The organism is Paractinoplanes atraurantiacus, from assembly GCF_900215205.1.
GTDB classification, from domain to species: domain Bacteria; phylum Actinomycetota; class Actinomycetes; order Mycobacteriales; family Micromonosporaceae; genus Actinoplanes; species Actinoplanes atraurantiacus.
Window position 1 is genome coordinate 114,723 of the sequence record NZ_OBDY01000025.1, and the last position, 43,063, is coordinate 157,785.

At 70.4% G+C, this 43,063-nt stretch carries 44 protein-coding genes, 3 tRNA genes and 1 rRNA gene (1 of these 48 running past the window's edge); 33 read left to right on the forward strand and 15 right to left on the reverse strand.

Annotated features, from left to right (window positions below):
- The 3 genes from CRP55_RS38575 to CRP55_RS38585 form a co-directional block, all read right to left on the reverse strand.
- Nucleotides 1-714: the 5' portion of a MinD/ParA family ATP-binding protein gene (locus CRP55_RS38575; RefSeq protein WP_438865844.1), read on the reverse strand. The gene continues 960 nt to the left of window position 1, outside the view; 714 of the gene's 1,674 nt are visible here — the first part of the coding sequence; its start codon is at nucleotides 712-714; the stop codon falls past the left edge of the window.
- A gap of 446 nt (nucleotides 715-1,160) precedes the next feature.
- The gene (locus CRP55_RS38580) at nucleotides 1,161-2,129 is read right to left on the reverse strand and encodes a diacylglycerol kinase family protein (protein WP_097326947.1); all 969 of its coding nucleotides are present in this window, start codon (nucleotides 2,127-2,129) and stop codon (nucleotides 1,161-1,163) included.
- A 1-nt stretch (nucleotide 2,130) separates the two neighbouring features.
- Nucleotides 2,131-3,423: an adenylosuccinate synthase gene (locus CRP55_RS38585; protein WP_097326948.1), complete on the reverse strand. Its 1,293-nt coding sequence runs from the start codon at nucleotides 3,421-3,423 to the stop codon at nucleotides 2,131-2,133.
- Between the two features lie 119 nt (nucleotides 3,424-3,542).
- Between CRP55_RS38585 and purD the strand changes: the two genes are divergently transcribed.
- A complete protein-coding gene (gene purD / locus CRP55_RS38590) occupies nucleotides 3,543-4,778 on the forward strand; it encodes a phosphoribosylamine--glycine ligase (protein ID WP_097326949.1) in 1,236 nt (411 codons plus the stop codon).
- Here the strand turns inward: purD and CRP55_RS38595 are convergent.
- On the reverse strand, nucleotides 4,775-5,227 hold the full coding sequence (locus CRP55_RS38595; protein ID WP_097326950.1) for an SCP2 sterol-binding domain-containing protein: 453 nt from the start codon (nucleotides 5,225-5,227) through the stop codon (nucleotides 4,775-4,777). The genes purD and CRP55_RS38595 overlap by 4 nt on opposite strands.
- A gap of 131 nt (nucleotides 5,228-5,358) precedes the next feature.
- Here CRP55_RS38595 and CRP55_RS38600 point away from each other — a divergent pair, with 131 nt between their 5' ends.
- The 6 genes from CRP55_RS38600 to purL all read left to right on the forward strand — a co-directional run bounded on the left by CRP55_RS38600 (nucleotide 5,359) and on the right by purL (nucleotide 12,432).
- Nucleotides 5,359-5,880: an ArsR/SmtB family transcription factor gene (locus CRP55_RS38600; RefSeq protein ID WP_097326951.1), complete on the forward strand. Its 522-nt coding sequence runs from the start codon at nucleotides 5,359-5,361 to the stop codon at nucleotides 5,878-5,880.
- Nucleotides 5,880-7,133 (forward strand): MFS transporter, encoded by a 1,254-nt coding sequence (locus tag CRP55_RS38605; RefSeq protein ID WP_097326952.1) that lies wholly within the window; start codon nucleotides 5,880-5,882, stop codon nucleotides 7,131-7,133. The genes CRP55_RS38600 and CRP55_RS38605 overlap by 1 nt, the downstream gene beginning before the upstream one ends.
- Nucleotides 7,130-8,551, forward strand: a complete 1,422-nt coding sequence (gene purB / locus CRP55_RS38610; protein WP_097326953.1) for an adenylosuccinate lyase — start codon at nucleotides 7,130-7,132, stop codon at nucleotides 8,549-8,551. Before CRP55_RS38605 ends, purB begins: the two co-directional genes overlap by 4 nt.
- A gap of 292 nt (nucleotides 8,552-8,843) precedes the next feature.
- Nucleotides 8,844-9,101 carry a phosphoribosylformylglycinamidine synthase subunit PurS gene (purS, locus tag CRP55_RS38615; protein WP_097326998.1) on the forward strand — a complete coding sequence of 86 codons (258 nt, stop codon included), beginning with the start codon at nucleotides 8,844-8,846 and terminating at the stop codon, nucleotides 9,099-9,101.
- Nucleotides 9,098-9,808: a phosphoribosylformylglycinamidine synthase subunit PurQ gene (gene purQ, locus CRP55_RS38620; protein ID WP_097326954.1), complete on the forward strand. Its 711-nt coding sequence runs from the start codon at nucleotides 9,098-9,100 to the stop codon at nucleotides 9,806-9,808. The genes purS and purQ overlap by 4 nt, the downstream gene beginning before the upstream one ends.
- Nucleotides 9,808-12,432 (forward strand): phosphoribosylformylglycinamidine synthase subunit PurL, encoded by a 2,625-nt coding sequence (gene purL, locus CRP55_RS38625; protein WP_097326955.1) that lies wholly within the window; start codon nucleotides 9,808-9,810, stop codon nucleotides 12,430-12,432. The genes purQ and purL overlap by 1 nt, the downstream gene beginning before the upstream one ends.
- A gap of 110 nt (nucleotides 12,433-12,542) precedes the next feature.
- On the opposite strand, the gene CRP55_RS38630 is transcribed toward purL, so the two are convergent.
- The gene (locus CRP55_RS38630; protein ID WP_179855509.1) at nucleotides 12,543-14,165 is read right to left on the reverse strand and encodes a carboxypeptidase-like regulatory domain-containing protein; all 1,623 of its coding nucleotides are present in this window, start codon (nucleotides 14,163-14,165) and stop codon (nucleotides 12,543-12,545) included.
- A gap of 267 nt (nucleotides 14,166-14,432) precedes the next feature.
- Between CRP55_RS38630 and CRP55_RS38635 the strand changes: the two genes are divergently transcribed.
- From CRP55_RS38635 to amcA, 5 genes are all read left to right on the forward strand, one after another.
- Nucleotides 14,433-14,804, forward strand: a complete 372-nt coding sequence (locus tag CRP55_RS38635) for a sterol carrier family protein (protein ID WP_097326957.1) — start codon at nucleotides 14,433-14,435, stop codon at nucleotides 14,802-14,804.
- A 102-nt stretch (nucleotides 14,805-14,906) separates the two neighbouring features.
- Nucleotides 14,907-16,454 carry an amidophosphoribosyltransferase gene (gene purF, locus CRP55_RS38640; protein ID WP_097326958.1) on the forward strand — a complete coding sequence of 516 codons (1,548 nt, stop codon included), beginning with the start codon at nucleotides 14,907-14,909 and terminating at the stop codon, nucleotides 16,452-16,454.
- Between the two features lie 34 nt (nucleotides 16,455-16,488).
- Nucleotides 16,489-17,622 (forward strand): phosphoribosylformylglycinamidine cyclo-ligase, encoded by a 1,134-nt coding sequence (purM, locus tag CRP55_RS38645; protein WP_097326959.1) that lies wholly within the window; start codon nucleotides 16,489-16,491, stop codon nucleotides 17,620-17,622.
- Nucleotides 17,623-17,760: 138 nt separating this feature from the next.
- Nucleotides 17,761-18,864, forward strand: coding sequence for a cyclophane-forming radical SAM peptide maturase AmcB (gene amcB, locus CRP55_RS38650; protein ID WP_097326960.1), 1,104 nt, complete (start codon nucleotides 17,761-17,763; stop codon nucleotides 18,862-18,864).
- The gene (gene amcA, locus CRP55_RS38655) at nucleotides 18,833-19,075 is read left to right on the forward strand and encodes a multiple cyclophane-containing RiPP AmcA (RefSeq protein ID WP_179855510.1); all 243 of its coding nucleotides are present in this window, start codon (nucleotides 18,833-18,835) and stop codon (nucleotides 19,073-19,075) included. The genes amcB and amcA overlap by 32 nt, the downstream gene beginning before the upstream one ends.
- Nucleotides 19,076-19,194: 119 nt before the next feature.
- On the opposite strand, the gene CRP55_RS38660 is transcribed toward amcA, so the two are convergent.
- Together CRP55_RS38660 and CRP55_RS38665 are read right to left on the reverse strand one after the other, a co-directional pair.
- The gene (locus tag CRP55_RS38660; RefSeq protein WP_097326961.1) at nucleotides 19,195-19,407 is read right to left on the reverse strand and encodes a DUF3073 domain-containing protein; all 213 of its coding nucleotides are present in this window, start codon (nucleotides 19,405-19,407) and stop codon (nucleotides 19,195-19,197) included.
- Nucleotides 19,408-19,623: 216 nt separating this feature from the next.
- Nucleotides 19,624-20,703, reverse strand: a complete 1,080-nt coding sequence (locus tag CRP55_RS38665; protein ID WP_097326962.1) for a Glu/Leu/Phe/Val family dehydrogenase — start codon at nucleotides 20,701-20,703, stop codon at nucleotides 19,624-19,626.
- A gap of 154 nt (nucleotides 20,704-20,857) precedes the next feature.
- Here CRP55_RS38665 and CRP55_RS38670 point away from each other — a divergent pair, with 154 nt between their 5' ends.
- The 6 genes from CRP55_RS38670 (at nucleotide 20,858) to CRP55_RS38695 (ending at nucleotide 25,550) form a co-directional block, all read left to right on the forward strand.
- Entirely contained in the window at nucleotides 20,858-21,697 is an 840-nt protein-coding gene (locus tag CRP55_RS38670) for a DUF8083 family protein (protein ID WP_097326963.1), read from the forward strand.
- 282 nt (nucleotides 21,698-21,979) lie between these two features.
- Nucleotides 21,980-22,189 (forward strand): BldC family transcriptional regulator, encoded by a 210-nt coding sequence (locus tag CRP55_RS38675; RefSeq protein ID WP_014687221.1) that lies wholly within the window; start codon nucleotides 21,980-21,982, stop codon nucleotides 22,187-22,189.
- A gap of 201 nt (nucleotides 22,190-22,390) precedes the next feature.
- Nucleotides 22,391-23,167 carry a class I SAM-dependent methyltransferase gene (locus CRP55_RS38680; protein WP_097326964.1) on the forward strand — a complete coding sequence of 259 codons (777 nt, stop codon included), beginning with the start codon at nucleotides 22,391-22,393 and terminating at the stop codon, nucleotides 23,165-23,167.
- Nucleotides 23,164-23,706 (forward strand): RNA 2'-phosphotransferase, encoded by a 543-nt coding sequence (locus tag CRP55_RS38685; protein WP_097326965.1) that lies wholly within the window; start codon nucleotides 23,164-23,166, stop codon nucleotides 23,704-23,706. The genes CRP55_RS38680 and CRP55_RS38685 overlap by 4 nt, the downstream gene beginning before the upstream one ends.
- Nucleotides 23,707-23,757: 51 nt before the next feature.
- The gene (locus CRP55_RS38690; protein WP_097326966.1) at nucleotides 23,758-24,324 is read left to right on the forward strand and encodes a hypothetical protein; all 567 of its coding nucleotides are present in this window, start codon (nucleotides 23,758-23,760) and stop codon (nucleotides 24,322-24,324) included.
- A complete protein-coding gene (locus CRP55_RS38695; RefSeq protein WP_097326967.1) occupies nucleotides 24,321-25,550 on the forward strand; it encodes a PrsW family intramembrane metalloprotease in 1,230 nt (409 codons plus the stop codon). The genes CRP55_RS38690 and CRP55_RS38695 overlap by 4 nt, the downstream gene beginning before the upstream one ends.
- Here the strand turns inward: CRP55_RS38695 and CRP55_RS38700 are convergent.
- Nucleotides 25,547-25,795 (reverse strand): hypothetical protein, encoded by a 249-nt coding sequence (locus CRP55_RS38700; RefSeq protein ID WP_097326968.1) that lies wholly within the window; start codon nucleotides 25,793-25,795, stop codon nucleotides 25,547-25,549. The genes CRP55_RS38695 and CRP55_RS38700 overlap by 4 nt on opposite strands.
- Nucleotides 25,796-25,881: 86 nt before the next feature.
- On the opposite strand from CRP55_RS38700, the gene CRP55_RS38705 reads away from it, so the two are divergent.
- Together CRP55_RS38705 and CRP55_RS38710 are read left to right on the forward strand one after the other, a co-directional pair.
- Nucleotides 25,882-26,304: a PaaI family thioesterase gene (locus CRP55_RS38705; RefSeq protein WP_097326969.1), complete on the forward strand. Its 423-nt coding sequence runs from the start codon at nucleotides 25,882-25,884 to the stop codon at nucleotides 26,302-26,304.
- A gap of 51 nt (nucleotides 26,305-26,355) precedes the next feature.
- The gene (locus tag CRP55_RS38710) at nucleotides 26,356-26,745 is read left to right on the forward strand and encodes a hypothetical protein (RefSeq protein ID WP_097326970.1); all 390 of its coding nucleotides are present in this window, start codon (nucleotides 26,356-26,358) and stop codon (nucleotides 26,743-26,745) included.
- Here the strand turns inward: CRP55_RS38710 and CRP55_RS38715 are convergent.
- Complete coding sequence (locus CRP55_RS38715) at nucleotides 26,742-27,050, reverse strand: hypothetical protein (protein WP_097326971.1); 309 nt, start codon at nucleotides 27,048-27,050, stop codon at nucleotides 26,742-26,744. The two genes, CRP55_RS38710 and CRP55_RS38715, sit on opposite strands and share 4 nt — an antisense overlap.
- Nucleotides 27,051-28,001: 951 nt before the next feature.
- Nucleotides 28,002-28,424 carry a YybH family protein gene (locus tag CRP55_RS38720; RefSeq protein ID WP_097326972.1) on the reverse strand — a complete coding sequence of 141 codons (423 nt, stop codon included), beginning with the start codon at nucleotides 28,422-28,424 and terminating at the stop codon, nucleotides 28,002-28,004.
- An 88-nt stretch (nucleotides 28,425-28,512) separates the two neighbouring features.
- Between CRP55_RS38720 and CRP55_RS38725 the strand changes: the two genes are divergently transcribed.
- Together CRP55_RS38725 and CRP55_RS38730 are read left to right on the forward strand one after the other, a co-directional pair.
- Complete coding sequence (locus tag CRP55_RS38725) at nucleotides 28,513-28,881, forward strand: YciI family protein (protein ID WP_097326973.1); 369 nt, start codon at nucleotides 28,513-28,515, stop codon at nucleotides 28,879-28,881.
- Entirely contained in the window at nucleotides 28,872-30,056 is a 1,185-nt protein-coding gene (locus CRP55_RS38730; RefSeq protein ID WP_097326974.1) for an RNA polymerase sigma factor, read from the forward strand. The genes CRP55_RS38725 and CRP55_RS38730 overlap by 10 nt, the downstream gene beginning before the upstream one ends.
- Here CRP55_RS38730 and CRP55_RS38735 read toward each other — a convergent pair.
- From CRP55_RS38735 to CRP55_RS38745, 3 genes are all read right to left on the reverse strand, one after another.
- Complete coding sequence (locus tag CRP55_RS38735) at nucleotides 29,993-30,478, reverse strand: MarR family winged helix-turn-helix transcriptional regulator (RefSeq protein WP_097326975.1); 486 nt, start codon at nucleotides 30,476-30,478, stop codon at nucleotides 29,993-29,995. The genes CRP55_RS38730 and CRP55_RS38735 overlap by 64 nt on opposite strands.
- Nucleotides 30,479-30,591: 113 nt before the next feature.
- A complete protein-coding gene (locus CRP55_RS38740; protein WP_097326976.1) occupies nucleotides 30,592-31,911 on the reverse strand; it encodes a cryptochrome/photolyase family protein in 1,320 nt (439 codons plus the stop codon).
- Nucleotides 31,911-32,798, reverse strand: coding sequence for a phytoene/squalene synthase family protein (locus tag CRP55_RS38745; RefSeq protein WP_097326977.1), 888 nt, complete (start codon nucleotides 32,796-32,798; stop codon nucleotides 31,911-31,913). The genes CRP55_RS38740 and CRP55_RS38745 overlap by 1 nt, the downstream gene beginning before the upstream one ends.
- A 64-nt stretch (nucleotides 32,799-32,862) precedes the next feature.
- Here CRP55_RS38745 and CRP55_RS38750 point away from each other — a divergent pair, with 64 nt between their 5' ends.
- From CRP55_RS38750 to CRP55_RS38785, 8 genes are all read left to right on the forward strand, one after another.
- On the forward strand, nucleotides 32,863-33,951 hold the full coding sequence (locus CRP55_RS38750; protein WP_097326978.1) for a polyprenyl synthetase family protein: 1,089 nt from the start codon (nucleotides 32,863-32,865) through the stop codon (nucleotides 33,949-33,951).
- 8 nt (nucleotides 33,952-33,959) lie between these two features.
- Nucleotides 33,960-35,432 (forward strand): phytoene desaturase family protein, encoded by a 1,473-nt coding sequence (gene crtI / locus CRP55_RS38755; protein ID WP_097327000.1) that lies wholly within the window; start codon nucleotides 33,960-33,962, stop codon nucleotides 35,430-35,432.
- Nucleotides 35,429-36,016, forward strand: a complete 588-nt coding sequence (idi, locus tag CRP55_RS38760) for an isopentenyl-diphosphate Delta-isomerase (RefSeq protein WP_097326979.1) — start codon at nucleotides 35,429-35,431, stop codon at nucleotides 36,014-36,016. The genes crtI and idi overlap by 4 nt, the downstream gene beginning before the upstream one ends.
- A complete protein-coding gene (locus CRP55_RS38765; RefSeq protein ID WP_097326980.1) occupies nucleotides 36,006-36,902 on the forward strand; it encodes a MerR family transcriptional regulator in 897 nt (298 codons plus the stop codon). Before idi ends, CRP55_RS38765 begins: the two co-directional genes overlap by 11 nt.
- Before the next feature lie 148 nt (nucleotides 36,903-37,050).
- Nucleotides 37,051-37,123: transfer RNA gene (locus CRP55_RS38770), tRNA-Glu, on the forward strand.
- A 63-nt stretch (nucleotides 37,124-37,186) separates the two neighbouring features.
- Nucleotides 37,187-37,260: transfer RNA gene (locus tag CRP55_RS38775), tRNA-Asp, on the forward strand.
- A gap of 10 nt (nucleotides 37,261-37,270) precedes the next feature.
- Nucleotides 37,271-37,347: transfer RNA gene (locus CRP55_RS38780), tRNA-Phe, on the forward strand.
- A 221-nt stretch (nucleotides 37,348-37,568) separates the two neighbouring features.
- Nucleotides 37,569-38,435 (forward strand): trypsin-like serine peptidase, encoded by an 867-nt coding sequence (locus CRP55_RS38785; RefSeq protein WP_179855511.1) that lies wholly within the window; start codon nucleotides 37,569-37,571, stop codon nucleotides 38,433-38,435.
- Here the strand turns inward: CRP55_RS38785 and CRP55_RS38790 are convergent, their stop codons facing one another.
- A complete protein-coding gene (locus CRP55_RS38790; protein WP_097326982.1) occupies nucleotides 38,436-39,419 on the reverse strand; it encodes a serine hydrolase domain-containing protein in 984 nt (327 codons plus the stop codon).
- Nucleotides 39,420-39,458: 39 nt separating this feature from the next.
- Here CRP55_RS38790 and CRP55_RS38795 point away from each other — a divergent pair, with 39 nt between their 5' ends.
- Nucleotides 39,459-40,808 (forward strand): dihydrolipoyl dehydrogenase family protein, encoded by a 1,350-nt coding sequence (locus tag CRP55_RS38795; protein ID WP_097326983.1) that lies wholly within the window; start codon nucleotides 39,459-39,461, stop codon nucleotides 40,806-40,808.
- On the opposite strand, the gene CRP55_RS38800 is transcribed toward CRP55_RS38795, so the two are convergent.
- A complete protein-coding gene (locus tag CRP55_RS38800) occupies nucleotides 40,788-41,612 on the reverse strand; it encodes an MEDS domain-containing protein (protein ID WP_097326984.1) in 825 nt (274 codons plus the stop codon). The two genes, CRP55_RS38795 and CRP55_RS38800, sit on opposite strands and share 21 nt — an antisense overlap.
- Before the next feature lie 50 nt (nucleotides 41,613-41,662).
- Between CRP55_RS38800 and CRP55_RS38805 the strand changes: the two genes are divergently transcribed.
- Nucleotides 41,663-42,502 carry a Rieske (2Fe-2S) protein gene (locus CRP55_RS38805; RefSeq protein WP_097326985.1) on the forward strand — a complete coding sequence of 280 codons (840 nt, stop codon included), beginning with the start codon at nucleotides 41,663-41,665 and terminating at the stop codon, nucleotides 42,500-42,502.
- Nucleotides 42,503-42,922: 420 nt separating this feature from the next.
- Nucleotides 42,923-43,063: ribosomal RNA gene (locus tag CRP55_RS38810) — 16S ribosomal RNA — on the forward strand; the annotation flags it as partial.

The following is a 43,063-nucleotide window of genomic DNA, read 5'->3' on the forward strand; positions in this document are numbered from 1 at the left end:
CGGATCGGCCGGCGCCTGGCTGGGCGCCTGCGGGTGCGGCGCCTGCGGATGAGTCTGCACCGGCGGCTGCGGATGCGGCTGCGGCACTCCAGGATGCGGCTGGTACATCGGCGGATGCGGCTGCTGCGGGAACGCCCGCGGATCAACACTGGGCGGATAGGGCCCAGGAGGCGCCGCCGCCTGCGCCCGGTAGTCATGCGCCGCCCGAGAGTCCTGCGCCGGCGCGGCATCGCCTGGCCCGGGCAGCGGGGTGGCGGTGCCGTGTGGTCCGGGCGGCGGGGCGGTGGTGCCGTGTGGCCCGGGCGGCGACGCGGCGGCGCCGTGTGGCCCGGGCGGCGGGGTTGCAACGCCGTGCGGCCCGGGCGGTGAGGAGGTGGCGCGGTGCGGGCCAGGCGCACCCGGCAGTTCGGAGGCGGCGCCGTGCGGGCCAGGCGCACCCGGCAGTGGGGTGGCGGCGCCGTGCGGGCCGGGCGATGAGGTGGCGGCGTCGTGCGGGCCGGGAGGCACGGACGCCGACCCCATCACGGGCGGTGCCGGGTCGGCGGGCGGCGTGGACCGCTGCGGAGGCTGAGACCAGGGCGAATCCGGCGAAGTGTGCACACCGGACTCTTCCTCGTCGAGCTCGCCGTCATCGGAGATGTGCGCCGACGAGCTTGGCGGAGGGGTGGGCGCCGAAGAAGACGCAGCCGAGGAATCCGGCCACGGCGTGGGCATTGAGGAAGAAGGCGCGGCCGAGGGGTCCGGCCAGGGCGCGGGGGCCGGTGAAGAGGGCGGATGGGCCGGCGACGCGGGTGGCTCTGTCTCGGGCCAGGCTCGGGTGGGCTGTGGTTGCACTGGGATGGCGCCGTTCGGGCGCTGGACCGGGACCGGCGCCTGCCCGTGTTGTGCAGCCGGCGGCGGCACCGGGATGGCCGGGGGCGGTGGGACCGGCACCCGGTCGCCGGGGCGGTAGACGCCGGTGGGTGGCACGGGCACCGGTGGCGGTGTGTCGTGGGGGACCGGGCGGCCGTGCACCGGGGCCGCCAGTTCCTCCGCCTCCCACAGCGGCTCGACGTCCCTGTCCGGGGGTGCGTAGACGCGGTCAGCGCCTTCGTCCTCCACCGATGCCACGGATGCAACCCTCCCCGGTTGGTCCCACATTTTCAGCCTCGCACAGACGGTCAGCCCGCGTACACCGCCCAGGCCCCGGCCTCTGTCCACCAGGAACGCTTGCGGTTCATCGACCCCGCCACCCCGTCGTCGAGGAACTGGAGCTCGCCGTCGCGGGGCAGCACCGAGACCGCGCGGCCGCGGGCCCGCCGGACCTCGATGCGGATCTTCGTGCCCTTGAAGCGCTTCTTGACGACCATGGGGACGGCCACCGCGACCTCGACCGTGCCGTCCTCGGCGTTGCCCTCGGCCAGCAGCCGCAGGCCGTCGAACTCGGCGTAGCCCGCGCCGTTGCCGATCGCGCAGGCCAGGATGGGGTCGTCACCGCCGGAGAGGACCGCGTCGTCGACCTCGACGCGGCCGCGCCACGGGAGCGCCCGGCCGTCGTCGTCGACGCCGCCCACCAGGGCACCGTCCACCGTGACCGAGCCACCATCGTTGCGCAGCAGGTCAAGCCGGCGGGTCCGGCCGGACAGGACCGCCTCGGCCACCGCCGACGGCACCCGGGGCAGGCCCAGCTGCGCCGCGAGGTCGGTGGTGTTGGCGACGTCCAGCGGCAGGATCGCGATGGGCGGCAGGTCCGGCACCGTGCGGTCGGCGGCCAGGTCGGCCGGTCGTTTGCTCGGCGGCGGGGCGTACCGGCGTACCAACCGGCGGACGACGGCCCGCAACTGGCCGTCGGTGGCCGAAGCCACCACCAGGCGGACCCGGGACTCCGAGGAGGGCCAGGTCAGGCCGTCGGCGCGGGTCGGGCCGTCGAGGCGCGCGATCACCTCGTCGATCTCGGCGTCGGAGTGTGCCGTGATCATCTCGACCAGGGCGCCGCCGGCCTTCAGCGCGTCGGCGCACTCGCGCACCGGCACGCGCGGGGTGTCGCACGCTTCCTTTTCCAAGACGCCGCAACCGCCGCAGGAAGACCCGCAGGCGCCCGCGTCGGAAGGGGAGCCCTCGGACAGGCTGAGCAGGATGACGTCGTACATCTCAAGCCTCGCTCAGCACCGAGTGACGCTCGATGACCTCTTCGCGGCCCGGGCCGACGCCGACCACCGAGATGCGGGCGCGGACGCGCTCCTCGACGAACTCGACGAAGCGCTGCGCGTCCTTGGGCAGGTCGGCGAAGGTGCGGCAGCCGGAGATGTCCTGTTTCCAGCCGGGCAGCGTCTCGTAGATCGGGACCGCGTGGTGGAAGTCGGACTGGCTGATCGGCATCTCGTCGTGGCGGACGCCGTTGACCTCGTACGCCACGCAGACCGGAATCTCGTCCAGGTCGTCGTAATTGTCCAACTTGGTCAGGACGAAGTCGGTGACCCCGTTGATCCGCTGCGCGTAGCGGGCCATGACCAGGTCGAGCCAGCCGATGCGGCGCGGGCGGCCGGTGGTCGTGCCGTACTCGTGGCCGACCTCGCGCAGGTGGTCGCCGAACTTGTCGTGCAGCTCGGTCGGGAACGGGCCCTCGCCGACGCGCGAGGTGAACGCCTTGAGCACGGCCACCACCCGGTCGATGCGGGTCGGCGGAATGCCGGAGCCGGTGCAGGCGCCGCCGGCCGTCGCGTTCGAGCTGGTCACGAACGGGTAGGTGCCGTGGTCGACGTCGAGCAGGGTGGCCTGGCCGGCCTCGCACAGCACGACCTTGCCCTCGTCGAGCGCCTCGGAGAGCTCGAGAGCGGTGTCACCCACGTACGGCCGGAGACGGTCGACGTAGGACAGCAGCTCCTTGACCACGTCGTCCGGCTTGACCGCCTGACGGTTGTAGATCTTGCTGAGCACCTGGTTTTTAAAGGAGAGCGCGGCCTCGACCTTCTGCCGCAGGATCGACTCGTCGAACAGGTCCTGCACGCGGACGCCGACGCGGTTCATCTTGTCGGCGTAGGTCGGGCCGATGCCGCGGCCGGTCGTGCCGATGCGGCGCGAGCCCAGGAAGCGCTCGGCGACCTTGTCCATCGAGCGGTTGTACGACGGGATGACGTGCGCGTTCGCGCTGATGCGCAGCCGCGACGTGTCGACGCCGCGCGCCTCGAGACCGTCGATCTCCTGGAAGAGGACGGCCAGGTCGACCACGACACCGTTGCCGATCACCGGGATGACGCCCGGGGTCAGGATGCCGCTCGGCAGCAGGTGAAGGGCGTATTTCTCACCCTCGATCACCACGGTGTGGCCGGCGTTGTTGCCGCCGTTGAACTTCACCACGTAGTCGAGCCGGTCGCCCAGCAGGTCAGTGGCCTTGCCCTTGCCCTCGTCGCCCCATTGGGCTCCGACCAACACGATCACCGGCACTTGCGTGACGCCTTCCGTAGAACAGGTCGTACCTGGCAGAGGTCCGGGTACTGCCGAAGTTTACGCGACAGCCCCGCTGTGCGACGTGGGGAAGGAGAGCGCCGGTAGGATCGGCGCCCGTGCGCGTACTTCTGATCGGCTCCGGCGGCCGCGAACATGCCCTCGCCCTCGGCCTCGCCGCCGACCCGTCCGTCGACTTCCTGGCCGCGGCCCCCGGCAACCCGGGCATCGCCCAGGTCGCTGAGCTGCATGAGGTCAAGGCGACCGATCCGGCCGCGGTGGCCGCCCTCGCGGTCGAGCTGGCCGCCGATCTGGTGGTGGTCGGTCCCGAGGCGCCGCTGGTGGCCGGGGTGGCCGACGCGGTCCGCGCCAAGGGCATCGCCTGCTTCGGCCCGAGCGCGGCCGCCGCGCAGCTCGAGGGCTCCAAGGCCTTCGCCAAGGACGTCATGGCCGCGGCCGGCGTTCCCACCGCGGGGTCGTACGCCTGCACGACCGCCGACGAGGTGGCGCGGGCGCTCGACGAGCTCGGTTCGCCGTACGTCGTCAAGAACGACGGTCTCGCCGCCGGCAAGGGCGTCGTGGTGACCGAGGACCGCGAGGTCGCCGAGCGGCACGCGGCCGACTGCGGCACGGTCGTGATCGAGCAGTACCTGTCCGGGCCCGAGGTCTCGCTCTTCGTGGTCACGGACGGCACCGCCGCCGTGCCGCTGATGCCGGCTCAGGACTTCAAGCGGCTCGCCGACGGCGACGAAGGACCCAACACCGGGGGCATGGGCGCGTACGCCCCGCTGGACTGGGCGCCGGACGATCTCGTGGACCGGGTGTTGCGGGAGACGGTCGAGCCGACGCTGGCCGAGATGCGCCGCCGCGGCACGCCGTTCGCCGGTCTGCTCTACGTCGGACTCGCGCTCACGCCCGACGGCCCCAAGGTGATCGAGTTCAACGCGCGCTTCGGCGACCCGGAGACCCAGGTCGTGCTCGCGCTGCTGGAGACGCCGCTGGGTGGGCTGCTCAACGCGGCCGCCACCGGCACGCTGGCCGAGCTGCCGCCGCTGCGCTGGCGCGAGGGCGCCGCGATCACGGTCGTGGTGGCCAGCAAGAACTACCCGGCCACGCCGCGCACGGGCGACGTCATCGAGGGCGCCGAGGTGCCCGGGGTGATCCACGCCGGGACGGCCCGCCGGGACGACGGCGCGCTGATCTCGGCCGGGGGCCGGGTGCTGAGCGTGACCGCTGTCGGCGGCGACCTCAGGGAGGCCCGCGACGCGGCGTACGCGCTCGTCGACGGGATTCGCCTGGACGGCGCCCAGTACCGGACCGATATCGCACTGGGCGCCGTCGAGAAGCGTATTTAAGCCTTCGGGATGTCGAAGAGCTTGGCCACGTTGGCGGCCAGGCCCAGGTCGCCCTTGGCCTTCACCTTGCCGGTCATGAAGAGCATCATCGGGTTGCCGTCGCCCGAGACGACCTTGAGGAACGTGACGGCGTCCATGGTCATCGTCAGCTTCGGGTCGCGGGCCGGCTGGTTGGTGACCGTGCAGGCGCCGTTCTCGATCACCGTCTCGTAGGTGTCGCTCGCGCCGCCGGCGCCGCCCGTGATGACCCAGTGGATCACGGCGGTGGTGCTGCCGGCCTTTTCCGGGCGGAACAGCGTGGGCATCCGGTTGAAGACCTCGTCGAGGATCTTGGTGCGGTTCTCGCCCGCCATGACCTCAGCGATTTTGGAGTCCGGCGTCGACTTGACGAGCTGAGCGAACTCCTTCGGGCCGATCGAGGCGAGCGACTCGGGGTTGAAATCAGTCATCGGTGGACCTTTCGGGATGAGCGGACTACCTACTCGTCAGTAACACTAGCGACCTTGCCGCTTCTCCGTGCAGTGTGCCACTCCCAAAGAACCATTGGACAGTCGGCGTGCCGTTCTCTAAACTCCCCAACATGTCTTTGGGAGATGAGCCGGGGCGAGCGTCGCTGAGGGCGACCGCTCATCCCGTACGGCTGCAGATCATGTCCCTGCTCACCAGTGCCCCGATGACCGCGGCCGAGGTGGCACGGGAGCTGGGCCTGACCCACGCCAACGCCAGCTATCACCTGCGCAACCTGCTCGCCGGCGGCCTCATCGTCCAGGCGGGCGAGGAGAAGATCCGCGGCGGCGTGGCCAAGCGGTACCGCTACGACACCAAGCGCGACCACGCGCCGGAGGAGCCGGAGCAGCGGCGCGCGCTGTTCGCGGCCCTCGGCAGCGAGCTGATCCGCCGCACCGCGTCCGGCCGGTTCGGTGAGAAGAGGAACGGCCTTCTCGGTGACGGCGAGTTCTGGATCGAGCCCGAGACCTGGATCGAGCTGCGATCGAAGTTCGTCGAGCTGGTCGACGAGCTGCATAATGCCGCGCGCCCGCCGCGAACCCCTGGCACTATCCGCACGAGCACGACCGTCGCGATGTTCGAGATGGAGTCCTGATGGGTGCCCTCGCGCCACTGAGACACGGCCCGTTCCGCCTGCTCATCGCCGGGCGGACGATCAACGCCCTGGGCAACTCGTTCGCGACGCTCGCGCTCGCGTTCGCCGTCCTCGACCTCACCGGCTCGACCAGCGACCTCGGCCTCGTGGTCGGCATCCGTACCCTGGTCAACGTCATCTTCCTGCTCTTCGGTGGCGTGCTCGCCGACCGCATGCCCAAACAGGTGCTGATGGTCGGCTCCAGCCTGGCCGCCGCCCTCTCTCAGGGCATCGTGGCCTTCCTCGTGCTCAACGACATGGCGACCGTCCCGCTGCTGATCGTGCTCGGCGCCTTCAACGGCATGGTGGGTGCGCTCGCGCTGCCGGCCAGCTCGTCGATCCTGCCGCAGACCGTGCCGGCCGACATCCGTCAGCAGGCCAACGCCATCAACCGGCTGACCCTCAACTCGGCCGTCATCCTCGGCGCACCGCTGGCCGGCGTGGTCGTCGCCGCCACCAACCCCGGGTGGGGCATCGCCATCGACGCCGTCACCTTCTTCCTCGCCGGGCTGGTCTTCATGGCCCTGCGCACCCTGCCGGCGCCGGAGAAGCCCAAGGACGCGGAGCGGCCCCACATCTTCGCCGACCTGCGGACCGGGTGGACCGAGTTCTGGTCGCGCACCTGGCTGTGGGTCGTGGTGGCCGCCTTCTCGGTGATCAACGCCTGCTGGGCCGGTGGCCTCTACGTGCTCGGGCCCGCCGTCGCCGACGAAACCTTCGGCCGCCGGGCCTGGGGTTTCGTGCTCGCCGCGCAGACCGGCGGCATGATCATCGGCGCTCTGATCGCGATGCGGCTGCGGGTGCGCCGCCTGCTCCTGCTCGGCGCCGCCAGCACGTTCGGCATGGCCCTGCCGCTGCTGCTGCTCGGCCTCTACCCCCAGGTTGTCGTGCTTGTCGTGGGCGCGATCCTGGCCGGCGGGCTGCTCGAGCAGTTCGGCGTGGCCTGGGAGACGACCATGCAGGAGCATGTGCCGGCCGACAAGCTGGCGCGCGTGTACTCGTACGACATGGTCGGGTCCTTCGTGGCCATCCCGATCGGCGAGCTGCTGGTCGGGCCCATCTCCCACGTCGTCGGTGTGGAGGCGACCCTGGTCGGCGCCGGCGTGCTCGTCGTGCTGGCCGTCATCGGGATGCTGGCCAGCCGGGACGTCCGCACGCTGCGTCATGAGCTGCCGGACCGTGATCCCGGGCCCGTGAAAGAATCGGTCGCGTGACCATCCCGAACGTCCTTGCCTCCCGCTACGCCTCCGCCGAGCTCGTCGACCTCTGGTCGCCGGAGGAGAAGATCAGGATGGAGCGCCGGCTCTGGCTCGCCGTCCTGCGCGCCCAGCGTGACCTCGGGGTGTCGGTCCCCGAGGGCGCCGTCGAGGCGTACGAGGCGGTGCTCGACACCGTCGACCTGGCCTCGATCGCCGAGCGCGAGCGGGTCACCCGGCACGACGTGAAGGCGCGGATCGAGGAGTTCAGCGCGCTCGCCGGCTTCGAGCAGATCCACAAGGGCATGACCTCGCGCGATCTGACCGAGAACGTCGAGCAGTTGCAGATCCGGGCGTCGCTCGAGCTGATCCGGGCCCGGATCATCGCCACCCTGGCCCGCCTGGCCGAGCGCGCCGTCGAATACTCCGACCTGGTCATGACCGGCCGCTCGCACAACGTGGCGGCCCAGGCGACCACGCTGGGCAAGCGGTTCGCGTCGGCCGCGCAGGAGCTGCTGATCGCGTACGAGAGGCTCGATGATCTGATCGGCCGTTACCCGCTGCGCGGGATCAAGGGCCCGGTCGGCACCGCGGCCGACCAGCTCGACCTGCTCGACGGCGACTTCGAGGCGCTGGCCGTGCTCGAGCAGCGGGTCGCCGCCCACCTCGGCTTCAACCGGGTGCTCAGCAGCGTCGGCCAGGTCTACCCGCGCTCGCTCGACTTCGACGTCGTCTCGGCGCTGGCCCAGATCGTCGCCGGCCCGTCGTCGCTGGCCACCACGATCCGCCTGATGGTCGGCCAGGAACTGGTCACCGAGGGCTTCAAGCCGGGCCAGGTCGGCTCGTCGGCGATGCCGCACAAGATGAACACGCGCTCCTCCGAGCGGGTCAACGGCCTCGCCGTGATCGTCCGCGGCTACCTGTCGATGGTGGGCGAGCTCGCCGGCGACCAGTGGAACGAGGGCGACGTCTCCTGCTCGGTCGTGCGCCGGGTCGCGCTGCCGGACGCGTTCTTCGCCACCGACGGCCTCTTCCAGACCTTCCTCACCGTGCTCGACGAGTTCGGCGCCTACCCGGCCGTGATCGCCCGTGAGCTCGACCGCTTCCTGCCGTTCCTGGCCACCACCAAGATCCTGGTGGCCGCGGTCCGCAAGGGCGTGGGCCGCGAGGTCGCCCACGAGGTGATCAAGGAGCACGCGGTGGCGGTGGCGCTGGCCATGCGGGAGAAGGGCGCGAGCGTCAACGACCTGTTCGACCGGCTCGCCGACGACGGCCGCCTCCAGCTGAGCCGGGGTGAGATCGACGCTCTGGTGGCCGACCGGGCCGCCTTTGTGGGCGCCGCGCCGTCGCAGGTGCGCTTCGTGGTCGACCGTGTCGCGACCATCGTCGCGGCCCACCCGGAAGCGGCGAAATACGCGCCCGCGCCGATCCTCTGAGTCTGCCGCCGGGGCGTGGCGGAGCTCGACCGTCGCGCCACACCCCAGCGGAACACTGACGTTAGGGTGCGCCGGCCCGGCCGCCAAGACTCAGTTGCCACCTATCACGGTGTGATGACCGTCGCGCCGGTAGTGGATAAATTGAAGCTTTGATCGTTCGAGTGGCTGAGATCACCGCCGAAACAGCCTGCTCAGCCTGGTCGGGGTCGCGTGCGCGACACCGGCCGACACGCCCGCCACGTGGATCGCAAGGTAGGCTCCACGTGCTTACACCTATCAGTCAGGAGTGCCCGTGGCTCGCGTCGTGGTCGACGTCATGCTCAAGCCGGAGATCCTCGACCCGCAGGGCCAGGCGGTCGCGAACGCGCTGCCCCGGCTCGGCGTCACCGATGTCTCCTCCGTCCGGATCGGGCGGCGGATCGAGATCGAGTTCGCCGGCGAACCCGACCTGGACCGGGCTCGGGAGATCGCTGACAAGCTGCTCGCCAACCCGGTGATCGAAGACTTCTCGATCAAGGTCGAGGACGACGCGAAGGCCGAGGTCGCCTGACCATGCGCATCGGTGTGGTCACCTTCCCGGGTTCGCTGGACGACGGGGACGCGGCCCGCGCCGTGCGCCTCGCCGGCGCCGACGCCGTCCGCCTCTGGCACGGCGACGCCGACCTGCACGGCGTCGACGCCGTGGTGCTGCCCGGCGGCTTCTCCTACGGCGACGCCCTGCGCTGCGGCGCGATCGCCCGGTTCGCCCCGGTGATGGAGTCGCTCATCGACGCCGCCCGCGGCGGCCTGCCGGTGCTCGGCATCTGCAACGGCTTCCAGATCCTCTGCGAGGCCCACCTGCTGCCCGGCGCGCTGACCCGCAACCAGCACCTGCACTTCCGCAACCGCGACCAGTGGCTCCGCGTCGAGTCGGCGGACACTGCCTGGACCAACTCGTTCGAGACCGGTCAGGAGATCCTGATCCCGGTCAAGAACGGCGAGGGCTGCTACGTCGCCGACCAGCGGACGCTGGACGCGCTCGAGGCCGAGGGACGGGTGGTCGCGCGGTACATCCGTGGCAACCCGAACGGCTCGCAGCGCGACATCGCCGCGGTCACGAACGAGGCCGGCAATGTCGTCGGCATCATGCCGCATCCGGAACACGCGGTGGAGGCGCTGACCGGTCCGTCGCTCGACGGCCTCGGCTTCTTCACCTCGGTCCTGCGGGCCCTGGCCGGGGCGTCCGCGGGGGCTTCGCACGCAGGGGGACACCAGTAATGACCACGCAGCCGGAGACGGCAGCGCCGAACCAGAAGCCGACCGGCTTTGCCGCGACGGACGTGCTGGTCAACGAGTTCGACGGCGGCCCCGACACGGTGCACCGGGCGTTCCAGACGCCCGACGAGCTGCAGCCGCACACGGAGCTGGGCCTCAAGGACGACGAGTACGAGCGCATCCGGCAGATCCTCGGCCGGCGGCCGACGGCGTCCGAGCTGGCGATGTACTCGATCATGTGGAGCGAGCACTGCTCGTACAAGTCGAGCAAGGTGCACCTGCGCCAGTTCGGCGAGAAGGCTCCGCGCAGCGACCGCATGCTCGCCGGCATCGGTGAGAACGCGGGCGTCGTGCAGATCTCCGACGACATCGCGGTGACCTTCAAGGTCGAGTCGCACAACCACCCGAGCTTCGTGGAGCCCTACCAGGGCGCCGCGACCGGCGTGGGCGGCATCGTCCGCGACATCCTCGCCATGGGCGCCCGCCCGATCGCGGTGATGGACCCGCTGCGCTTCGGCGCCGCCGACCACCCCGACACCGCCCGGGTGCTGCCCGGCGTGGTCGCCGGCATCGGCGGCTACGGCAACTGCCTGGGCCTGCCCAACATCGGCGGCGAGATCGTCTTCGACCCGACGTACCAGGGCAACCCGCTGGTGAACGCGCTGAGCATCGGCGTGCTGCCGGTCGAGCGCCTCCAGCACAAGGAGGCGACCGGCGTCGGCAACATCGTCGTGCTGCTCGGCGCCCGCACGGGCCGCGACGGCATCGGCGGCGTCTCCGTGCTCGCCTCGGCCACGTTCGACGAGGAGGCCGAGCAGCGCCGCCCGTCGGTGCAGGTCGGCGACCCGTTCATGGAGAAACTGCTCATCGAGAGCTGCCTCGAGCTCTACGACGCCGGCCTCGTGGCCGGCATCCAGGACCTCGGCGGCGCCGGCCTGACCTGCGCGCTCACCGAGACCGCGGCCGCGGCCGGCACCGGCATGCGCGTCTGGCTGGAGCGGGTGCCGCTGCGCGAGGCGTCGATGTCGCCGACCGAGATCCTGGCCAGCGAGTCGCAGGAGCGCATGCTCCTGATCGTCACGCCGGAAAACCTCGACAAGGTGCTCGCCGTCGCCGAGAAGTGGGGCGTCTGGGCCACCGCGATCGGCGAGGTCACCCCGGCCGGCGAGGACGGCTCACCGGGCCGGCTCGTCATCACCTGGAACGACCACGTCGTGGTGGACGTGCCGCCCGGCTCGCTCGCCGACGACGGCCCGGTCTACGCCCGCCCGATCCGTGAGCCCGCCGACCTGATCCTGCTTCAGGCGGACAAGGCCGAGACGCTGCTCCGCCCGTCCACGGGCGAGGAGCTGCGCGAGACCGTCCTGCGGATGGCCGGCTCGCCGAACCTCTGCGACAAGACCTGGGTCACCGAGCAGTACGACCGGTACGTGCTCGGCAACACGGTGCTGGCCCAGCCCGAGGACTCGGGCGTGCTGCGCATCGACGAGCGCACCGGCCTCGGTGTCGCACTGTCGGTCGACGGCAACGGCCGGTTCGCCCGCCTCGACCCGTACGAGGGCGCGAAGCTGGCCCTGGCCGAGGCGTACCGCAACGTCGCGGTGACCGGCGCCGAGCCGGTGGCCGTGACCGACTGCCTCAACTTCGGCTCACCCGAGGACCCGGCCGTCATGTGGCAGTTCGCCGAGGCCGTGCGCGGCCTGGCCGACGGCTGCCAGCTGCTGGGCACCCCGGTGACCGGCGGCAACGTCAGCTTCTACAACCAGACCGGCGCGGCCGCGATCCACCCGACCCCGGTGGTCGGCGTGCTCGGCGTCTTCGACGACGTGGCCCGGCGGATCCCGATGGGCTTCCCGGCCGCCACCGGCGACGGCGACCTGCTCTTCCTGCTCGGCGAGACGTCGGCGGAGCTCTCCGGCTCCGAGTGGGCGTGGGTCACCCACGGCCACCTCGGCGGCCGCCCGCCGAAGGTCGACCTGGAGCACGAGCAGCGCCTCGGTGTGCTGATGGCCCGCTCCTCCCAGGCCGGTCACGTCGCCGCGGCGCACGACCTCTCCGACGGTGGCCTCTCGCAGGTCCTGGTGGAGAGCACGCTGCGCCGCAACGTGGGCGCCCGCATCACGCTGCCCGAGGACGGCAACACGGCGTTCGTGCAGCTGTTCAGCGAGTCGTCCGGCCGGGCCCTGGTCGCGGTGCCCCGCGGGCGTGACAAGGCGTTCGTCGCCCTGGCCGCCGAGCTCGGCATCGCCTGCGTCCAGATCGGCGTCACCACGGCCGAGCCGGTGCTCGAGGTGAGCGGCCAGTTCAGCATCCCGCTGGACGAGCTGCGCGAGGCGCACACGGCGACGCTGCCCGCCCTGTTCGGCGGCGCGGCCGAGCTGGCCAACCGGCACGGCGACCCCGAGCACGCGGCCGACCCGTCCGCTCCGGCGCGACCGGACCGCGGCGACGAGGTCCTCGTGACGGCCGCGGCCGGCGCGGCGATGGAGTCGGCCGCCCCGATCGAGGCGGACGGCATTCCGGCGGCGTCGGTGGCCGAGGTCAAGGAGCCGGTTCCGGCCGAGGGCACCTCGGTGACGCTTGAGCTCACCGAGCCCAAGCCGGGCGGCCCGATCGACCCCGCCTGACGGATCCAAAAAGAAGGCCGGTCCTCCGCGGAGGACCGGCCTTCTTTCATCGCAGGAACGAATTCGGCCCCGCACCTTCACTGAGGTGCGGGGCCGATTCTTCGCTGAGATCAGTAGCGGCGCTGACCGCGCTGGTCGTAGTCGTCCTGGTCGTAGCCGCCGTTGTACTGCTGGGTGTGACCGCCGTACTGCTGGCCGCCGCCCTGCTGCTGCGGCGGGGGATAGCCGCCGTTGTCATGCTCGTCCCAGCCGCCCTGCTGCTGGCCTTGGTCGTAACCGGCATAGCCGCCGTTGTCGTGCTCGTCCCAGCCGCCCTGCTGCTGACCGCCGTACTGCTGCTGGCCACCCTGGTCGTAACCGCCGTAGCCCGCGGCGTCGTCCTCGGGACGGTAGAAGCCGGTCGGCTCGCTGTAGCCGCCGTAGCCGCCGTTGTCCGCCGGCTGCCCGCCGCCGTACTGCTGGGTCCCGCCGCCGTACTGCTGGGTCCCGCCGCCGTACTGCTGCGTGCCGCCACCGTATTGCTGCGTGCCGCCGCCGTACTGCTGGGTGCCCCCGCCGTACTGCTGCGTGCCGCCCGGCTGGGGTTCGTCCCAGCCGCCGGCGCCGACGTAGCCGCCCTGGGGCGGGACCGGAGCGCCGTACGGGTCGGGGAACTCGTCCTCGACCGCGGGCACCGGGCGCTGGAGCATGGTCGGCGCGTCGGCCATGCCGGGCGCCTGCGCGATCATGGTGGCGTCGTTGGCCCGGCCACCGCCGACCGGCGCCGCCACCCGGGTCGCGTCGTTGAAGCGGCCCTGGCTCGGCGGGACGGCGCCACCCGGCGGCGACATGCCGGTCGGGTCGTCGTCACCGTCGGACGGGTTGTTCTTGCGGCGCATCCAGACCAGCACGATCGCGCCGATGCCGGCCGCGACGAGCAGGACGCCGATGATGATGTAGAGCCAGGAGCTTCCGCTGTCCTCGCTCGCGGCCGCGTTGTTGGCCGGTGCGCCCTCTTCCACGGTCTCCGTGGTCGCCGGCTGCTCCTCGGCCGCGGACTCCTCGGTAGTCGGCGTCGGGCTGGCCGACGCGGACGCCGAGGCCGACGGCGAGGCGGACGGCGTCTCCACGACGTTCGACTCGAGGATGATGTTCTTGGACACCCGGCCGCCGGCGCTGCCGGTGACCGTGACCGTGATCGGCTTGAAGTCCTGCTTCGCCGCCCCGAGAGTCAGCGCGCCGACCGCGATCGGCCTGCTGTCGGTCGAGGAGAACGAGAACGCGCCGCCGCTGCCCGAGGTCGTCTCGAACGTCGCCCCGGCGCTGTCGCGCAGGCCCACCGTGGCGCCCGAGACGCCCTTGCCGTCCTGGTCACGGACCTTGCCCGAGACCTGGCGGACGGTCTGTGGCTTGTCCGGGCCCTTGACGGTGATGGTCGCGGTGGCGCTGTCGGAGTCACCGTTGATCGAGGCGGTGATGCGCACCTGCACCTGGCGGGTCTCGCCGGCGTTCACGTTGGGCGCGGTGAGACGCGCGTTGAACGTACGGTCACCGCCCGCGTCGATCTGCGTCACACCCGAGCAGTCGCCGGAGCAGCTGATGCCGGTGACCTGATAGGCGACCGTGGCCCGGTTGGGGTTGCCGCCGCCCGGCTCGCCCTCGCCGGGCTGCTCGGCCTCGGGGGCGGCGATGCTGTACTGCATGTTCAGCTGGCCGCCGGTGAGGACCTCGGTCTGCAGGTTGGTGATCTCCACTTGGGGAGGGTCGGCCAACGCCGCCACAGGCGCTACGAATAGGCTGCCTGCGACCACAGCCAGTAACGCACCGCCCTGCAATGCCCGGGCTAGTAGGTGCGTCGTCACCATCCACCGCCTTCCGGTCGCACGGTCTCCCGGCTGCTCTTCAGGTGCCGGTTACATCCCGCGACTAAAACACCGTCGGCCACTATGCCTTGTCACACGTCCATCGCGCGACCCAGGGCCGCGTACCAATCTCGGCGGCGCGGGTCGTATCGTCCCGACATGTCCGCTGCGAAGAATAATTCCGAGTCCGTGATCCGGGCGTTGGACGCGCTGGACCGCGGCGCCGAACCGGAGAGAACGGTGCTGCGTGACGCAGTGCGAGCGCTGCTGACCGAGTTGTCCCGCCGTGCGCCTGGCCGTTCGGTGGAGGTGCGAATTCCGCCTTTCGGTGCGATTCAGTGTGTTCCAGGTCCCAGGCACACACGCGGCACACCGCCCAATGTGGTCGAAGCCGATCCCGTCACCTGGGTGCTCGTGGCCACGCAGCGTGTGAGCTGGGCGGATGCGGTGCGTGACGGACGGCTGCGGGCGAGCGGTATCCGTACGGACCTGAGTGAATACCTTCCGTTGACCGGCGCGACTGCCGATTGACAGCCCGAGCCGTGGCCCCTCCCCTCGCGTACACTGGGCGGTCGGGAGCGGAGCGGTGGACCCCCACTCACGTTCGAGCAGATCAGCATGAGGGAGCGACAGGTGCCCCGAGGCGACGGCCGGTTGACCGACGATCTCGACCCCCAGGAGCGCGGCCCCCAGGATGCCTGCGGCGTCTTCGGCGTCTGGGCCCCCGAGGAAGAGGTCGCCAAACTCACCTACTTCGGGCTCTTCGCTCTGCAGCACCGCGGCCAGGAGGCCGCCGGCATCGCTGTGAGTGACGGCTCCGGTGTGGTGGTCTACAAGGATCTGGGCCTCGTGTCGCAGGTCTTCGACGAGCCGACGCTGGCCAGCCTGCGCGGCCACCTCGCGATCGGTCACACCCGCTACTCCACGACCGGCGGGTCGAACTGGGAGAACGCGCAGCCCACGATCCGCGCCACCACGGCCGGCACGACGATCGCGCTGGCACACAACGGCAACCTGGTCAACACGGCCGAGCTGGCCCGCGAGGTCGCCGAGCGCGGCCTCGAGGCCGACATGGCCACCTCCGACACCGCCCTGGTGACCACCCTGCTGGCCAGCCGCCCCGACCTGTCGGTCGAGGCCGCGGCGCTCGAGGTGCTGCCGGGCCTGCGGGGCGCGTTCAGCTTCGTCTTCATGGACGAGAACACGCTGTACGCGGCCCGGGACCCCCAGGGTGTGCGCCCGCTGGTGCTGGGCCGGATGGAGCGCGGCTGGGTCGTGGCCAGCGAGACCGCCGCCCTCGACATCGTCGGCGCGAGCTTCGTCCGTGAGGTCGAGCCGGGCGAGATGCTCGCGGTCGACGAGCACGGCCTGCGCTCCACGCGGTTCGCCTCGCCCGAGCCCAAGGGCTGCCTTTTCGAATACGTCTACCTGGCCCGGCCCGACACCACGATCGCCGGCCGCAACGTCTACTCGGCCCGCGTCGAGATCGGCCGTCGCCTGGCCAAGGAATATCCGGTCGAGGCCGACCTGGTCATCCCGGTGCCCGAGTCGGGCACCCCGGCCGCGATCGGCTACGCCGAGGCCTCCGGCATCCCGTACAGCGCCGGCCTGACCAAGAACGCGTACGTCGGCCGGACCTTCATCCAGCCGTCGCAGACCATCCGCCAGCTCGGCATCCGCCTGAAGCTGAACCCGCTGCGCGAGGTGGTGCGCGGCAAGCGCCTGGTCGTCGTCGACGACTCGATCGTGCGCGGCAACACCCAGCGCGCCCTGGTGCGCATGCTGCGCGAGGCGGGCGCCCTCGAGGTGCACGTGCGCATCTCGTCGCCGCCGGTGAAATGGCCGTGTTTCTACGGCATCGACTTCGCCACCCGGGCCGAGCTCGTCGCCAACGGCCTGGAGATCGATGGCATCCGCCGCTCGATCGGCGCCGACTCCCTGGGTTATGTTTCCCTGGACGGCCTGGTGCAGGCGACCGAGCAGCCGAAGTCGCGCCTCTGCATGGCGTGCTTCGACGGCGAATACCCGATCGAGCTCCCGGCCGGCAACCTGATCGGCAAGCATGTGCTCGAGGGTGTCGGCAGGCGGGCGTCGATGCCGTCCGCGACCGACGAGGCCGCGACCGCGGCGGTGGCGGAGCTCGAGACCGAGTACGAGACCGCCGTCTCGCACCACCAGTGACTTTGATGTACCAAGCAGCTCTAAGGGGAGAACCGTGACGCACGTGTCCGAGCGCAACAACGCCGGGTCCAACCAGCCGTGGACGGCCGGTGCTGGACGCGGCGGTGCTCGCAAGCGCACGTCCACCTACGCGGACGCCGGCGTCTCGATCGAGGCCGGCGACCGCGCGGTCGAGCTGCTCAAGTCCAAGGTCAAAAAGACCACGCGGCCCGAAGTGATCGGTGACCTCGGCGGGTTCTCCGGCCTGTTCCGGCTCAACACCCAGAAATACAAGAGCCCGATCCTGGCCTCGTCGACCGACGGCGTCGGCACCAAGCTGGTGATTGCGCAGCAGCTCGACATCCACGACACGATCGGCATCGACCTGGTCGCCATGGTCGTCGACGACCTGGTCGCCTGCGGCGCCGAGCCGCTGTTCCTGCTCGACTACATCGCCTGCGGCGAGGTCGTCCCGGACAAGGTGGCCGAGATCGGCGCCGGCATCGCCGACGGCTGCCGCTACGCGGGCTGCGCCCTGCTCGGCGGCGAGACCGCTGAGCACCCCGGCGTGCTGCGCCCGGACGAGTACGACGTGTCCGCCACCGGCGTCGGCGTGGTGGAGGAGAGCGAGATCCTCGGCCGTGAGCGGGTCGAGGTCGGCGACGCGGTCATCGCGATGCGCTCCTCCGGCCTGCACTCCAACGGCTACTCGCTGGTGCGTCACGTGCTGCTCGGTGCGGGCCGCATGCGGCTCGACTCGGTGGTCGACGACTTCGGCACCCAGCGGACCCTCGGCGAGGAGCTGCTGACCCCGACCAAGATCTACGCCAAGGACTGCCTGGGCCTGATCGAGGAAACCGACGTCCGCGCGTTCTCGCACGTGACCGGCGGCGGCATCCCCGGCAACCTGAACCGCGTCCTGCCCGGGAACGCCGATGCGGTGGTCGACCGCTCGACCTGGCGCCCGCAGCCCATCTTCGACCTCATCCAGGCCAAGGGCCGCATCGAGGACCACGAGATGGAGGCCACGTTCAACATGGGCGTCGGCATGTTCGCGATCGTCTCGTCCGACGACGCCGACCGCGCCATGGCCTACCTGACCGGCCGCGGTGTCGAGGCCTGGCAGGTCGGCGAGGTCATCGAGGGCACCGGCGAGGTGCAGATGATGGGGCAGTACACCCGCGGCTGACGCCGAGCGTGAAGACGAACGTGAAATGATCCGCGTGTGTCGATGTCGGGCACATGCGGATCTTTCGTGTTCGGGGTGGACTGTAAGGCCTAGCCTGGCGTGGTCGGGGGGTGAGTTGTGGCGGACAGATGGAGTGGCATGCGCGGTATCGCGCCCGTGCCGACCTACGTCGTCATGCAGCCCACCACGCTCTGCAACCTCGACTGCTCCTACTGTTACCTGCCGTTCCGCGCGGCCGACAAGCGCATGCCGGTCGAGGTGGCCCAGGCCGTGGCCACGGCGGTCGAGCCCTGGGCGGCCGGCGGCCGGTTCTCGGTGGTCTGGCACGGCGGTGAGCCGCTCGCCGCGGGCCGGGAGCATTTCGCCGCCCTGATCGCCCCGTTCGGCCCGGCGGTCGAGCATCATGTGCAGACCAACGCCACCCTGATCGACGACGCCTGGTGCGAGTTCTTCGCCGAGCACGAGGTGCGCGTCAGCGTCAGCGTGGACGGCCCGCAGGCGCGCAACGCCGAGCGGGTGACCCGGGGCGGCCGCCCGGCGTACGACCGGATCATGCGGGGCGTCGAAGCGCTGCGACGCCACGGCATCCCGTTCTCGGCGCTGTGCGTGGTCGGCGATCCGCGGCCGGGCGTGGCGGCCGAGCTCTACGACTATTTCCTCGGCCTGGGCTGCGACGTCCTCGGCATCAACGTCGAAGAGCTGGAGGGGGTCAACACTCGGACCAACGGCCACGACGCGGCTCAGGTGACGGCCTTCTGGTCCGAGCTGGTGTCGGCCTGGCGCCGTGACCCCCGGATTCACCTGCGCGAGGTGGAGTGGTCGCTGCGTTACGTGGCCGCGGTCCTCGACGGCACCGCCGACGAGCTGCTGCCGCGCCGGCTCGACCCCATCCCGACGATCGCCCACGACGGCTCGGTCGTGCTGCTCTCGCCCGAGCTGGCCGGCTTCTCCGACCCCCGATACGGCGACTTCACCAGCGGAAACGTCCTGAGCGCCCCGCTGGGCGACATTCTGGCCGGCGCCGAGGGGTCACCCTGGATCGCCGAGTTCCTGCGGGGCGTGGAGTCCTGCCGCGCGACCTGTCCCTACTTCGGTTTCTGCGGGGGCGCCCACGCGGCCAACCGCTACTTCGAGCACGGCCGGTTCGACACCACCGAGACCGACCACTGCCGGAACAGCAAGATTCGCCTACTGGAGGGAGTGCTGGACCATGCCCGAGATCATGAACCCACGGCTGTCTGAGGCTCAGCTGTCGGACGACGCGGGGAACGATCCGGTGACGGCACGGGTGCGAGACACCCGGGCCGGGTTGGCGGCCCTCATCGCCGAGGCGGAGGAGGCTCGCAGGCAGCGCGCGGAGAGTACGTCGGAGGACGGCGGCTCGGCGGTCTGCGCCTGGAACCACTTCGAGAACATCCCGACGTTCTACAACTGGAACAACCGGCCTCGGTGAGGCCGTTCCTCAGCCCACGCGGGCTGGCACCCGCGTGGGCTCAGTGTTGAACCGTAGGAATGTGACCACGACACACGGAAGCACGCGGTCAGCCGCGTGCTCTGTGCAATACGGGTCAGTCAGCGCCTTGTAGGCGACCAGGTGTCCTGGTCGTCGTCAGCATCGTCCTCGTCATCATCGACGAACTCATCGTTGTCGTCGTCGAAGTGACGGTCGGACTGGCGTGTTCCCGCCAGTTCGCGCTGCAAGGCGGTGAGGTCGGTGTTCGGGGAGTGGTATTTCAACTCCCGGGCCACCTTCGTCTGCTTGGCCTTAGCACGGCCGCGCCCCATGGCTCGACCCCCTCGCACAGAATTCGGGGCAGCCCGAAGGCGGGCCCCGATGACGTCAGGCATCTCTCGTGGGTCTTACGGTACATGGACGATGCCTTGTTTGGCACCTCGGGTTGCCTGTGACACTGCCGCGCGTCGCGGTTTTCCGTCCCGGAACGCGCGGCAGGCACGAAACCGCTCCCGTTTCGACCGGATCGCCCGGTCAGGAGCCGGGTTCTAGCTCAGGTAGATGGACCGGAGCCGGCCGACCTCGGCCATCCGCTGCTCGGCCAGCCGGTCGGCCGCGACCGCGGGCGAGACGCCCTCGGAGTCGGCCAGCTGCAGGATCCGGCGGGTCGTCTCGAAAATCCCCGTGGCGCGCAGCTTGGCCCGCTCGAAGTTGAAGCCCTCGATCTCGTCGGCCACCTGGATCACGCCGCCGGCGTTCACCAGGTAGTCGGGCGTGTAGAGGATGCCCCGTTCGGCAAGCGTCTTCTCGATGCCGGGGTGGGCCAGCTGGTTGTTGGCGCCGCCGGTGACGACCTTGGCCCGCAGCGCGGACACGGTGTCGTCGTCCAGGGCGCCGCCCAGCGCGCACGGGGCGTACACGTCGAGGTCGCTGGTGATCAGGGCCTGGGTGTCGGCCACGAGCTCGATCTGGGGATAGGTGGTGCGGGCCCAGCTCAGGGCGGCCTCGTTCACGTCGGTGGCGATGACCGCGGCGCCGTCCTCGATGAGGTGACCGGCCAGATATTTGCCGACCTTGCCGAGGCCGGCGATGCCGACCGTGCGCCCGGCCAGTGTGGGACGGCCCCACGCGTGCTCGGCCGCGGCCCGCATGCCCTGGAAGACGCCCCAGGCGGTGAGGATCGAGGAGTCGCCGGCGCCGCCGTGCTCCAGGCTGCGCCCGGTCACATATGTGGTCTCGCGGGCGATGACGTCCATGTCCGGCACGTAGGTGCCGACGTCGCAGGCCGTGTAGTAGCGGCCGTGCAGCGACTCGACGAAGCGCCCGTACGCCCGCAGGAGACCCTCGGACTTGGCGCGGGCCGGGTCGCCCCAGATGACCGCCTTGCCCCCGCCCAGGTCGAGACCGGCGAGAGCGTTCTTGTACGCCATACCGCGGGAGAGCTTCAACACGTCCGCGAGCGCGTCCGCCTCACTCTCGTACGGATAGAACCGGGTGCCACCGAGCGCCGGCCCGAGAGCCGTCGAGTAGATCCCGATGATCGCCTTGAGGCCGGTCTGCCTGTCCTGGCAGAAGACGACCTGTTCGTGACCGCTGGCGTCGGTGCCGTCGGTGTCGAACACGCCCATGGCTGTTCTCCTGATTCTTCTGTTGTGGCCCTCGTGGGACCGGGTGTCCCGGCGGGGGTGTGCCGGACATCTGCGAGCCTAATCGTGCCGCCCCCGTCGGGATTACGTCCGCGCGGGAAGTTCCGCTCGGCCGATTTCGTGAAAGACTCGCGCCGTGCCGTCACTGTTCGCGTCGTACCTACGGGTTTACGAGCCGCTGACCGCGTTCGATCGTGACCGTCAGGTTTTCTGGCGGCGCTATGCCCGGGAGGGCCGCGATCTGGGGCCGGTCGACGGTCCGGTCCGGCAGCGTACGGCGGTGCTCGAGGCGCTCGGTGCGGGCTGGACCAGGCTTCCCGACCTGCCCGACGAGGCGTACGTGCTGCAGTGGGGTGATTCCCTGCTGGTCTGCCCCTGGAACCTGCGCTTGCGGGTGGCCGAGGCCGCGCTGAACGCGCGCGACGGCGTGCCCAGCGTGCTGGCCGACGCCTTCGTGCCGCCGGTGCTGGCCGGGCAGGCCAAGGCCATCGTCGAGGACTGGCGCAGCGGGGCCAAGGTGCTGGAGCAGGGTGTGCCGCGCGTGCACGAGCAGATCGCCACCTGGGGTGTGCCGCTGCGCTGGTTCGCCTTCGTCGACCTGGAGGAGCGGGAGTTCTCGCTGACCCCCGAGGGGCGCACGCTGCGCTACCGCACGGAGATCTCGAAGGCCCGCCGGCGGGCCCACCGGGCCGTGGCGGTGCTGCGCAAGTCGCTGGGCGACGCGCCGATCACCGAGGCGGTCGAGGAGGGCACACGCTGGCTGGAGGAGTTCCACCCGCGCTCCATCGTCGAGCTCGACTACGGCGGCCTCGTCAACCTTCTCCCGGATGACGACCTCGCGGCGGACGATTCACCCGGACTGGTGGCAGCCGGACTTTCCGCCCTGTCCCGCGGCGACGCCGACGACGCCTCCGCGGTCTACGAGAAGCTCGTCGAGCGGTGGCGGGCCGTCCAGCTGCTCGAGCGCTGCAACTGAGCTGCGGAAATAGGGACAGACCGGCGGGTTTTGGTGTCCACGGGAGCGCTCCCGAAGTGAATACTCTTCGTAATCAGCGCTAGCCGAAGCGTGATAATCGGACTAAACGAGACACTATCTGGCGTAGAAAACACGCAAAAATCGGGCATGCTTCATCCGTCTATCTGGGGACGTTCGTCCGTTCGGCCCATGTCGGACATCGGGGACTAGCCGGACCATGAGAGACGCACCGGCCGGCGGGACCCCGGCCGATGTTCGTAGGTACCTGTGGAGGAGTGACCGATGGCATCGCGTACGCACGATCCTGAGCCGCTACTAACGCCGGCAGAGGTGGCGTCGATGTTCCGTGTCGACCCGAAGACCGTCACCCGGTGGGCGAAGGCCGGCAAGCTGAGTGCGATCCGCACTCTGGGCGGCCACCGTCGTTACCGGGAGTCGGAGGTTCGCGCCCTGCTGCAGGGGCAGATTCCCACGCAGCGTCAGGGCGACTGAACCGACCTCAGTCGGTACGAAAGATCGTTGTAAGGGGCGACGTCGGGGAAGGCGATCGCCCCTTCTTCGTTTCTCGAGTTTCTTGATCAGCTTCTCTTGCTGGATGAAACGAGAGAGTACGTCTGCCGTGACGGCCCCGGCCGGACGTATTTCCCCCGAACCGAGTTGCCCCCGGGCGGATATGCGCCAAGGGTTGGCACCATGGAACAACCACCGATCGGCGACGTCTTCGGCGAGATGATCCGGGACGCGTACGCGGTACACACCGGAGTCGGGCCCCGCCCCCTGGCCGGCGGCCGCGTGCCCCGCCCGGTGATCGAGGTGATCGAGCGCGACGACGGCCTCATCAACGGCGCCCCGGCCGATCACTATCTGGCCGAGCCCGCCGATTGGCAGCCGCACGACCACCGCGCCCTGCGACTCTGCCGCGGCCACGTTCTCGACATCGGGGTCGGAGCCGGCCGTACGGCGGTGGAGCTCCAGAAACGCGGCATGGCGGTGACCGGGCTGGACACCTCACCGGGCGCCATCGAGATCGCCCGCCGCCGGGGACTGCGCGACACCGTGCTCAACACGGTCGACGCCTACGCCTCGGCCAGCGTCCGCTACGACACGTTCCTGCTGCTCGGCAACAACCTCGGCCTGCTCGAGGGTCCCGAACGCGCGCCGGTCTTCCTGGACGCGCTGGCCCGGCTGGCCAACCCCGGGGCGCGGCTCATCGCGCAGGGCACCGACCCGTACGGCACCACCGACCCGGTGCACGTCTCCTACCACCGGCGGAACCGGGAGCGGGGGCGGCTCGGCGGCCAGTTGCGGCTCCGGCTGCGCTACCGGCTGCTGGCCACCGAGTGGTTCGACTATCTGAACTGCTCGGTCGAGGAGCTGGAGGCGCTCATCCAGGGCACGGCGTGGCGGCTGAAGGCGGTCGACGACGGCGACCGGCCCTACTACACCGCGGTCCTGGAGCTGGCCGGATGAGTATCAGTCGCCGCATCGCCTTTCTGCTGCGGCACCGGCCCGAGACGGCGGGCCTCACCCTGGACGCGAACGGCTGGGTGCCGGTCGGTGACCTGCTGGCGGCGCTGCCGATCGGCCGGGCCGAGCTGGACGAGATCGTCGCGAACGACGAGAAGTCCCGGTACGCGATCGAGCGCCGCGCCGACGGCTCGGAGTGGATCCGGGCCAACCAGGGGCACTCGCGCCGGGTCGCCGTCGACCTGGGGCTGGCGTCCGCGTCGCCGCCGGCGGTGCTGTTCCACGGCACACCCGGCCGCAACCGGGCGTCCATCCTGCGCGACGGGTTGCGCCCGGGCAGCCGTCATCACGTACACCTGTCCGTGGATGTGCCGACGGCGCTGGTCGTCGGCCGCCGGCGCTCGGCCGACGTGCTGGTCTTCCGGGTGGCCGCGGGCCCGATGGCCGCGGCCGGGCACGTCTTCCATCGCAGCGAGAACGGTGTCTGGCTGACCGATGCCGTGCCGCCGGAGTACCTCCTGCTAGAACCGACAAATCCGTAATATCCCTGACTCCACAGTGGTCAACTCCTTACCGCCCGTTAGCGTTGGTCCATGGGGAGGATCACCCGGCGTGAGCTGATCAATCTCGTCGGTGCCGTGGGGGTCGTCGCCACCCTCGGCGGGCTCGCCTACGGGCTGCCCGCCCTCGACCGGTCACTGCCGTCACAGCGCGCGGTCAGCTCCGCCGAGCCGTACCAGGTCGGCGCCGGAGTCAGCGTGGTGCCGCCGCCGGGAGCCACGATCGACGTCACCGAGACCAGGCCCGGCGAGAACGAGGGAACGGTCCTCTTCCGGCTCGGGCCGGTGCGATATGCGATCGCCGTACGGCCCTTCCGGGGCGATCTCGACGCCGCCGCCTCCGGCTTGCGTGAGCGGATCACCAACACCGCCGGTTACCAGGTGACCGGCGCTCAGCTCGCGGTCAGCACGGGCGGCGGGCTGGCCGGCGTCCAGGGTGGATATACGGCGCCCGGGCGCGGCGGGCGCTACGCCGTCTTCGTCGCCGACGGGCTCACCATCGAGGTCACCATCAGCGGGAACGACCTAGACCTCGGGCGCACGCTGCCGCAGATCGAGGCGAGCACGCGGACCCTGCGCCACGACGGGAAGGGCCGGTGACGGCTTCGATCGTGCGGCCGGCGAGCGGCCGGATCCGCCTGTCGGTGCCCGCCTTCGGGATCGTGCTGGTCCTGCTCGGTATCGGCACGGCGCGGATGACATCGCTGGCCGGGGAGTTCGTGACCGCGTACCCCAAAGCGACCTTGACCTCGGTGTTGCTCTTCGCTCTGCTGGCCGTGCCGTTCTGGCTCTTCGTGGCCGAGCTCGACTTCCTCGAGCGCGAGCCGGTCCGGCTGCGGCTGATCGCGTTCGCGTGGGGCGGTCTGGTCGCCACGACCGTGTCGATCCCGGGCGGCGCGGCGCTGGAGAACCTGATCGCGAAGCTCGGCTCGCCGCACCTCGCGGCCGACTGGGGAGCGGCGATCGCCGGCCCGACGGTCGAGGAGATCGCCAAGACTCTCGGCGTGGTGGCGATCGTGCTCATCGCCCGGTCCCAGGTCAACAGCGTGCTCGACGGCGTGGTCTACGGCGCGATGGTCGGACTCGGCTTTCAGATCGCCGAGGACATCGTCTTCGCGGTGGGCGCCGTCGCGCTGGCCGGGCAGGGTGATCAGATTCAGCCGGTGATCACGACGTTCCTGCTGCGCGGATTTCTCTCCGGCGTCTGGAGCCACACCCTCTTCGGCGCGCTGGCCGGGGCCGGTGTCGGCTATTTGGTCGTACGCCGTGACCCCGTTCGCGCCATTCTGGCCGTTCTCGGAGCCTGGGCCGCCCACGTGCTCTGGAATTCGCCTCTGCTCACCGACGGTCTCGGCAACGGAGTCCTGGCGTTGCTGGGCGTGATCCTGCTCAAGGGGCTGCCCCCACTGCTGCTGATTCTGCTGCTGGTGAGACGACTGCACGACCGCGAGGCCGACTACTACGCTTCGCGGCTCGCCACGCTGCGTGATCCCGAGCTGATCACCGCGGGCGAGCTCTTCGCTCTGCGGTCCGGCGCTCGACGAGCGGCGGCCCGCCGGCAGGCGCCAGGACAAGCCAAAGCCTCGGTACGCCGACTACAGCGCGCCCAGGCGCGGCTGGGTGTCGAGCTGAGCCGCGCCTCGACGACCGGAATCGGACACTGGTCCTCGGTGATCCGGTCGGAGCGGGCCGTGCTGAAAGGCCTGGGCCACCCGGAGGCGATCGCGGAACCCACGTCGTGGCGGCACACGGCGTCGACCGTGCTCACGACGGTGGTGGCGATCGCCGTCCTCTGGGTGGCCCTGTCCGCGCTGGGTGGGGCCTAGGGAGTGGGCGGAAGGCCGCCGTCGCCGTCCACCACCACGTCGGGGGTGCCGTCCTCGTCCAGGTCGACCATGGTGATGTCGACCTTGCCGTCGCCGTCCGTGTCGAACTGGTAGAGATCGGGCTTGCCGTCGCCGTCGGTGTCGGACACCCACACGTCGGTCTTGCCGTCGCCGTTCGCGTCCTGCGCGATCAGGTCGACGCGGTCGGTGCCGCGCGTCTCGACGGTCTCCTGCGGCTCGGTCATGCGGTTCTCCCCTTGATTGGCTGCCAACGAGACTAGGGCTCACGTCACAGGTCCGCGAGCCCGGTCACACCGGTACCGTGGATCGAATGGATATTGCTGCCGACAGCGTGCAGGACCTCCTCTCCGCCACCGGTGGCGGCGGGACCCTCGGCACGCGGATGGGCATCCAGCTCAGTGAGGCGTCGGCCGAGCGGGTCGTCGGCACCATGCCGGTCGAGGGCAACACCCAGCCGTACGGCCTGCTGCACGGCGGCGCCTCCTGCGTGCTGGCCGAGACGCTGGGCTCGGTGGGCGCGGTCATGCACGGCCAGAGCGTCGACCGGCCGTTCGCCGTGGGCGTCGACATCAACGCCACCCACCACAAGTCGGCCCGCTCGGGAGTCGTCACCGGCGTCGCCACGCCCGTGCATCGCGGCCGCACGATGGCGACGTACGAAATCGTCATCACCGACGAGAGCGGCGAGCGGGTCTGCACCGCCCGCATCACCTGCCTGCTGCGCGGAGCCTGAAATTTCTGTGTCAGCAGGCGAACCTTGACCGATCCACGTACCTTTTCTCACGTGACCGAGGTTCCACAGCACGCCTTCGACGACGCGGCGCTCGTGCTCCAGCGTGCGCTGACCGGCGACAGTGATGCAGTGGTCGGCACGTTCGACGCCGTCGTCGACCGCGACGGCATCGTCGGCGCCTACGACGTGGCGTGGTGCCTGGCCGCCACGATGGTCGGCCAGATCCCCTCCGGGGGCGCCTGGACGCTCGACTTCCCCGGCATCGACGACGCGCGGTACGACAAGCGCTGGGTGGCCCGCTTCGTCAGCGCCTACGTCAACGGCGACATCCCGACCGGCGAGGCCCTGTTCGGCGCGGCCATCGCCGACGGCCAGCTGCCCGACTGCCTGCTGGCCCTGGCCGGCTCGACGGTGGCCACGCTGCGCCACCGGGCCGCCTAATGCCCCTTGAGATATAAGGCCTTCGCGTACTGGGCGGCGGCGGCCTCGTTGTACATCGAAGCCTGCCCCATGTAGTACTCCTGGTCGGCCCACGCGGCCTGCGCCTGCGCCGTGCCCTTCCAGCGGATGCTCGCGTCGACGTCGGACAGCCCCCGCGCCCGGAACTGCTTGCGCATGGCCATCCGCCCCGACCGGAACTTCTCCTGAGCCTCCTCGGCCAGCCGCATGGCCTCGAACGCCTTCTCGCTCAGCGCCTCGGCCATGGTCCAGGCCGCCTGCTCCGCCGCATTGGTGAAAGTCAGCACCGCGTTCCTCCTCGAACCGCTGCCACCGATCTGGACACACTCTCGTCGACCGCGCGGCACCCCATCAAGGCCCGGACCCCAGCCCGAATAAGCGCGAAATGCCCACCCCAAACCCTCAACCACCCCGCCCGGCGACCGATTCTGAACCTTCGCGGAAAGAGGAATCACGGAGGAGACCCCGGCGGGCAGGGCTGGTGCCCGTCATTCTCAGGGCCTCCTCACCCCGGTGCCCGCGGCTTCCCCCTGGCCGCGGGCACCGTTCTTTTCAGAGCGTCCCCACGGCCGCCTGCACCTTCTTCGCCAACGGCGCTCGACGTCGCCGGAGACCCGCACTGTCCTTCTCCAAGGCCCTGGATGTACTCGCTGCGCCGACCGCGGTCGACGGAGCCCTGTTCATCCGCTTCGTCGCCGCCAGGCAGATCACCGGATGCGCGGGAGACATACCCGTTGGGCCGCCCGAGCAGATCGTTCGGATCGGTGTCCTCGGTCTGGGTGACGACGCGGCTGAGCCGGCGCTGCTCCCGCAGCCGGCCGCGATCAGCAGCGGCCCGTTCGGCCGCCGGGGCACATCCGGACGGCAAGGAAGCTCCGGGCAAACCCTCAACCGGCCCGGGTCTCGACCGATTCTGAACCTTCGCGGAAAGAGGGATCACCGAGGAGGTCGAGAGGAACCCCCGCACGGGCAGGGCTGGTGCCCGTGATCCTCGAAACCTCCTCACCCCGGTGCCCGCGGCCTCCCCCTGGCCGCGGGCACCGCCTTTTGGGGTGGCAAGGGCTGTACCTAGTCGCGAGTCAGCCTGGAACAGATGCGTCGCGGCGAAGGCATCCCGACCGACGTGGATGGGTTGGCACGAGAACTCGGCATCGACGACTGACAGAGATCATGCCGACGACGATGCCGAGCTCAACGCGTACTACGAGTTGTATCGCCTGGTCGGGCGCGCGCGTGGGTTACGGCTCGAGGTCGATGGCGGCTCTCATTTCCGCGTCCATGTGGAAGGGGACCGACTCGTGTTCGTGGGTTACCAGCCAGCGGCCGTCGATGCGGCGCAGGCCCAAGGTGACGCGGTACCAGAGGGTGAAGGGCTCGGTGCTGCCCTTCGGGGTGGCCGTCATCGAGTCGATGCTCGTGGCGAAGGCCACGTCGCCGTCGGTGGTGATTTCCAACTGGGTGACCTCGCGGCGGGGTGGGGCCTCGAACGTCGCCAGCCACTGCTCGGTCGGTGCCGGGTCGGTCGTGTCGACCCTCGAGCTCAGTGGTGGCGCCAGGCTGAACTCGACCACCTCGGGGGCCGAGTAGGCCAGCATGGCTTTGACGTCGCCCGACTGGAGCAGGGCGGCTCGGCGCTCGATGACTTCGCGGATCTCTTGCATGTCGGCCTCCTCGGTAGATGAAATCTCGTGGGGACGTCGAAGCCGTGGCGGTGGCTTCGACATCCTGGACGAGAGAAGGAGATGAGCGATGAAATATCTGATCCTGATTCAGTCGAACCCGCGCAGCCTGGCCGTCTGGGACAAGATGTCCGACGATGACCGGACCGCTTTCGGCAAGGGGCATCTCAGCCTGAACGCGGAGATGCAGGAGGCCGGGGTCCATGTCGCCTCCGAAGGGCTGGCCGATCCGTCGCTGGCCAAGTGGGTCTCCGTGCGCGGCGGCGAGACGATCGTCTCGGACGGGCCGTACGCCGAGGTCAAGGAGCATCTGGCCGGCTTTTATCTGATCGATGTGGCCGGCATGGAGGAGGCCACCGCCTGGGCCGCCAAGGTGCCCGACGCCGCCAACACCGAGGTCGAGGTGCGGCCGATCCTCGACATGAGCGAATGGGATTAGAGGGCGTTCTGCGCACTGCCGCGCCTCAGGTGCTGGGCGCGGTGGTGCGGCGCTACGGCGACTTCGACGCTTGTGAGGACGCCGTGCAGGAGGCTCTTCTCGCCGCGGCGCGGCAATGGCCGGCCGAGGGGGTTCCCGATGACCCTCGGGCCTGGCTCATCCGGGTGGCGTCGCGGCGCCGCATCGAGACTTTGCGCAGTGAACAGGCTCGGCGTCGGCGTGAGGCGCTGCCTCCCGATCCCCTTCCGGTGGTACGGGGTGACGACGAGCTCACGCTTCTCCTGCTCTGCTGCCACCCGGAGCTGACGCCCTCGTCGCAGATCGCGCTCACCCTGCGGGCGGTCGGCGGGCTCACCACGGCCGAGATCGCGCGTGCCCTGCTGATACCGGAGAGCACGGTCGGTCAGCGGATCAGCCGGGCGAAACGGCGCATCAAACAGACCGGTGCCCGGTTCGTCGGTGGCAGTCCTGACGCCGTACGCCAAGTGCTGTATCTGATTTTCAACGAGGGGCACACCGCGAGCGCCGGCCCGAGGTTGCAGCGCGTCGAGCTCAGCACCGAGGCGATCCGTCTGACGCGGCAGCTGCACGCACGGCTGCCGGACGACGGCGAGGTGACCGGTCTGCTCGCGTTGATGCTGCTCACCGACGCCCGCCGGCCGGCCCGGACCCGTGACGACGGCGCTCTCGTGCCGCTGGCCGAGCAGGATCGCGGGAAGTGGGACCGCGCGGCGATCGGCGAGGGCATCGGCCTGATCACCGCGGCGTTGCGGGAGGCCGCGGTCGGACCGTTCCAGGTGCAGGCCGCCATCGCCGCCGTCCACGCCGAGGCGGCCCGGGCCGAGGACACCGACTGGCCGCAGATCCTGCAGCTCTACCGCCTGCTCGACGTGCTGGCGCCCGGCCCCATGGTCACCTTGAACCGGATCGTGGCCTTGGCCGAGGTGGACGGGCCGCTTCTGGCCCTGCGCGCGCTGGCGGACGTCTCGCTGGATCATCACCGGGTGGCGGCGGTCCGCGCGCACCTGCTGGAGATGGCCGGTGATCTCGTGGGCGCCGAGGCCGCGTACGGGGAAGCCGCTCGCCGGACCTTGAGCCTGCCCGAACGGCGCTATCTGGAGTCGCGGGCCTTGCGCTTGCGGATCGACGACCGTGGTGGCGAGGCCCGCATGTGATCGCGGACGCGGGTCATGATGTCGCCCAGCTCGGCCGTGTCCTGCTCGGTCAGCGGCGAGAACAGCATCCGCGAGACGATCTCCACGTGGCCGGGCAGGACGCGCTGGACCCGTTCCAGGCCGTCCGGGGTGATCGTGACCAGCGTCGCCCGTTCGTCGTCGGGTGACGGCTCCCGGGTGATGAGCCCGGCCTTCTCCAGCAGCCCGGCCTGATAGGTGAGCCCGCTGCGGCTGTAGACGACGCCGTCGGCCAGTTCGGTCATCGAGAGCCGGCCGGCGTCGGCGAGCCGGGCCAGCAACTCGAACTGGATCAGGCTCAGGTCGCCCTCGGCCCGCAGTTGCTGCTCGACGGCGTGCTGGAGCAGGTTGACCGCCTCGCTGAGCGCGAAGTACGTCCCGAGCTGGTGCGGTGCGAGAGGCATGAAAAGAGGCTACGGCGGTAAGAAGGGCGGGGCCCGCCGGCCTTGACGTTATGACGGACGCAACCGGGCCGGCGGGCTCCGCTTTTACCCGCCCGGGCGTACCGGGCGGGGGTTCACGGCCGTAGCCAGACCGCCTCGTCCCGGTGCGACTCGAGCGGCCCTGGATAGTCGAGGCCGCGGCGCACGTCCGCCGGCAGCCGCCACGGCTGGTGGACCGCCACGCCCTCGATTCCCTTGAGCTCCGGTACGTAGCGACGAACGTACACGCCCGACGGGTCGAAACGCTCCGCTTGGCGGATCGGATTGAAACGCCGGTAGGGCCGGGTGTCGTTGCCGGTGCCCGCCACCCACTGCCAATTGCCCGAATTGTTGGGTACGTCGCCGTCGAGCAGCCAGCGGAAGAACCACTGCACTCCCGGCCGCCAGTCGATGCCGAGATGTTTGGTCAGGAAGGCCGCGGTGATCAGCCGGGCCCGGTTGTGCATCCATCCCTCCGCCTGGAGCTGGCGCATCCCGGCGTCCACGATCGGCACGCCGGTGAGGCCATCCTTCCAGTGCTGGAGGGCGTCCGAATCATCCCGCCAAGATGAGTCAGCGGCCGGGCGCATCGGTTTCACCGAGATCTGCGGGAAGGCCAGCGCGACCTGGTAGTAGAAGTCGCGCCAGCACAGCTGCCGGACGTACGGCTCGTTCTCGCGCGCGGCGTTGGCCAGCTCGAGGGGCGACAGACATCCGAAGCGCAGGTACGGGCTGAGCCGGCTCGTCCCGTCGGCCGGCATGTCGTCGTGCAGGTCGGCGTACGGCTCCAGATGGCGCAACCATGTGGAAAACCGCTTCCGGGCCTCGGTCTCTCCACCCTCGGCGGCGTCCGGCGACTCGCCGTCGGGCAGCGATGGCAGACGGCCGACCGCAACACCCTGCGGCAGTGTGATTTTTGAAGGCGCCGCCACCTCGTCGCGCCACTGGGCCGCCCGCCAGACGCGGAAGTACGGGGAGAAGACGCGGTACGACTGGCCGCCGCCGCCCGGGCGCAGCGATCCCGGGTCGACCACGGTCAGGCCGGGGAACAGCCGCAGGGCGATCCGGTGCCGTTCGCACTCGCGGCGCAGCCGATCCTCGCGCCGCCGGGCGTAGCCGCTGACGTCGGCGGCCATCCCGATGCCCTCGGCGCCGACCGAGCGCGCCACCTCGATCGCCTCGGCCACCGGGTCGCCCATCCGGATCACCAGGTCGCCGCCGAGGGCGCGCAGCGTCTTGCGCAGGTCGGCCAGGGCCTGGTGCAGGAAGCGGGTCCGGTTCGGCGAGAGTTTTCCGAGGGCCGGATCGAGCACGTAGAGCGGCACGACCTGTTCGGCGTTGGCGCACGCGGCGGCGAGGGCGGGGTTGTCGTGCACCCGCAGGTCGCGGGTGAACAGGACGACGGCTGTGCGCATCAGGCCGCCAGGTGCACGGGGGTGCCGGGGCGGGTGAGCAGGCTCCGCACCGCGACGGCGGCCCGGCGCCGGTTGGGGACGGTGGCCCGGCCCGAGAAGACGTCGTAGCCGGCCGCCTCGATCTCGTTCAGGATGCCGCCATAGAGGGCGAACGCCGTGCGCATGCAGGCCTGCGAGGCCGGTTCCAGCATCGGGATGCCGGGCGCGGCCGCCGCGTAGTGCTCCCGGGCGCGCGCGATCTCGTACTCGATGAGCGCTCTGATCGCCGGGGTTGACTGGCGTTTTTCCAGCGTGCGGCGGGTGACGCCGAACTCGGAGAGGTGCGACTCGGGCAGATAGACGCGGCCGCGGTCGAGGTCCTCGGCGACGTCGCGGATGAAGTTGGTCAGCTGGAAGGCGAAGCCGAGCTGGCGGGCCGGCTCGCGGGCGGCGACCGGATCCTTCGATCCGAGGATCGGCAGCATCATCGTGCCGATCACGGCGGCCGAGCCCTCCATGTAGTCGAGCAGGTCGTCGTAGGTCTCGTACGAGGTGACCGTGAGATCCATCGCCATGCAGCGCAGGAACGTCGCGAAGTCGTCGACGTCGAGATCGAAGACGGCGATGGTGTGCAGCACGGCGGGCAGCAGGGGGTCGTCGACCTGCTCACCGCGCAGGCCGGCCACGAACAGATCGGACCATTCGGTCAGCAGGGCGGCCCGCTCGACCGGCGGCAGGTCCTCGGTGCGGTCGACGATCTCGTCCGCGTACCGGGTGAAGCCGTAGAGGGCGTGCACGTGGCGCCGCTTCCATGAGGGGAGGAGCTGGGTCGCCAGGTAGTAGGTGCGGCCGTGCCTTTTGTGTAGTTCGCGGCATCGCTCATACGACGCAGCCAGATCAAGATCCACGTTTTCTCCTACTAAATCGACGCACGAATCGACGCAACCCTGAGGCTAGGGTACGGTAAATCTCGTGGCCAACGACACGCTCGAGGGAAACAGGCACCGCGGGATACCCCGCCAGGGCGCCACCCCCCACTCGCTCATCCACGCGATTCAGGGCACGCTGGCCGATTTTCTGGCCGCGCAGACCGCCTCGCTCGACTCGATCGACCCGGAGCTCGGCGGCTTCGCCCGCACGGCTCGCGACCTGGTGCTCGCCGGCGGCAAGCGGCTGCGCCCGGTCTTCGCCTACTGGGGCTGGCGCGGCGCCGTCGGAGAGGACGAGCCGATCGAGCCCGTGCTCCCGGCGTTCGCGGCGCTCGAGCTCATGCACACGTTCGCGCTGGTGCACGACGACGTGATGGACGAGTCGGACACCCGGCGCGGCCACCCGACCGCGCACCGCATCTTCGGCCGCCGCAACGGGGAGCGCTTCGGTTCCTCCGCCGCGATCCTGGTCGGCGACCTCTGCCTGGTCTGGGCCGACCAACTGCTGGCCCGGGCCCGGGCGCCGCAGGGTGTCCGGTCCGTCTACGACCGGATGCGCGTCGAAGCGATCGCCGGGCAATACCTCGACGTCCTCGGCGAGGCCGAGCCGGAGTCGTGGTCGGTCGAGCGCGCGCTGCTCGTGGCCCGGCACAAGACCGCCAGCTACACGATTCAGCGGCCCCTGCAATTCGGCCTCGCTCTCTCCGGGCTCGCCCACCCCGAGATCGATCTCGCATATGGACAGTACGGACTCGCCGTCGGTGAGGCGTTCCAGCTGCGCGACGACCTGCTCGGTGTCTACGGCGACCCCTCGGTCACCGGCAAGCCCGCCGGTGACGATCTGCGGTCGGGCAAGCCGACAGCCCTGCTGATGCTGGCCCGCCGCCTCGCCTCTCCCGCACAGCGAGAGGCCCTCGACACCGCCGGAGCCGTCAACCCCGCCGACGGCTCCGGCGGCCTACTTGAAAAGGCCCAAGTGATAACCGACACCGGCGCCCCGGCCCGTCTCGAGGCGATGATCCAGGAACGGGTGGCCGACGGCATCGCCGCGCTGGCCGGCGCTCCCCTGCACGAGGACGCGCGTGCCGCCCTCATCGAGCTTGCGGTGCGGGCTACGCACCGACCGGCATGATGTCCACCATGCGAACCGTCACGGGCCCCACCGAGCGGGTGGTCATCGTCGGCGCCGGCCTGGCCGGCCTGGCCTGCGCTCTCCATCTGGCCGCGGCCGGCCGCCAGGTCACTGTCGTCGAGCGCGAGTCGGTGCCGGGCGGCCGGGCCGGGCGGCTGAGCCTTCAGGGGTACGAGTTCGACACCGGCCCGACCGTGCTGACCATGCCCGAGCTGATCGAGGAACCCCTCGCGGCCGTGGGCGAGAAGCTGTCGGACTGGCTCGAGCTGACCCCGATCGACCCCGCCTACCGGGCCTATTACCCGGACGGGTCCACGTTGGACGTCAAGACCGACACGGTCCGGATGGCGGCCGAGATCTCCCGTGTCTGCGGTCCCCGCGAGGCCGACGGCTACCTGCGGTTCGTCGACTTCGCGCGGCAGCTGTGGAAACTCGAGCGCGATCACTTCATCGACCGCAACCTCGACACCCCGGTCGACCTGGTCAACCTCAACCTGCTGAAGCTGCTCGGCCTCGGCGGTTTCCGCCGGCTCCAGCCGAAGATCAATCAGTACTTCCGTGACCCCCGTACTCAAAGAATCTTCTCTTTCCAGGCGATGTACGCCGGGTTGGCGCCCCAGGACGCGCTGGCCATCTACGCGGTGATCGCCTATCTCGACTCGGTCGCCGGCGTGTACTTCCCCAAGGGCGGCATGCACGCCGTCCCCAAGGCGCTGGCCGGCGCGGCTGAGAAACACGGCGTGGAGTTCCGGTACGACACGACGGTCACCCAGGTCACCACGGCGCACGGCCGGGCCGACGGAGTGATCACGGCCGACGGTGAGCGCATCCCGGCCGACGTGGTCGTCCTCAACCCCGACCTGCCGATCGCCCAGCGCGACCTCCTCCCGCCGCGGCGGCAGCGCAACCTCAAATACTCGCCCTCCTGCGTCGTGCTGCACATCGGGTCGAACCGGTCGTACAGCAAGATCGCCCACCACAACATCCACTTCGGACACCAGTGGCGCGGCACCTTCGACGAGGTGATCAACAAGGGGCTCCTGATGAGCGACCCCTCGCTGCTGGTGACCAACCCCACGCACACCGATCCGACGGTGGCGCCGGACGGCAAGCAGACCTACTACGTGCTCGCCCCCGCACCCAACCTCGAGGCCGGCCCGATGAACTGGCGCGGCGACCTCGCCCAGCGGTACGCGTCGTCGCTGGTCACGACGCTGGAGCAGCGCGGCTACATCGGCTTCGGCGACGGCATCGAGGTGCAGCGGATCATCACGCCGGCCGACTGGCTCGACCAGGGCATGGCCGCGGGCACCCCGTTCGCGGCGGCGCACACGTTCGCCCAGACCGGGCCGTTCCGGCCGTCCAACCTGCATCCGACGCTGCCGAACGTGGTCTTCACGGGCTCGGGCACGCAGCCGGGCGTGGGCGTGCCGATGGTCCTGATCTCGGGGAAGCTGGCAGCCGGGAGGATCACGTCGTGACGGCGCGTGAGTCGCATCTTGTCGAGCTGGTCGACGCCGAGGGCGAGGTGCTCGGATCGACCACGGTCGAACAGGCGCACCGGGCGCCGGGGCAGCTGCACCGGGCGTTCTCGGTGTTCCTGCGCGACGACTCCGGCCGGGTGCTGCTCCAGCAGCGGGCGGCGGTGAAGACGCGCTTCCCGCTCCGGTGGGCCAACACCTGCTGCGGGCATCCCGGGCCCGGCGAGGACCTCGCCGTCGCTGCGGGCCGGCGGCTCGGCGAGGAACTGGGCCTGCCGCCCGTGCCGATGGTCGAGGTGGGTGTGTACGCGTACTACGCGGAGGACCCGGCCACCGGGCGCGTCGAGTACGAGTACGACCACGTGCTGCTGGGTGACCTGCCGGCCGGTGCCCGGCCGGCGCCCGATCCGTCCGAGGTCTCCGATCTGCGGTGGGTCGACGTCACGGCACTGCTCGACGAGCTGGGTGGCGACTCACGGGCGTACGCACCCTGGCTCGCGGGAGTGACCAACCGCCTGGCCGAGCATCTCTCCCTGTCGCCTTCGCTGTCCCCATCGCCGCCGGAGCGGTCGGGTGGCCATTGAGGGACTGACCGCCGGTGCCGTCGCCCGTCGTCTGGGCGTGGCGGTCACGACCTTGAGAACCTGGCATCAGCGGTACGGCTTGGGGCCGAGCTCCCACGTGCCCGGGCACCATCGGCGGTACACCGAGCAGGACCTGGACCGCCTGAGGGTCATGCAGCAGCTGACCGCCCAGGGCGTGGCCCCGGCCGAGGCCGCCGCGTGGGCGGTCTCGGCCGCCTCGGCTCCGCCCGCACCCTCGCACCGTGACGGTGGCGGGCAGGCGATCCCCCTGGGCGCGGCGTCACCGGCCGCGCGCGGCCTGGCCCGGGCCGCCATGCGCCTGGACGCGCCCGCGATGCGCGACATCCTCGAGGTCGCCATCGCCCAGGACGGGGTGGTCGAAGCCTGGAACCACGTCGCCATGCCGGTCCTGATCGGCATCGGCGAACGCTACGAGGCCACCCGCCGCTTCGTGGAGGTCGAACACCTGATCTCCCGGACCGTCACCGAGGTGCTCGGGGCGGTGCCCCGCCCACCCGCCGCGGACCAGCCGCCGCGGATCCTGCTCGCCGCGGCCGACGAGGAACAGCACACGCTCCCGCTGGAAGCTCTGGCGGCGGCCCTGGCCGAGGTCGGCGTACCCAGCCGCCTGCTGGGCCCCCGCGTGCCCATGGACGCCCTGGCCGACGCGATCGCCCGCACCGGGCCCACAGTGGTCGTGCTGTGGTCGCAGACCCCCAGCACCGGCGACCCCGATCAGCTGCTCCGGGTGCTGCATTCCGCGCACCCGCCGCTGCTCACCGTGGCCGCCGGCCCCGGCTGGCCCCACGAGCTGCCGGCCGGAGTGGCCCAGCTCACTGACCTCACTTCAGCCGTGGAAACCCTCACGGCCGCCGCCAATGCCTGAGTTCCAGCAGCTCACAGCCATGCCGACCCCCAACGGGATACCGGTTTGGAGCCCGGGCCGTCGATCACGTATGCTTTCCAAGCCTCAAGCGGGGCCCGGTTGGGGTCTACGCCGCTAAGCATTGCGAACGTGCAATACTGGCGGAGTTGCCCTCATCGTCTAGTGGCCCAGGACGCCGCCCTTTCAAGGCGGTAGCACGGGTTCGAATCCCGTTGGGGGCACTGGTAAGTCGGCAGTGTAAGGTATGCCGAGGCACCAGCCGGTAGGAAAGAAGTACAGAGCAAGGTCCTGTGGAGCAGTTGGAGTGCTCGCCGCCCTGTCAAGGCGGAGGTCGCGGGTTCAAGTCCCGTCAGGACCGCAACACCCAAGGCCAGGTAGCTCAGTTGGTACGAGCGTCCGACTGAAAATCGGAAGGTCGGCGGTTCGACCCCGCCCCTGGCCACCAGGCCTCTCGCCGGGCTCTGAGCACCGTCCACCTGCGGAAACGCACGGTGGACGTTTTGCTTTCCGGGCTGGTCCGCATCTTGCTGCGGACAGGGCATGACATACGGACCCGGTGTTCGGACTCGGCCTGGCGAATCCGAGATCTTCCCGCCCGATGAGCGCAGCCTCGTCGCGAACACGCTCCGGATACCGTTCCGGTTCGTCTGTTGCCTGGCCTGGGAAGTGGCGGATCCCCGCAACACCGACCGGCTCGCCGTCCGGGGATCGGGCACGCTGATCGGGGAACGCCACGTGCTGACCTGCGCCCACAACGTTCTCGACGACTACTCGAACCGCAGTGCGCTGCCCATGCGGTACATCTGGTCGACGAACATGCAGGTCGCACCCGCCCGCAACGACCGGGACCTGCTCGGTCACGCTTCCACGGTCCGGACGGCCCGGGTCTCGCCCCTGTGGCGGGCCGCGGCGAACCGGCAGGCGGCCAACGGCAACACGCAGCGTGTGTTCGGGCCTGCCGAGGGCGACTTCGCCCTCCTGACGCTGGACACGCCGCTGGGTCTGAGATTTCCGCCGGTGGTCACGATGCAGCTGCCGGCCCCTCCGCTGGGCTGGTGGGGCCATCCTCGTTTCGGCGGCAACACGCGCATCAGGGCCTATGACGCGGACCTGCTCCGCCGGCTGCGGAGACAGAACGTCATGGTCAACCACGCGGGCTATCCGATCGACAAGTGCCGGGACCGCCCGGCGCGCGGGCCGGCCACCCCGGCTCAGCTCGCCGCCTGCACAGGGCACATTCCCGACATGCCGGAGTGGCTGGATCGCGGATCGACGCAGTGGCTCTCCACGGGCCGGTTGCTCGACCCGGCGCGGATGACCTTCGATCTGGACACGGCTCACGGGCAGAGCGGCGGTCCGGTGTGGCTGAACTGGCAGGGTTTCCGCAATCTCGTCGCCGTCTTCACCGGCGGGTCCCCGCGCGACACCGCGCCCTTCGACATCGTCGCCAACCAGGGGGTTCGCCTCACCGAGCCGATCCTGCGGCAGCTGCGGACGTGGATGCGGGCGGACGGCGCCGAGCCGGGATTCTGATCAGAGGTTCCGCAGGGCCTCTTCGATGCGGTCGACCGCGGCGAAGTCGCCCAAGCGGCGGGTGACGTAGCCGATGGCCAGGTCGCGGGCGGGGTCGTACCAGCCGGCCGAGCCGCCGGTGCCGCCGTGACCCCAGCTGCCGTCGGGCTCGAACTGGACGCCGTAGCCCCAGGTCACCTCTTCGCCGATGAACCTGTCGGGGCCCGTGTACTGAGGGACGGGAAGGCTCGCGGCGCAAGGGCCGGCGTAGAAGCGCGCGACGGCGGTCGCCGTGGTGTGCAGGTTGACCGCCGGGATCGTCGCCTGCCGCCAAAGCGGACTGTTGACCACTTCCACGTCGAAGGCGCCCGGCGGGTTGGCGAGCATCGGCGAGCGCGCCAGCGTCGCCTCGCGCCACGACGGCGACGAATATTCGAGCTCGGCGCAGCGGCCGAGTTCCTCCGTCGTCAGGGCGTAGAGCAGGTCAGGACCGATTTCTTCCCGTACGAATCGAGCGGGCGACCGGCCATCGACGCGGCGCACCAATGCGCCGAGCAGATGGCCGTACGTCAGCGCGTGCTCCCCGGCCACCGATCCCGGTTCCCAGGCCGGTGCGGCCGCGGCCAGATCGGCGCAGAGCAGATCCCAATCCGCCCAGGCCGACGCCGGGCGTGGCACCGGGAACGACGCCAGTCCCGCGGTGTGGCAGAGCACCTGCCGTACGGAAACCGCTGCTTGAAAAGACGGCCAGTAAGCGGACATCGGTTTGTCCAGGTCGATGCCGAGCAGCAGGACCGCCGCCGCGATGACCGGCTTCCCGGTCGAATAGACATTGACCAGAGTGTCCGTCGTCCAAGGCTGCGTGCGCGCCGTGTCGCGCCAGCCCTCAGAGATCTCGACGACGGGTTCGCCCTGCTGAAGAACGGTCAAAGCGGACCCGTCTCGGGGGTCGGTGGCGAAGGCCGTGGCGACGGCCTCGAAACCTGGTGCGATCAAGCCCTCCATCCGGGGCACGGTAACGGGCGCAGATGCTTAGGTGGAGCCATGGGCGAGATTGAGGTCGACGTTGTCGTCATGGGTCTGGGTGTCGGCGGCGAGGAAGCCGCCGGTCGTCTGGCCGCGGCCGGTCTGAACGTCGTAGGGGTGGAGAACACACTGGTCGGCGGCGAGTGCCCGTACTGGGGATGTGTGCCGACCAAGATGATGGTGCGGGCGGGGTCGGCGATCGCCGAGGCGTGGCGCATTCCGGGGCTGGCCGGCGTCGCGACCGTCACCCCCGACTGGGAGCCGGTCGCGAAACGCATCCGCGAGGCCGCCACCGACGACTGGAACGACAAGGTCGCGGTCGATCGCTTCACCGGCAAGGGCGGGCATTTCGTGCGCGGCACGGCCGAGGCCGTCGGACCGAACAAAGTCCAGGTCAACGACCAGGTGTACGTGGCCACGCGCGGCATCGTGATCGCCACCGGCACCTCGGCCGTGATCCCGCCGATCGACGGGCTGGCCGGTACGCCGTACTGGACGAATCGCGACGTTGTCGAGCTCGAGGTGCTGCCGTCGACGCTCCTGGTGCTCGGCGGCGGCGCCATCGGCGTCGAGCTGGCGCAGGTGCTGGCCCGGTTCGGCGTCCAGGTCACGATCATCGAGGGGAGCTCGCGGCTGCTCGCCATGGAGGAGCCGGAGTCGTCCGAGGTGGCGGCGACGGCGCTGGCCGCGGACGGCGTGACGATCCGCGCCGGCGTCCACGCGACCAAGGTCTCCTACGAAGAGGGCTTCACCGTCTCGCTCGACGACGGCTCGACCCTCACGGGGGAGAAACTGCTGGTGGCGACCGGCCGGGCGGCGCGGCTGGCCGGCCTCGAAGCGCTCGGCGTCGACACGTCGGCGCGCTTCGTGAAAACCGACGAATGGCTGCGCGCCGGCGACAAGGTCTGGGCGGTCGGCGACGTCACCGGCAACGGCGCCTTCACCCACATGGCGATGTACGAGGCCGACATCGCGGTCCGCGACATCCTCGGCCAGGGCGGCCCGGCCGCCGACTACCGCGCCAAGCCGCGGGTCACCTTCATCGACCCGGAGATCGGGGCGGTGGGTCTCACCGAGAAGCAGGCCCGCGACGCCGGCCTGGACGTGCGGGTGGGCTACGTGCCGCTGTCGTCGACGACGCGCGGCTTCATCCACGGCCCGGGCAACGACGGCTTCATCAAGCTCGTCGCGGCCGGCGGCGTGCTCGTCGGCGCGACCACGGCCGGTCCGGCGGGCGGCGAGATGATCGGCGCGCTCTCGGTGGCCGTGCACGCGTCGGTGCCGGTGTCCACACTGCACAGCACCATCTGGGCCTACCCGACGTTCCACCGTGGAATCGGGTCGGCGCTAGAGGGACTTCTCCAGTAGCCGCAGATTCGGTACGCCGTGCGCCCCGGCCAGCCGGAGCGCACGGCCGGTCCGGCGGTCGCTGACCACGATCATGTGCCGGTTGCGGGGCAGGCCGGAGGCGGCCCGCACGATCACCGCGGCCGCGTCGTCGTCCAGGGACCGCAGGTGACCGAGGTTGAGGTGCACGTCCGGGTCCAGGCGCACGGCCTCGGCCAGCGCGTCCCGCAGGGCGCCGGCCCCGCCGCCGTCGAGCTCGCCGGCGACCCGCACGCCCGGCGGAACGTGCTGGCGGCAGATCCGCAGCGTCGCGTCCTCGTGGTAGACCGTGGCGGTCACCGTTCTCGGGTGCGTGCGGGACGCGTACGCCAAAGTGACCGAATCGAACGCTTCCCGGTCGTATTCGCAGATGGCGGTGATGCCACTGTCGGCGAAGAGCTTGGCGACCTCGTTCTCGAAGACGAGCAGCTGCTCGGCACCGGCCTGAGGGCGGGCGGCCCAGCACATGTCGAGGGTGACCCGCAGACCGCGCGGGGATCGGTCCCGCTCCGCCGCGAGCCGCCGCACCATGATCGACGCGTCCGGTGAGGCGCCGCTGGACCAGAGATCACCGGCCGGCCGGATCTCCTCCTCGGCCGGAACGCCGCGAAGTCGCAGATCGTGGTGAAGAGCGTCCACGCTCAGCGCGTCGGTGAAGCACAAAATCCGCTCACCCTGCTGGATGCCGGCGGTGACGAAAGCGGCGAGCAGATCGAGCCGTTCCTCCGTCTCGCTGAAGGTCAGGCAAGCGTGATCACCCGACTCGAGCCTGTCCACCGCCGTCATGAATGGCTGTTACCCCGTTTCACCCGTCATCTATCGGGAACCGCCATCACATGCAGATCCTCAACCGGCTCGAAGAGACCCGCTCCCTCGATCCCGTGGTGGAGAAGCTGCAGGCTGCCGTGAGCGCCGCGGTCAAGCCGCAGCGGCTCCGCGACCTGCTGCACGGCACCTGGCTGGGGCACGCCCTGCACCCGGTGCTGGTGCAGGTGCCGGTGGGCGCGTTCATCTCGTCCGGGATCCTCGATCTCCTGCCCGGCACCCGGCGGGCGGCCAACACGCTGGTCTTCGTCGGGGTGGCGGGCGCGGCGCCGGCGATCGCGGCGGGCTGGGTCGACTGGTCTCAGATGACGAAAGACCGGCAGCGCCTGGGCCTCGTGCACGCGTCGGCCAACGCCATCGCGGTCAGCCTCTACGCGGCCTCGCTGGTCGCCCGCCTGCGCGGACGGTCGGGGCGGGCGCTGAGCTTCGCCGGTCTGTCGGTGGCCGGGCTGGGTGCCTATCTCGGGGGTCATTTGTCGTACGCCCGTGGGGCGGGCGTGAATCAGGCGGCGCCGGCGCTGGCGCGGATCCCCACCGAGCCCACGGTCGTCGGATCGCTCGCGTCGATGCCGGAGGGGAAGCCGTTCGTACGGAACGTCGAGGACGTGCCCGTGCTCTTCTACCGTCTGGGCGACCGGGTGACGGCGATGATCGAGGCCTGTGGGCACGAGACGGGGCCGCTCGGTGAGGGCGACGTCGTGGGTTCGGGGACGGACGCGTGTGTGGTCTGCCCCTGGCACGGGAGTGTCTTCCGGCTTACCGACGGTGGTGTCGTGCACGGTCCGGCCGCCAGTGATCAGCCGCTGCTGCGGGTCCAGGTGGCCGACGGCGTCGTCTCGGTGTCCGTTTAGCTGCGCTGACCTGCGCATACGTGAGACAGTGGTACCCAGTTTGGCGGCCCGGGAACGAGCCTGTAATGTTTTGCGAGCCGGCAGGGAAACGGGCGAGGCAAGCGGAGCGATTCGCTTGACGGCCGTCCTGCCAAATCCTTCGAACTGCGGATCGCAGCGATGCTGCGCGCTTCAGGACGGGGAGGCACTAGGGCAGATCGGCACCAACCGGGAGATACCGGTTGACACGGCCGGGACGACCTAGTAAAGTTGAGCGAGTGCCCCGGGGCGGTTAACCGGGTAGCGGTTGTTCTTTGAGAACTCAACAGGGTGCTTGATAAGCCAGTGCCAATTAAGTAATACCCCGGCCGGCGTCTTTGGATGTCGGTGGGAGATTCCTTTGGCAACACTTATGTTGCCGGGACATTTTTTCCACAAGTTTTGTTGGAGAGTTTGATCCTGGCTCAGGACGAACGCTGGCGGCGTGCTTAACACATGCAAGTCGAGCGGAAAGGCCCTTCGGGGTACTCGAGCGGCGAACGGGTGAGTAACACGTGAGTAACCTGCCCTGGACTTTGGGAT

What these genes read in the sequence shown, in the direction of transcription:
- CRP55_RS38580 (WP_097326947.1), bottom strand. Translation starts at nt 2,129, where the DNA reads ATGTACGACGTCATCCTGCTCAGCCTGTCCGAGGGCTCCCCTTCCGAC.
- CRP55_RS38595 (WP_097326950.1), bottom strand. Translation starts at nt 5,227, where the DNA reads ATGACTGATTTCAACCCCGAGTCGCTCGCCTCGATCGGCCCGAAGGAG.
- CRP55_RS38600 (WP_097326951.1), top strand. Translation starts at nt 5,359, where the DNA reads ATGTCTTTGGGAGATGAGCCGGGGCGAGCGTCGCTGAGGGCGACCGCT.
- CRP55_RS38605 (WP_097326952.1), top strand. Translation starts at nt 5,880, where the DNA reads ATGGGTGCCCTCGCGCCACTGAGACACGGCCCGTTCCGCCTGCTCATC.
- purL (WP_097326955.1), top strand. Translation starts at nt 9,808, where the DNA reads ATGACCACGCAGCCGGAGACGGCAGCGCCGAACCAGAAGCCGACCGGC.
- CRP55_RS38635 (WP_097326957.1), top strand. Translation starts at nt 14,433, where the DNA reads ATGTCCGCTGCGAAGAATAATTCCGAGTCCGTGATCCGGGCGTTGGAC.
- amcB (WP_097326960.1), top strand. Translation starts at nt 17,761, where the DNA reads ATGCGCGGTATCGCGCCCGTGCCGACCTACGTCGTCATGCAGCCCACC.
- amcA (WP_179855510.1), top strand. Translation starts at nt 18,833, where the DNA reads ATGCCCGAGATCATGAACCCACGGCTGTCTGAGGCTCAGCTGTCGGAC.
- CRP55_RS38660 (WP_097326961.1), bottom strand. Translation starts at nt 19,407, where the DNA reads ATGGGGCGCGGCCGTGCTAAGGCCAAGCAGACGAAGGTGGCCCGGGAG.
- CRP55_RS38665 (WP_097326962.1), bottom strand. Translation starts at nt 20,703, where the DNA reads ATGGGCGTGTTCGACACCGACGGCACCGACGCCAGCGGTCACGAACAG.
- CRP55_RS38675 (WP_014687221.1), top strand. Translation starts at nt 21,980, where the DNA reads ATGGCATCGCGTACGCACGATCCTGAGCCGCTACTAACGCCGGCAGAG.
- CRP55_RS38680 (WP_097326964.1), top strand. Translation starts at nt 22,391, where the DNA reads ATGGAACAACCACCGATCGGCGACGTCTTCGGCGAGATGATCCGGGAC.
- CRP55_RS38685 (WP_097326965.1), top strand. Translation starts at nt 23,164, where the DNA reads ATGAGTATCAGTCGCCGCATCGCCTTTCTGCTGCGGCACCGGCCCGAG.
- CRP55_RS38690 (WP_097326966.1), top strand. Translation starts at nt 23,758, where the DNA reads ATGGGGAGGATCACCCGGCGTGAGCTGATCAATCTCGTCGGTGCCGTG.
- CRP55_RS38700 (WP_097326968.1), bottom strand. Translation starts at nt 25,795, where the DNA reads ATGACCGAGCCGCAGGAGACCGTCGAGACGCGCGGCACCGACCGCGTC.
- CRP55_RS38705 (WP_097326969.1), top strand. Translation starts at nt 25,882, where the DNA reads ATGGATATTGCTGCCGACAGCGTGCAGGACCTCCTCTCCGCCACCGGT.
- CRP55_RS38720 (WP_097326972.1), bottom strand. Translation starts at nt 28,424, where the DNA reads ATGCAAGAGATCCGCGAAGTCATCGAGCGCCGAGCCGCCCTGCTCCAG.
- CRP55_RS38725 (WP_097326973.1), top strand. Translation starts at nt 28,513, where the DNA reads ATGAAATATCTGATCCTGATTCAGTCGAACCCGCGCAGCCTGGCCGTC.
- CRP55_RS38730 (WP_097326974.1), top strand. Translation starts at nt 28,872, where the DNA reads ATGGGATTAGAGGGCGTTCTGCGCACTGCCGCGCCTCAGGTGCTGGGC.
- CRP55_RS38735 (WP_097326975.1), bottom strand. Translation starts at nt 30,478, where the DNA reads ATGCCTCTCGCACCGCACCAGCTCGGGACGTACTTCGCGCTCAGCGAG.
- CRP55_RS38740 (WP_097326976.1), bottom strand. Translation starts at nt 31,911, where the DNA reads ATGCGCACAGCCGTCGTCCTGTTCACCCGCGACCTGCGGGTGCACGAC.
- crtI (WP_097327000.1), top strand. Translation starts at nt 33,960, where the DNA reads ATGCGAACCGTCACGGGCCCCACCGAGCGGGTGGTCATCGTCGGCGCC.
- CRP55_RS38790 (WP_097326982.1), bottom strand. Translation starts at nt 39,419, where the DNA reads ATGGAGGGCTTGATCGCACCAGGTTTCGAGGCCGTCGCCACGGCCTTC.
- CRP55_RS38795 (WP_097326983.1), top strand. Translation starts at nt 39,459, where the DNA reads ATGGGCGAGATTGAGGTCGACGTTGTCGTCATGGGTCTGGGTGTCGGC.
- CRP55_RS38800 (WP_097326984.1), bottom strand. Translation starts at nt 41,612, where the DNA reads ATGACGGCGGTGGACAGGCTCGAGTCGGGTGATCACGCTTGCCTGACC.
- CRP55_RS38805 (WP_097326985.1), top strand. Translation starts at nt 41,663, where the DNA reads ATGCAGATCCTCAACCGGCTCGAAGAGACCCGCTCCCTCGATCCCGTG.